This is a genomic window from Paenibacillus sp. FSL H8-0315, from assembly GCF_038005365.1.
GTDB classification, from domain to species: domain Bacteria; phylum Bacillota; class Bacilli; order Paenibacillales; family Paenibacillaceae; genus Paenibacillus_AQ; species Paenibacillus_AQ odorifer.
Window position 1 is genome coordinate 1,499,458 of record NZ_JBBOTA010000001.1, and the last position, 57,671, is coordinate 1,557,128.

Below are 57,671 nucleotides of genomic sequence, written 5' to 3' on the forward strand. Positions count from 1 at the left end.
ACCTTTAGCTACAATGAGCTTTTGCTTGTTCCCTTTTAATTGATCAATGGAAGTGATTGGAGCACTGTCTGGGGATACGATCCCAAAGGATAATTTCATGTACGCATTAGCAAAATCCACTTTTTCTTTTCTTTCCTCGGTGACCGTAAAGTTAGCCATAATGATATCAACCTTACCGGATTCAAGATAAGCCACGCGGCTGGCAGCATCAACTAACACAAATTCAACCTTCGAGTCATCCCCTAGCAGATCCTTGGCAAAGCGTTTGGCAATATACACATCAAATCCTTGGTTTTTACCCTCAGCGTCCACATAACCAAAAGGTGGTTTGTCTGCAAATACGCCGATCTTAATCTTCCCTTTCTTCTTTAGCTGTTCAATAGAAGTGAATTTAGAAGATACTGAGTTTCCGTTGTTATCCGAACTATTTCCGCAAGCAGCCAATCCCATCAATAATATACTTACACCTACCAGCATCGTTAGCCATTTCAAACTTTTCTTCATTTCTCTTCCTCTCCTATTTCTATAATTTTTCGTACTGAAATATATCCAGAAAATGCTGGGCACGTTCTGTCGCAGGGTGGGTAAAAAATTGTTGCGGGGCAGCGATCTCACATATCTTGCCTTGATCCATAAACACGATCCGATCCCCAACCGATTTGGCAAACCCCATTTCATGAGTCACGATGATCATCGTCATTCCTTGCTGAGCAAGCCCTAAGATCACATCAAGCACTTCCCGAACCATTTCCGGATCCAAGGATGCTGTCACTTCATCAAATAACATAATCTCCGGATTCATACATAAAGCTCTTACTATAGCTATTCTCTGCTTTTGTCCACCGGAAAGCTGGCGTGGATAGTCCAGTTTACGCTCAAGCAGCCCAACCCGCTCTAAGAGCTGTTCCGCTTGCTGCGTTGCTTCTTTAAGCTCTCTCTTTTGTACTTTCAGAGGGCCTAGAAGAATGTTATCCATAACCGTCATATGCGGGAATAACTCATAATTTTGAAAGACCATTCCGATATGCTGCCTAACTTCACGCCAATCTACAGCAGCCCCCGCGAGGTTCTGCCCACGATATTGTATCGCCCCTTCCTGAACCGGTTCCAAACCGTTAAGACAACGCAGGAACGTACTTTTTCCACAGCCAGAGGGACCGAGAATAACGATTACTTCTCCTTTTTCGACCTGCAATTCAATGCTGTCCAGAACCTTTCGCTCTCCAAAATATTTGTGTAATTGTGTAACCTCCAGCAGGAGTTCTCCGGAATCTGCCATTACAACCGTTCCTTCCTAAGCCTTAATTTTGCCATCTGCTTTCAACTTTTTTCGAAAGTCTGGATAACGGAAAACATACAGAAAAATATAATATAAAGATAAAGCCGTATACCCAGAATGAAGCGGTGGGCGCTTTTATCACGCCGAGTTCAATGATCTGCTGCCCGATCTTTACCACCTCAATCACTCCAATCAGCACCACCAGTGATGTTGTCTTGATCATTCGTGTGGCAAGATTAATCATTCCCGGCAGCATTCTGCGTACAGCCTGCGGGATCAAAATATGCCGATAAAGTTGACTGCTGCTCAGACCTAGCGCCCTAGCAGATTCCACCTGATGTTTTGGCATAGATTGCAAAGCTCCACGAACAAGATCCCCAATCTCCGCAGCTCCCCATAAGCTGAACACCAATATAGAGGTAGCCTCCCCGCTGATATCGATATGAAGTAATGGAGAGAAACTGAAATGTACTACATACAGCCACACTAGAATCGGAATAATTCTAAAGGTCTCCAAATAAAGACGTAATATAAACCTTAATGGCCTCGATCCCAGCGTCCGGAGCAATCCCATAACGATCCCTAATAACGTACCGATTCCAATAGAGAGAAATGAAATTTCAATCGTTACAAGTAAGCCCCCTAATAATCGTTCGAAATTAGAACCTTCAAAAAGCACCTCAATCCCCGAATTCTGCATATCTCACCTTCCTTTCCACCCAAGTCAATAAAAGCGATAAGGGCAGGACTAACACCAAATAGGCGAGTACCAGAAGGAGCAGAGACTCCGCTGTTTTGTAATGCATGCCGATCAAGTCTTTTGCCACATTCATCAAATCCATTAAAGCAATGGCACCTACAATAGAGGTCTCCTTCAGCAGAAAGATCGCATTTGCCCCTAAAGAAGGAATACTTATCGCAAAGGCTTGGGGAAAAATAACATATCTGACCAGCTGCAGCTTAGACAGTCCAATGCTCTGACCTGATTCAATCTGCGTTTGGCTAACTGCCTCGAACCCACTTCGAAAAGCCTCCGTCATATAGCTCCCGCCCAAAAATGTCATGCCTACAATCGCACAGGTCATTTCACTAAAGTGAATTCCGATCTTAGGTAAGCCATAGTAAAGAAAAAAGAGCTGCACAAGTAAAGGGGTGTTCCGTGAAAGCTCAATGTAGATCTTAATAACATCACTGACGATTTTGACCTTATAGTACAAGACGATACTGAACAGTAATCCAATAAGGAGTGAGAATACAATAGCTAACAACGCTAGCTTCACTGTCAGCCACATCGCCTCACCATAAAGCGGCAAACTCTCGTAGATAAACTCCCAGTCTAAATTCATATCTGAGTAACCCGATCCCCTTTTCTTAATTTCTAATAATTATCAAAATCTTACATTAAACCTTACGCGTGGTGATATGATTTTATTCATACTATTCCAAGTAAATAACTACGTTTTAAAACTCTTGTATAGTAGTCCACAAAAAAAAACCGCTAAGAGATTAGTCTTAGCAGTTTCTTTGTCCTATAGGATAAACCTTGCCCCACCCTAACATCCCACTACCAATAGCCTCGGATGCCGGTCTGCAAGCGGATCAGCGCTTCCAAATAATAATAATCTCCCCAAATCATATGACCATCAGGCACACGTCCACCTCTCACATGATAAGAACCATGCTTTAGAAGTCCCTCTGCTTCCGGATTTCCAGATGTCGCATAATCTTCCACTAGGGATTTCATACTACGGTGTAAAGCAACTTCATAAAAGGCCCGGTCCGGATCGTCTACGCCTAGGTGATCGAGCAGTTCCAAAAGACCGGCTGCAGCAATCGCCGAAGCCGAGCTGTCGCGAGGGGTCTCCGCTCCCACTGGCACATCGAAATCCCAATAAGCCACACTATCCTCCGGTAGATGGCTGATAAAATAATCCGCTAGGCTCTTAGAAGTCTTAAGAAAATCCTCATTCTGCGTATAGCGATACGCCAGAGCAAAACCGTATATTCCCCAAGCTTGACCACGTGTCCAGGTCGATCCGTCCTCATAACCTTGATGTGTTCCTCCACGAATTGCATTTCCGGTAGCCGGATCAAAATAAAAAGTATGGTAAGAGGAGGCATCCCCACGCACAAGAAATTTCCGGCTCTTAAACGCATGTTCGAGCGCTATTTCATAATAGCGCTTATCTCCTGTTTCCTCCGCTGCCCAGAATAATAGAGGTAAATTCATCAAGCAGTCAATAATGATACGTCCCGCATTCTCCGGGTCACTCTCCAGTCCCCAGGCCTGAAGAATCCCTGCTGGTTCACGCCAGCGCTTGCACAGCGTGTCCGCAGCTTGCAGACCGACAGCTCGCGCCGCTTCGCTGCCCGTTATTTTCCACTCCGCTACTGCGGTCAGTGTATACAAGAAACCAATGTCATGATGGTCCAGGGCGATGTGCTGATCCAGACGATGCTTGAAGTCCCCTAACCAAGAGGCTGCCGCCTCCTTATAGCATGAATCCTTACTATATTCATAAGCAAGCCACATCATCCCAACATAGAAACCTTCTATCCAGTCGTCGTTGTCTCCCCATTCGTACTGTTGCCCCTCAGCGATATGAGGCAGTTTGCCCGGATGGTTAGCCATATTGCTCCCAACTTTGTGAATCGCATCCTCAATAGCCTTATTCCACATCTTTGTTTCTCCCTTCCCTTAAATCAACAGTATGCAAAAGTGTATCGTTACTAGGTTCGTATACAGCAACCCTTCCGTCCGAGTGCCATTGAATAAGCGGCGGTGAAGCAAGACTTGCCTGGTTCTCCGGAGTATTCGTCGCTCCGAAGACAGCAGATATCAATACTTGATCTCCCGGTTCCAGTCTGGAGTACAAGCTCGGAAGAAGTGTCCGCGGCTTCAGCAGATTGGTATTTGGCTCGGGATATACGCACTCTCCCCGATCAAAGCCGCTTAGCCTATGTATGGCACTGATTCCCCAGGGCAGCTGCACCGAAACAGCAGTGTTCGATACCTTAATGATTTCCCGTTCACTGTGCGAGAAGCCAGCTGACTGGCCAATGGCAAATCCACCCTCCGCTACATCCAGCCGCCGGGCAGTATGAATGCTGTGAACACGAACATGCCATAGACCTGCCGGAATAATCCATGTCTCCACATGTACATCACTCCAGGGATGCCAGCGGGAATATACATAGCTGTCCCCGATTTCCCAGGTCTCGCAGAATCTGCGTACCCGATAGTGTTCATCACATTCGCATAGTGCGAGTGTAGAATCGTAAGCGCCTTGAACCAACCCGTAACCCGCTTTCGGGACACTAAAACCAAACAGAGTGGAATATGCAAATTTAGAATATTTGGCTGCACTATGGGCCATATCAAAGTTAGCCATCTGGCCAGAGGTATAGGCAATAACCTGCCTGTTTCCTTCCGGACGACTCACAAGCATTCGCGCCTCTTGGAGAGCCCGTACCTCTTTCAAAATAGGCAACGGCTCTTCCTCCGCCTGCCAAAAAGGATGATCATCTGGCAAGGCAAGAATAAGCATAGCTTTAAAGGCCCAATACGGAGATCCGGGGGCGTTGTAGTTCTCTGTCATGACTAGATTCGGATAAGCATATCCGATGCTAAGCAGTCCGTCTAATCCCATAATAGGTTGTTCAAACCACCAACGAAAATGGCGCATAATGATTCCTTTAAGAACGCCATATGAAAAAGGAACCATATCTGCATACACCAGCGCACTCCAGAATGAAACCTGTGCAAAACGATAGGTCAGGCTACGACCAAAAGGAAGTGCGCTTCCGTCCTCAGCGAACCAATAAATGAAATCCTCGGCAAATCGTGCGGATCTTTCCCGATAAACAGCAGCTCTCTGAGGATCATCATCCGCCATCAGCTTAGCGTATATCAGCGTATAATAATGCATAGCAAAAGCAATATAATAGTCCCTCTGATCGGTCAATCCATCGGAATACCAACCGTCACCAAGATAGTAATTATCGATCTGCGCTAGATAATCATCCATTATGCTCTGATCATAAGGTAATCCGACTTTCTTGAAGCCCACATTCACAAGAACCGTGAACATCAGCCAGTTATTCGGATTGGAACGATCCACATGATTAATCTGATTTAGCCAGTTATATACATTCATTTTCTGCGTGTCGCTCAGCGGCTCCCACATTTTATGTGGTGCAAGAGCAAGCCCCAGTCCCAACACGGCCTGCTCTACCATACGCTGATCTTTGGTAGTAAATTGCCCCCAATATTCTTCATGCTCCGGGTCTGTTCCGTTGATGATCCCTTCCAGAAACATCGGCCAGAGTGCACTTTCCCCTCCACCGCTGGCATGGGGAACAAGGCCCCATAGAGGACGGGCGAAAGCTTCCATAAGCGCTGTAGCTTCATTGTATATCGATCCTGTAGCGCCCATATTAATTCCTGCACAACCAGAGGTAAATCTGCGCTCCAGTGGAGTATATAGTTCATTTAGGAACATCTGTAATTCATTTTTAGTGCCCTTTATTCCCACAGCAATGTTTCCTCCTGTCCACACTCAATGCCAAGCGGCATATTCACTAGGCCTCATGCCCATTTCCCGTTTAAACAGCTTGATGAAATAACTTTTGTTGGCATATCCCAGATACTCGGAGATCTCTTCCACTGTCTTTTCAGATTGGTTAAGCAGCTCCTTTGCCTTCTGAAGCTTTAGCATATTTACATATTCGATGAAGTTCTGGTTTGTTTCCCGTTTGAATAAGCGGCTGAAATAACTGGCATTTAAGTTAAGGCGGCCTGCCATGTCCTCCAGCGTTATTTTCTCCGTCACATGACTAATCACGAACTGCTGGGCTTTGATGACCTCACTCCGTTTAGACTTGATGGAGAACATACTTATTTTCCGCGCTAATTCCTCCAAGTACTGCACCAGCCATTGTTCCAAATGCTCCAGAGTTTCAATGTCACCAACCACGCTAAAAAGCTTTTCTTCGGTTATAGGCAATGGAGATTGCAGAAGCTGTTTCGTCTTCATCTGCAAGTCCATCAGCAAGCGAAGCACACATTCCTTGACTTCATTCGGATGGAATTTTTGCGAGGCCACCCATTCCCTCCATTCCTTTACATGAACGCGAAGCTCCGTGTTCCTGTTCAAGGCAATATCATCATTGATAACAGCGTATAAGGTTCCATATTCAGCATAAATATCTTCTCCGGAAAAGCAGACTTCTTCAAAACGGTGGATTCCCGCCGCAGGGAGATAAAAGCGCTGTATTTTCTCCCTCAGCATCCGCTGCAATGTTCCACGAATTTCCTCAGGACTGCGCGCCTCAGCGCCAAATAAGCAAGAGACAGAGAGTTTAAGATATTTTTGAACCGCAGAGGCTGCATTTTGAATGGAGTGATAGATAGCCTGGTGATCTTTGGAAGGCTGGTCGCTGCAAAAGAGAATGACAATCTCCTTATGGCTGTATCTCGAAATAAACAGACTGTGATCAGCCTCAAGCACTTCCTGCATAATATTCTCAACCGCAAAAGAAATCGTATATTCACTCATCCGGCGCACCCTTGAAGCTTCCTCTGGACGATCAATTACAATAACCAGCGGGATATAGTTTTTGGCATGGATCATAATTCCGTTTGATCGGGCCTGCTCGATCCAAGCCCCCTTATCCCAGGATTGATACAAGGTATCTTTTAGAAACTTTTCCTTCAGCGCGGCGCGATTTTGAGACTGCTTTTGCTTATAAACCAGCATCTCTGTATGCTGCTGCCTATTCAGTCCCACTTCCGCCACAAGGGTGCTAATCGCTTGCTGTAACTGCTCAATATCCAGTGATTCTTTTAAAATATATTCTCCTACGTTTAATTTCAGCGCTTGCTGGGCGTATTTGAATTCGTTGTGGCAGGAGAGAATAATCGCACGGATTCCGGGCTGCACAGCTCTGAATAGCTCCAGCATCTCCAGCCCGTTCATCTTGGGCATGCCAATATCGGTAATAATAAGATCTGGTGGACTCTGCTGTGCTTTTTCCCAAGCCTCGAGACCGCTATAATAACATCCGATGAGTTCAATACCGAGCTCACTCCAAGGTACGGCCTGCGACAAATAACGGATAACCGGATAGTCATCATCCACCAATATTGCCGTCAGCATTCTCCACACCCACCTTTCCGTAATCCAGAGGAAACTCCAGACAAATCTCTGTGCCCACATCAGGTTCACTTTGAATATTCAGCTTAAAAGAAGCGCCATAAATCATACTGAGGCGTTGGGCCACATTGCGTAAACCTATGCCGGAGAACCCTTTTCTGTCCTCCTCTGTAATTTGTTCGCTGCTGTATGCGGTTTCACGAAGTCTTGTTAAAGTTTCCGGCGACATCCCGATCCCATTATCCTTAATGGTGATAACCAAGCTTCCCGTAGTTGCAACAATACGAGCTTCAATAAAAATCTCGCCACCAAACTGCTCGAAGCCATGGATGATGGCATTCTCGATCATGGGTTGAATCATAAATCGAGGCACCAGTGCTTCAGCGCTACCGTCCGCTAAATTCATTTCCAGCCTGACCTGATTGGCATGGCGGAAATTCATTAAAGTGACATAATGCGATATCGTATCTGTCTCCTCACGAAGCGGGATAAACTCATTGTCCCTGTTAAAGGTCATCCGGAGCAAAGACGACAGCGAACCAATCAACTCAGCATTCTCCCGATCGCCTTGCATCAGGATATTTAAGCGAATCGAATTCAGCAGATTAAACATAAAATGTGGATTGATCTGCGCTTGCAGCATCTCTAGTTCGGCTTTTCTTTTTCCCGTCTGTTCATAAGTGATTTGTTCAATCATAGACTCGATCCGATCCAGCATCTGGTCAATAGTGCGGGCGAGCTGTGCTGCCTCATTATTCCCTCGAATGAACGAACGTTCATCCAACTGACCACGACCTATTCGCTTTACAAAAGCGCTTAATTTTACGATTGGCTGAGTCAGCTTTGAGATTAGAACGGTTAAGAGAACGGAAAACAAGGTAAAGAAAAGAATCTGCACCGCCAGGCTGATAAATAAAATCTGCTTATTTTTCGACAAGGCTGCCTTCAGCGGAATAATGCTGACCATCCGCCATTTGTTACTGCTCAGCTCCTGATCAACATATAAAAACTTCTCTCCGTCGATTTCCACAGTGTCAAGCTCGCCATCCATTTTCAACCACGTCATCGTCTCTCCGATTCGGGCCTTGTCAGCATGGGAAACTACAGTTCCCTTGTCATCCAAAAGCATCATCTCTTTATCATTATCGTTATTTAGATAAGGACGGAGCTTACGCTCATTGATATTAATAATTAAATATCCGATGGTACTGCTGGAGGTCGATTGAATCGGCCTCGCAATGGTTACCCAATCAGCTGAGCCTTTATCAGAATAATTGTAGTACGTATCGTGCTCCGCTCTCCAATAAGTCGAAATGGGTTGAATTTGTTTCAGCAACGATGTCCAATTTTTGTTGTAGAAATTTTTCGGGTTAAAGTCACTGTAAGGATAGCTGGTATAAATCAAACCATTTTTTCCGATTAACGTCACCTTCAAATATTCTGTTAAAACAAACATATCATCCAGCATCCGCGACATACGGTTATACTGAATGATTTGCTTTGGTGCACGGAGCGACTCTGAATCGGCAGACATCATCTGCCTGATCTCGCTGTTCTGGAGCACAAAGTTGGACTGTTCCAGTGTCTGTTCAAATATGGCATTCATATTGGCGCTGGCTGCATTTAAAGATTCTCTTGCGCTACCAACCGCTTTCTCCAGAATGAGATCCCGGGTCAAATAATCTGTAACCATGTAAATGCAGACAAGCGGGATCAGCACGCAGATCAGCGATGACCAGACAAGTTTCTTACGGAGGGATTGATGCTTTCTAAACACGGATTACAGGCCCCACATCTGTTTGAATTTGGAGCAGGAGGCAGAAATGCTTTCCTGCCCCCACATTATAAGCCCCCTTTGAAAAGCGTACAATCAGCTCCGCTTACTTTCCGCTATTGTTCTGAACAACTTCCGTTATTTTTTTATCGATATTGGCAACTGTGACATCCAGATCCTGTTGGCCAAGGAGATACATCTCCGCTTCTGGAATAACGTTGTTCTTAGCTTCATCTGCATATTTAGCCGGAACCTGCGTTGCACCAGGTGTCGAGTTCTCCATCGTATATTTCAGAGAATCGACATCAATCTTAGAGGAATCCTTAGAACCACTCACAATTGTATCCACTAATTTATTCGTATCCGATTTGGCCCAGCCAGAGAAAACGCGTCCACCGATTTCCAGTCCTTCTGAGGTATACCAGCGCACAAAGGTATAGGCAGCCTCCTTATGCTTGGATTTAGCGGCTATTCCCATGTAGGTCGGCTGTACGGGTGAGTAATGTTTGCTCTCACTGTCAAGACGGGGGATCGGCGCAAACGCGGTAACAAAGGTTGCCGGAATGGCATCCGTTCCACCCGATTCCGCAACCATCCAGTCGCCCATCGGAAGCATCGCTGCTAAACCGTTAAAATACTGATTCCGGTAGGCTAGTTTTTGCGAAATAATATCCTCATAAGGAGTGGCACTCTTATCTTCGTACATCATTTTCTTCATCATCTGCAGATTAGCCTTAAATTGCGGGTCAAGTGCATTGGAGGTTCCATCAGCTTTTAGAAAAGTATTATCCGTAGACTTGCTCATCAGCTGGAGCTGGAAATAATCCGGCCAATTATGCAGATACGCACCAAAACGTTTCGTTGCGCCCTCACCCTTGGTCAATTTCTTGGCATACTCTTCGAAATCCGCCCATGTCCAGTCGGTCGGAACCGGAAGGCCCGCCTCATCTAACATTTTTTTGTTAAGGAGCACGAACCAGCGCTGCATGGAAGACGGTAATGCATAGATTTTGCCATTGACCGTAGTGTCCACCAGATATTCATCTGCGAGTTTATAACCTTCCTTCTGAATATAGTCATCCATCGGTTCCAACAAACCGATATCTGCACGCTGTGAATAGTTGGTATAAGGCAGTTCGACAATATCCAGCGGATCGCTCGCAGCCGCCATCAAATCCAGCTTCTGCATAGAGGCAACCGAATCACCTTTTTCGTTCAGCAAATCTACTTCCACATGAATATCGGGATGCGTCTTCTCAAACTCCGCGATAATCGTGCTCCATTTCGCTTTGGCTTCTGTCTGCCAGGTGCTCAGCTTCAGGGTAACCTTCTCTGCTGCAGGCTTTGAATTTCCACCAGCATCGGGTGCATTAGTCGCTCCTGCATTATTGGTTTTCGCATTTCCGCCGCAAGCGGCCAATGATAACGCCATCGATGTGATGATGAATGCAGATAATAATTTCTTTTTCATATAGACCCTCCTATAAATGTGTTGGGCATCACTTGCTTAACAACCAGTGACTATGTAACTGCTTACAAGAACATCCTAACATGCAGGATTGACGAGGAAAGTTCTCATATTCTACCGAAGAGAAACTATTTTGACTTTTATTATCCTTTCACACCTCCGAGGGCAATTCCCTCAATAACCTGCTTCTGTCCGAGTGCAAAAATGATGAGCAACGGCAGGATTGCAGATACCGCACCAGCCATCATGAGTGAATAGACATCCCCGTATTGGTCCCCGAACAACCGGATCCCCAGCTGAATCGTAAACAGCTCCTTGGATTTCAAAAAAATGAGTGGATATTGATAGTCGTTCCAGGTCCAAATAAAGCGCAAAATAGCATAAGTAGCTACAGCGGGACGGATCAGCGGAAAGGCAATCTGTAGAAAAGAGCGAAAATGCCCTGCTCCATCCATCCGCGCCGATTCAAGATACTCGTTGTTTACCCCCATAAAAAATTGCTTGAGCATAAACGCTCCAATAATACTAAAGCTGTTAATCAGGATTAATCCCAAATGTGTGTCAATCAAATTCAGCCAGTTAAACAGTAGAAACTGTGGAACCAACGAAGCCTGCGGAGGAACCATATAAAGTGCCAATACAACTATAAACATCGCATCCCTGCCCGGAAAACGCAGCTTGGAGAACCCATAAGCAGCAAGTGCGCATATCAGCACATTAATTATAGTCGTAGCCAGCGTAATATAAATGGAATTTCCATAATAGCGAGCGAAGTCACCCGACCATACCTGTTTATAATTTTCAATGAGGTTCCACTGCTGTGGCAACCATTGAATCGGAAAGTTAAACACATCTTTCTCCAGCTTAAAGGAAGTGGATAACATCCATAGGAACGGTAAAAGAAATGCGATACCTAGCAGTCCCATGGCGATGGTCCAGAAGGTTCTGGATAGAAGCTCTTTTTTCACTGTAATTTCTCCTTTCCGCCTTTAATAGTTGACCCATTTTTTTTGCGCCAACATCTGCAAGGCTGTAATGATCAGGCAAATAAGGAACAGAACGAGTGCCATGCTAGAGGCGTAACCTGTCTTCAGCTGATTGAAGGCTGTATCATATAACTCGTAGACGATAACGGTCGTGGAGTTAGCCGGTCCACCCTGGGTCAATACTTGTATCAGATCAAAGATTTTAAATGAGCCGATAACCCCTGTTACCAGCAGGAAAAAGGTAGTTGGCGAAATGCAGGGAACCGTGATGTTGCGGAATTTGCGCCAGACGTTGGCACCATCAATATCAGCCGCTTCATAAAGATCCTTAGGAATACTCTGTAAACCTGCAATAAAAATAATAATGTTGTAACCGAGCTGAATCCAAACTTGAATCAACATCAGCGACGGCAGAGCATAATGGATATCCGCTAACCATTTGGGTGGGTTGTTCCACCCCAGTGACATCAGGAATTGATTGACGGGTCCCAGTGAAGGGTGAAACATAACCTGCCAAACCATAGCGATGGCTACTACACTGGAGATATAAGGAAGGAAATAAATCACTTTAAACAAATCCTTCAGAAAAACCTGTTTATCAATCAGGATAGCCAGCAGCAGGGCAACGATGATCGTAACCGGTACTGTGATAATAAAGAGCAAATTGTTCAGCAAGCTTTTCATAAAAGCATCATCATGAAACAGCCTGATGAAATTATCCACGCCCGCGAACTTAATCCCCCCTAACCCAGCCACAAAGTTCCAGTCCGTGAAGCTTAACAGCAGTGAGCCCAGCACCGGGATCAACGTCAAGATGATCAGCCCAAGCATAAGCGGAGCAACGAATAGATATCCTGCCATCGCTTCGCGTGTGTCCATGTTAAGATGAAACCTTTTTTTGCGTATCATAGTTCTCCTCCTTTACTTATCCATAATTGTAGAAAAAGTAAGCAGTCTTCATAAGAACTAGAATTGTTCATTTTGGAACGAATTTTACCGATCCAGCAGTTTTATATTCCTTTTGCACAACGCAAAAAAAGCGCGAGCCAAGCTCCCGCAGTAAACAAAATCCATATTGAGTTTTACATAAAGCAATCGCGTTATACCGGCGTAACCTCTACAGCACCTTTTCCATCAACGCCCGCACTATTCAGCTTTTTCCGAAAAATCATAAACAAAACCACACCCATCACACTCGTTATTACCTCAGTCACAGTCATCGACCAAATCACACCATGCAGGCCAAAAATAGAATGCAATACGATAATCATCGGTATAAATAATACACCTTGGCTTATCGCCATAATAGTAGTGGGTGTGCCTTGCCCTGTTGCTTGAAAAATGCTCATAAATAATCCGGTAAATCCATTAAATAAAGCGGAGATCAGCATAGCTGCCAAAATATAAGTTCCCATGCTTAACACAGAAGGATCGCCTGAGAACCAATGAAGAATCGTTCCTCTAAACACATATACTAGACTTACAAAAACAACTGCAATGCTGCCTATATATGCAAAAGCGTATTTGATGCTGGATTTAAGTCTCTCCGTATTTTTACTAGCAAAGTTAAAAGCAAATAGCGGAATCAATCCCAAAAATAAACCCATCGATAAAAATTCTGGAATCTGCACAATTCTTAAAGCCACACCAAATCCGGCGACCACACTCTCCCCATATTGAATGGAATAGTTATTTAACAAAAGCGTGCTGACAATTAAAAAACTGGCTTGCAATAGCTCGGCTGTACCTATTTTATAAACCTCAAGCTGATCTCGTACAGATATCTTGAAATGCTTCAAAAATCCTCTTAAATGCTCACTTTTCGTTTCCAAAAAGTAAATATAATAAATGGCAGAACCCAAATTTGCTAAAACCATAGCCAAAGCAGCTCCGGCAACATGCCAATTCAGCACGAGAATAAATAAAGGATCAAAAATCAAACTTAAAGCCGTACTGATAAAAATACCATACATCGATTCCTTCGAGGCACCTTCCGAACGGACCAGTTGTTCCAAAGCAAAATTAAGCACAACAGCAAATCCGCCTGCAAAAAGAGTGAGCACATAAGACTTCGTAAAGTCTAAGGTAGCAGCATCTGCACCAAGCATTCGCGTGATCGGATTTATAGCTAACCAAGCGATGAGCGCGATAAGAAGCCCCACTACAATACTCCCGTAAAAAGTATATCCGGCAACCTTTTTCCCTTTTTCCATCTCTTTTTGCCCCGCCAAGCGAGTTATAAATGTTCCTCCGCCTACCCCCAGCACATTTCCAAAAGCCATTAAAACGGTAAAAATAGGCAGGCCCAGCGTGATTGCGGTCAGCATACTGGTATTGTGTAATAAGCCGATGAAGTAAGCATTGATTACATTATAAATAGTACCCACAGACATCCCAATCATCATGGGAATCGATAAATGAGCGATCGCTTTTTTCATGGGCGCCGACTCTAAATAATATTGATTTGAGAACTCATTTGTCATAAGTGAACCTCCGAACGTTTATAAACTTGAACTAACTTTTTGAAGTAACGACTTTAGGGTTGCAGTTTCTTCCGGACTAAGCGCCTTAGTAATGCTTGCTTCTACCTCAGAGAAAATCTCATTGAACTCTTCCACTAAAAGAGCACCTTTTTCCAATACAAAAATACTCTTTTGACGTTCATCATTTTCAGGAGTGACACGCTGGATATACCCTTTCTTCTCCAACCCCTGAAGCATACTGGTAATGCTCGCCCCCTTCCTGTTAAAGACCTCCGCTAAATCCTTCTGAATAACCCCTTCTTCTTGATTCTCAAAAATATAGCCGATCATGCGGCCTTGTTGTGAGTTCAGACCTAACTCATTTAACCTGGTGTCAGCTGTACCTTTTATTTTCATCCCAATCTCTCGTATTAAATTAGAAAATGGTGTGTCTACCATGGGTTTGTTCATTGTTATTTCCTCCTCTTGCGGATTAGTTAGAACTCTAAGTAACATCATTATCATAATAGATAGAACTCTAACTGTCAAGGTTCTAACTAAATACAAAAACTCCTCTCCAGCACTTGTCGAGTAGACAGGTACTGAAGAGGAGTTTATAGAGAGAATTACATCACAAGTTCTTCTAGGTTTCCAAATAAGACTTTTGTTGATTTCAGCTTGGATTCATTGCCGACAACTGTGAAATAATTTTGTTCCGTCACAGCCTTAAGCAAATCGGCATACTGTCTGATGTCTTCCGGTGTGGTCGACAAGATTTCATCCCGTTCCTGCTGCAGCTCGGCCCCAGTAACCTGTTCAAAATAATGCCGGTCCGCCCGCCGTCCCTGAGCGCTTGGGCTCAGCGGCTGGTCCAACATGGACAGGGTGCCGATAATTGCTTTGGTCATCTCGTCGGCATCCGCTTCATATCCTTCGGTGAATCGGTACGCCTGATCATAAACCTCCAGCGTCTCCTGCAAATTGGGATCACGGTAGGAAGTGAACATCAATATCCCATCTCTGCGCAGCATCAGGCTGCCGCCATAAGCTCCGCCCTTCACGCGCACGGCATTCCACAGATAGGTGAGGCTCATGATTTTTTTGAGCACCTGCATTTTGCCGGAATACGTAAATCCTAGCTTGTTGAAGTCGTAGCCTTTAACCACATATTGCACCTGGCTGGAAGACATAAAACCTTCATTATCCGCATGCCCCTGCGCCGTAATCTTAGGTTTATTCACCACTGGCTGATCCTGAATATCCAGCTTCGCTACATTAGCGGCGAATTCTTCATACAAATCAGGGGTACCCGTCACGCTGATGATCAAATTCTGTTTATTGAATAAAACCGTACAGATATCCTTCAGCGTGTTTGCCACCTCTGCTCCCTGCTGATCGATCTTCTCGGCAAGCTCACGGATAAAGCGGTAATAGGCCACGCCACCCTGTTGCTCCTGATACGCTCCCATGTCCGAAAAATAAGACATCAGGCGGCTGGCCGCGATTTCATTACCTTTTTGATTCAGGACTGATTCCATCTGTGAGGCTTCCCGCCGGACGATTTCCTCTAGCTTCGTCAAGTTATCGAGCGCGCTGGTATAGAGCATCTCACGCAGCAGATCCAGCGATTCGCCAATATGCCCCGCCATCACCTTAACCTGCGCAGTGAATTTAGGCTGATAACTGGCCCCAGTATCTTTTGCAGCGCCAAAGATCTCATTTTTGAAATGAATGCCTCCGGTTTTGATCCCAATTTCACTAGTGAGCTCTTCAATGCTGTAAGAAGCTGTCTCCATTTGGCCCAATACCTCTGCCAGCAGCACAAGATAAGGAATTTGCTCAGGAGCCACAACACTCGTATCCCAATAAAACTTGCAGTACGCAATCTTTTGAGTAGATACGTCATGGTGGATCAGCTTTAGACCCTCAAGGTTATATTCATGGGATGGCACCTGAGGTTCAGCACTGCGGTTAATGTCCTGTAGAGATAAACTTGGCAGCTTCTGCAAATCCTCGGCTGCATCTGCACGACCTTGCCGCGCCAGAAGATGCTGTGTACTCTGCACAAGCTGCTCCAGCTGGTCTGGTTGCTGTGATGATTTGTATTCACTTAATTGACGCTGGGTGCTCGCTTCCTTGTCGGCTGCAATCGTCTTGGACGGGTTCAGCACCACCAGACTGCAATGATCACTGTTCAGTAAGTAGACCTCAATCAGCTTCTCAAAATAACGATCCGTTATCTTTTCCCGAATGGTAGTGAATACCTCTTCATAAAGCATATGAGTAGACGGCTGACCGTCATAGAGCCAGGACTTCATCACTTCGATATTGTAAGTAAGTCCCTTTGGATATCGGCTAAAGTCCGCTTCCCGCAGCTCAAATTCCTTGCTGTTGACCGCCGCCAGCACCAGCTTCTCATCCAGCCCGTTCTTAACCAAGCTGCTTAATGTGGTCTTCACCAGCTCCACGAAGGCATCTTTGGCGGAGGCGTTCGAATGTGTCAGGGTAATGCCAAGCAGCGGCTGAACCATACTGTCGGAATAAAAAGCAAAGGCATCTTTACCCAGACCGCTTTCCAGCAGGGCTTGCTTAAGCGGAGCTGCATTGCTGTCCATCAGCATGCTTTTCAAAATATCAAAAGCCAGATTCAGTTCCCGATCCGTAGAGGTTCCAATTACATAGTTCAGACTCAAATAAGTTTTGTCGTCGGCCGTTTCTGCTTCCAGAATCGGATAATCCGCTACCAGCTCCGTCATTCCGGTAGGCTGTTGTAGGGGAATGGAGGTATCAAAGCTGTTTTTTTCATAACGGCTAAGGTATTCCTGGTCTATAAATTGCAGCTTCTCTTCAATAGAGACGTCTCCGTACAGATAAAAATAACTGTTGGACGGATGATAATAATTGCTGTGCGCCTCAAGGAATTGCTCATACGTAAGCGCAGGAATCTCCTGCGGATCTCCACCTGAAGAATGACGGTAAATCGTGTCTGGATACAACGACTTTTTGATCCTGTCCATCAGTACCGTAAACGGCGAGGAATAGGAACCCTTCATCTCGTTGTAAACCACGCCTTTATAGATCAGCTCAGCTTCTGTTTGCTGAAGCTCGTAATGCCAGCCCTCTTGCTCAAAAATCTCCTTTTGCTTATAAATATTCGGCTGAAAAACACTATCCAGGTAGACCTCCATCAGATTGGAGAAATCCTGCTCATTCCGGCTCGCCACCGGATACATCGTCTTATCCCCAAACGTAAATGCGTTCAGGAATGTCTGCATCGAACCCTTTAGCAATTCTACAAAAGGTTCCTTCACCGGATATTTCTCCGAACCACATAATACAGAATGCTCCAAAATATGAAAGACCCCTGTACTATCTTCAGGCGGGGTCCTGAAGCTCACGCTGAATACCTTGTTGTCATCCTGATTCTGCACGAAAAGCAGCCTGGCGCCGCTCTTCAGATGTTCCATCGTGAATACGGCGGAATCGATCTCCCGGATAAATTCCTCATTAACGACCTGAAATCCATAATATATATTGCCTGTGATCAAGCGGCTCATAGATTTGCCTCCTCTGCACTGGATGTGATAACTCTATCTGAAGCTTATCATATCCCTGGACGTTTATTCCATTAATAGAAGGCTTCCGGGATTAATTTCTGCAGTCTGACTAAAATTGCCGCTGCCTGCTCACGCACCAGAATCTGCTTTGGATCGAAGCGGCCCCCGCTGCCGGTCATTACTTCATGTTCATTCACGCCCTGAATCGCCTGGCGGCTCGCCTCTGACAAACTGGAAGTATCGGCAAACTTCACACGGTCCGGGCTGCCGTACGTAGACAACCGGGCGGCTTTGGTTACCATAACCGCCGCTTCTTCCCGCGTAATACCGCGGTCCGGCTCGAACTTACCGGTTGGAGAGCTGATAATGCCCAGCTCCTCAGCCTTGGCGATGGTACGGCTGTACCATTTGTCCGCCGGAACATCCTTAAAGCTAGAAGTGGCCTTGGCATCGGGGAACTCATGCAATAGCCGCAGCAGCAGGGTCAGAAATTCAGCCCGGGTCAGCTTCTGCTTAGGAGCCAGCACATTTCCGCTGGCACTCACGCCCTGAATATATCCGCTGCTGAGCGCTGTTGCGATATCCAAACGTGCCCAAGCTGCGACTTTATTGGCATCCGTAAAGCTGGCCAATTCCGGGGAAGAGACATGCAGCGCAAACGTCCGTTTGGAAAGTGCTGGAGCGGCATCTTTACGGTATTTGGTGACTTGCACAGGATAGACACCGGGCTTCATGCCGGCAAATGACACCTTTCCCGTGCTGTCAGCCACTACGCTTTTTCCTTGAAGTGTCACAGTAGCGCCGAAAGCCGGAAGACCGCCCAGCTGACCGTTTGACTTGGTGATATGGAGGGAAAACGGCATATTGGCGCTTGCGTATCCACCCATTTCCTGGCCATTTTTATCTTTCCATTTCACTTCCATCCGGTCAAGCAGTTCTGTATCGTCCGCGTAGTAAACAAGCAGCTGATCCCCATTGCCTATCGTCAGTCTGTACGGGCTATTCTCAGGATACATCCATGCACTGCCCCCGCTGAATACAGCAATCTTCCATTCTCCGCGTCCATTGTATCGCCCGTTCTGAATCCCCTCGATAGCTGTGAAGGCAGGTTTAGCTGCATCCGCATTCAGCTTATACGCCAGACCCTTCGCCTGTAAAAAAGCTGCCGCTGCCTTCACAGCATCTCCGCCAACAATATGCCCCCCGGCAACGGTGCCACCGGGTCCTTCGACCTGAATTGTTGCCCGGTCAAGTCCAGCATGATGCAGTCCGCTATACAGCATGCCAGCCTGCTTGGACAGCAGCTTATAGGAAGTCAGGGCAAGATAGGCTTGCACAGTTGCGGGACTATCGTTTCCTCCGCCTGCTGTCTGCGCAAAGCCGCCACCCGGGAGCTTCCGCGCCAGCAAATGGTCCAGCAGCGAGGCTCCGCCTTCCTTGGTGAAATCTGCTGCATCGACTCCCTGCGAGGATAAAGCAACAATCACCTGCGCTGTCGTCGCAGTTTTACCATCGAACCCTCCGTCTAGCTGCTGCTTGCTCTTAAGCCACAACAAAGCCTTCTCGATCGGCTGCGCTGTTTGTTCTGAACTCACTTCCGAAGCAAGTGCGGTTAGTACCCAGGCAGTAGCTACCAGATCTCCTTGCTTCTGCCCGGCCAGCGGCCAACTACCGTCCGCTAGCTGCATATCAAGCAGCTGATAAAACAACAAATCGGGGTAACGGTTTGTCCGCTCCAATGAATTTGAAATGGAATTCTTCGAGGTAATATAGGCGGCTGCTACCGCTGCTGCCCCTTCCGAATCAATTCCGTCATGATTCATCAGGAATGGATAAAGATCAATACCAGCGATGTTGTTGATGTTGCCCCCCGCAGCACTGTAAGCCAGCGCTGTTCGACTTAGCTCTGCCACCTTGGTGAACTTGCCCCGCTGTTCCAGAATCTTATCGGCAGTCTGCTCCAGATATCCCTTGGGCAGACTGCGCCCATTCTTGAAGAAACCTACGGCTGCTTCGTCCGGGAATGGCTGTATCGTCAGCAGCACATTCTGTGCCCCTTCCAAGGCACTCTGCATCTCCGCTGTGAATACCGCGGTTGTCTTTTGTGCCGGAGACGGCTCCGCCATTACCCTGCCACTCAGCAATACAAGCAAAATACATAATGCGGTAAGTGTAACCTTCCTTATAGTCCGGTTTATGGGTGTAGCTCTCATATTCATTCTCCTCCAATGTAGTTTGCTAGAACTTTATAAGTTAGACGCAGCAAACTGGGATTTAGTTCCTGAATATGTTGTAATATGTAGCTTCATCCAGCTATGAATTAAAAAAAGACCGCACTGCTACCCGCTTACACGATAGCCCTACGATCTTTTCAAAACTCTTATTCTACCTGAGCAAACCCCAGCTCACGGTATAATGTCCGCTCCAGATAATCGTGAAGATAGAAGCGGGATTTCACAAAATGCTCCGCCATATCGGATGGCTGGTAACGCTCCAAAGCCGCTTTCATGCGAGGCAAAACGTTCTCACGTCCGCGGCGATTTCGCATGTAATTGTTCAGCAGCGAGTGCCTTTCCGCTTCGTCTCCCGGATAGAGCTCCCAGCGGTAGACATATTTGTGGATCGCCCGCGAACGGTCCGTCGCCGCTTCAAAATCATGCATAATGGCAATCAGCTCTGCTTCATCCTTATGATCCTTCACCTTGTCCAACAGCTTCCAGATAACATCATAATAATCTTCCAGCTGATAATTCCCGAGCTGAGCGTGACCTGTTCTAGGACCGATGCCATGAAACTGCTCCATGAATCGATCGATAAATGTTGCTGAGTCCGCTTTACGGTTCCAGGCCAAATCGGCATGCAGCAGCATCGGATACCACGTCGTTTCAAAGATCCCATAAGGAACACCAAGGCTGAACGGCCCTGTCCAGTTCGTGGCGACGATGCAACCGAGGTCCAGCTTATCCGCTGTCTCCGCCCATTGGAGCAGATTATCCGTCCGGTTCAATAGTACCGGATAATTCTGATGTTCAGCCCAGTCAAAGCTGCGAACCGCCGGGGCTCCCATAACCTCAATGCCTAGTGACCTGAATTTATCCGCAAGAGAAGAAACCTCAGCTTCAATATTACGTCCGTTGTATATCCATATCATCGCCGCACTCCGCTTATCCAGCTTTGCCAGTTCCTCCGGCGGGCATTTGTCCAGCATGTCATGCCAGAAAATCACTTTTTTACCACGGCTGGCTGTAAATTCAATCAAAGTGTTCAAAAAAGCGATAAACGCCCGCTCCCGTACCCCTCCGAACAACGTTTTACAGCGTTCGCATTCACATAAGCTGTACACCTCGTCGCAGCCGAGGTGAATATAACGGGAATCCGGATGAGCATCCATCATCTCCTGTAACAGATCGGTAATCAGCTCGAAGGATTCCGGATGCGATGGACAGATCTCCCCGAGGGATAACTCCGTTTCGCGCAAGTGCCGCCAAGCGTCGTGGCGGAGTACATACTCCAGATGCCCGAAACTCTGCTGCAGCGGAATGATCTCAATAAAATATTCATGGGCTGTGCGTTTCAGTTCCTCTAGCTGTGTGAGGCTTAACGAATGCTGAGGATGCACGAATTCCGGGTACTTCTGGAACGGGAATTTATCTTCGTATTCAATCAGAACTGCATTCGTTTTATACCGGGCAAAATCCGCCAAATACGATAGCAGCAGCTCTGGCTTGGAAAATGTCTGGCGAAGATCAAAGTTCATCGCCCGCAAGGTAGTGTCAGGCCAGTCCGTGATAGACACAGCAGGAACTTCCCCTACTGACTTAAGCAGTTGTAGTAACGTTTGTAGCCCGTAAAACAGACCCGGCGCATCCAGTGCACGGATTACCACCCGGCGCTCCGACACCTCCAGCCTGTACCCTTCCGCCCGGCCGTTAAGCAATTTCAGATCCACTTCATCTGGCTGTGCTCCTTTCGTTTCTGGCTGCGAGAGACTCTGAAGAATAAGTGAATATCCTTTTCCCGAGATAACATGTGTACATTCCAGCTCCGGAAACGAGCGGCGGCAATGAACCACCAGTCTCGGATCATGCTGCTCCATGTAGAGGCTCAGGCTTACATCCTCGCTGAACTCAAAAGCTTCGCCCTCTTTCACTTGGATCTGCTTCGGTTGCGGTATCAAGCTCTGCATCGTTCTCCTCCTAATCTTTGCTGTAATTAATTACTGCAAGCCCTGCTATGACCCTTTTTCCAGCATTCCAGCACGGTAAGTGTCTTGTCTTCATAGCAGAAGCTCACGAGATCGGCAGGCGCTCCAGCCCTAAGCCCTGCCGCCTGCTCCAGCCCCAGCAAAGTAGCCGGATGAGCAGAAGCACAATCCCAGGCTTCATCCAGCCGGGCTAATCCAGCCTCCGCAAGATAGGCCACCTGATCTGGAAGCATCATGGCGGAACCTGCAAGCAGCTGCTGATTGCCAGCCAGATGCAGCCGCCCTTCTGCTGTTAATACAACTTCCCCACCAATGTGCAGGTGATAAGTTCCCGGCGGCATTCCGCTCAGTGATACAGCATCGCTGACCAAGATGGTGCGGCTGCGCTTCATCCGTAGGATTACTTTCAACAGAGCGGGTGGTAAATGTTGGCCATCTGCAATCATACAGCCGTATAGTTCATCCGCCGCCAGCTGCTCCCACAAATAGTTGGGATGACGGGGCAGCGTCAGATGTGTGCCATTGCCGAGATGCGTAGACATCACCGCTCCTGCGGCAACCGCCTCCCTAATCTGCTCGGGGGAAGCTGCTGTATGCCCTATGGAAACAAGGATGCCTGATTCACTGCACCGGGCGATAAATGCAGCGGCGTTTGGCCATTCCGGGGAGACGGTGAGGATACGGATAAGCCCTTCAGCCGCTTCTTGCCAGCGGCATAACATATCCCAATCCGGCGAGCCAATATGTTCCCTTGGATGGGCGCCGCGTGGACCCTCTTCTGGTGACAGAAAGGGACCTTCCAAATGAATTCCTACAATCCCCCCAGCATCTTCCGGATACAGCGAAGCGGCTTCCGCAATGGCGGAGACCGCTTGAGCCAGCGCTTCTTTGCCATTAGTAATCAGAGTTGGACAATAGCTGGTTACCCCGTTTCCTAGCAAAAGTCCGGATAGTTCCAATACCGTGGAAGGCTGTAAAGGCAGCGTGTTGAGATCCAGCCCCCAGCCCCCGTTCACTTGCAGATCCACCAACCCGGGTGCCAGCCAGGGCCAATCGGCCCTGGCTGGACTCTCCGCAAGTTCGGTGACCGAAGTGATTCGCCCCTGCTCGACACTTACCTCAACCGGCCGCCCAGTTTTATAGTGCTTTCCCTTAATTGGCGCGTTCATAAGCCGAAGGCAGCCCGATCCGTGAACATCGTGATCTCCGGATGGGTGCGCAGAATAGTAGCTGGACATGCCGTGCTGATCGAATCATGAAGTGCCGCCTGTAAAGCCTTGCGTTTGGACACTCCCGGTACAATTCCGTACAGGTGACGGCCAGCCAGCAAGGCTGGTACCGTAAGCGTCAGCGCATGGGTTGGCACCTCGTCCAGCGAGGTAAAACAACCGTCATTCACTTGCTGGCGGCGGCAGGCTTCCTCCAGTTCGACCGCTTTGACCAGCTGCGGGTCGGTAAAATTAGCGACTGGCGGATCATTAAACGCGATATGCCCGTTTTCCCCGATCCCGAGGCAAACGATATCAATAGGCGCCTCGCTCAACAAAGCCGAATATCTCTGGCATTCCTGCACCACATCAGCGGCGAGACCATCCAGCAGTTCTACCCGGCCAGGGTTAACCCGACTGTATAGCCGATCTGTCAAAAAACGGCCGAAACGCTGGGGAGCCGAAGCCGCAAGGCCAATGTATTCATCCATATGAAAAGCATTGACCCGGGACCAATCCATCCCCTGCTCCCGCACCAGCCCCTCGTACAGTTCATTTTGCGAAGGTGCGGCAGCAAACACAATTCGGACCTGACGCGCAGAATCTTGAAGCAAAGCTCTAATTTTCTGCGCAACCTGCGATGCCGCCACAGCGCCCATCAGGTTACGATCTTCATAAACCTGAACGGACATCTGCTCCACTCTGTGTGTCTCTAAAGGCTTAATGATGTCATTCATCCCGCTCATCCTTTCCGGGCACCTATTGTCCTTGGCACCAGACAGATTAATTCCCGTTTAACTGAATGTTCTGAACACGGTCGTAAGCTTCCTTATAAGTAGCCAGCAGCTTATCCACGCCGAGATTGTTCATCTCCTCCACATATTTGTCCCAGTCGGCCAGCTTTCGGGAGCCGGTAACAAACTTGGCAAAGCTTTCATCGCGGTGTTTTTGGATCGCCTGGCCGGTTATCGCAATAATTTCATTCTCTTTCTCCGTAAATGCAGGCCGTGGCTGCATCATGGACGGATCATATTTCGTCGCTTCTTCAAAGGCATACTTCAAATTGTCTGAGAACAACGACAGATGTGCACCAAAGTCGATCCAGGTGTACGTTCCGCTAGTCTGAAGTCCTGTCTGCTTCCGCATTTCGATCACATCGTTGTACTCTGGTTTGAACTTGATCGTGTCGCCTTCCTTCACATATGTCTCACCCTCCACGCCCCAGCTGCTGAGCGTACGTCCCTCTTCGGAATAGAAAAAGTCCATATAACTCATCACATCATCGATGTTCTTCGAGGTTGAAGCCACGGTTAGGCCACCTTCCATATAATGAAAATACGGGTTCAGTTGCTTGCCACCGGCAATGCCCGCTGGAGGAGCCATAAACTGCATGTTGAACTCCGGATTTTCCTGCTGCATCGCATTGTTAAAAAAATCGATCCGGCTGATGTAATCAATGGTCACAAACGATTTGCCCGTGGATACCATGTCCTGCCATTGCTTAGTTTGCAGAGATAGAAAGTCGGGCGGAATCAGCCCTTCGTCATAAAATATTTTCCACATACCAACCATTTCCTTGTAACTATCTTCCGTGGGTCCAAAAAGCCACTCTTTTTTATCAAAATCATAATAAGCCCCTTCACCCGTCCCGTAATTCACAGTCATATTGGCATTCATTTCATCCGGAATTTGTCCGTAGCGGATCGAAAGCGGATAGCTGTCCGGATATTTCGCCTTCAAGGTTTTTAGAGTTGTATGCAGCTCCTCATATGTGGCTGGTGCCTGGATTCCTTCTTTGTCAAAAATGTCTTTACGGTATAACCAGATCATGCGGTTCGTCTCGCCAAAGCCCTGATTCGGGAACATATACATTTTGCCATCAGCAGACAGTGCAGCCTTCGCTTCCTGTGGATACTGCTTTACCCAGGCGGTCAGATTCGGCATTTTGTCCATATACTCCATCAAATCCACCAACGCACCCTGTTGCCCGAATTTATTCGATTCTTTGCGGTTAGGCATATACATCAGATCCGGCATTGCCTTCGAGGCAATCGCCAGGTTCAAGCTCTCTTCAAGCTTTCCGGAAGGGGTCTGTACCTCGAGTGTGACACCGGTTTTCTCCTTCAACCAGCTCCAAATAGGCCAGCTTTTCGAATAAGGGAACGTAGCATTGTTGTCTAAGAGCGCAGTGAAGGTTTTTTCCGTTTTGGACGAATCAGCAGGTGAAGCGGTACTGCTGCCCTGAGTATTACTCTGCGGCGAGGTGTCATTGCCCCCTCCGCTGCAGCCAGTTACTACGGTTGCTGCAATCATCAGTGGCAGCAGTACAGATTTCCATTTATTCATTACGATCTCTCCCTTATGCTGAATTTTTGACGGTTCCACCCGCCTATCCCTTAACCGCGCCAATCATGGCCCCCTTAACGAAATACTTCTGTACAAATGGATACACAATCAGAATCGGAAGCGTCGAGACCATAATCGTCGCGTACTTCAGCGATTCTTCTATCACCATGTTGTCACCTCCAATGCTAGTAACATCCCCTGAGCTAGCACTGCCAGCCAGCACCAGATTGCGCAGCAGTACTTGCAGCGGGAACAAATCCGGTGAGCGCAGGTAGAGCAGCGGGTAAATAAAGTTATTCCACATGCCAACCGCGTAAAAGAGCGCTATGGTGGCGAAGGAAGCCTTGGAAAGCGGAACAATAATACGGATAAATATGCCGATATCATTCAGTCCGTCGATGCGGCCAGACTCCTCCAGCTCTTTAGGAATGCCGGAGAAAAAGGTCCGCATCAGAATCAGATTCCAAGTGCTGACCGCACCCGGCAGCACCATGCCCCAAACGGTATCGACCATATCCAGGGAGCGAACCACGAGGAACGTGGGAATCATTCCTCCGCTGAAAAACATCGTCACCACAATCAACAGGGTGAAGCTCTTGCGCAGCGCCATATCACTGCGTGAGAGTGCATAGGCACCCGTGGAGGTGACCACCAGCGAGATAAGGGTGCCAAGCACGGTGTAAATGAGTGTATTTTTGTAAGCCACCCAGATTTGCGAATCTCCGAGTACAAGCTTATACATATTCAGGTTAAATCCCTTAGGCCAAAAAGAAACGGTATTCTTCATGACATGCACATCACTACTGAGAGAGACAGCGAGCATATGCAGGAACGGATAAAGCGTGACCACCACAACCACGAGAAGGATAAAAGTGCTCACGACATTAAACCAGGATAAACGGGGTGATCTCATCACCACACCTCTTTTCTACCATAAACTTGTCTCGCTTACACGGCGGCTGATGTAATTTGCTGTATAGATGAAGATCAAGCTAATCACGCCCATAAAAAGATCAATAGAAGCGCCATAGCTGAAGTTCCCCTGCACCATACCCACCCTATAGACATAAGTACTGATAATATCCGCTGTGTCGTAGATCGCCGGATTCTGCATCAGGAACACCTTCTCGAAGCCAATCTCGAGTACTTTACCGATATTAAGAATCAAGGTGATCACGATGGCGGGTGAAATGCCGGGCAAGGTGACATGCCATATTTTACGCATGCGGCTGGCTCCGTCCATATCAGCAGCTTCATACAGCTGCGGGTCGATAGCGGTCAACGCGGCCAAGTAGATAATAGTCTCCCAGCCGATATGCTGCCAGATCTCCGACAGGACATAAATACCGCGGAACAATCCAGGTTCATTCATGAAATTGATCGGTCCAATCCCTATGGCACCAAGCAGATTATTAATCAGCCCTCCGGTTGGGGATAAAAACATGATCACCATACTGGCTACAATGACATTTGAGATAAAATGTGGAAGATAGCTGACGGTCTGCACAACTCGTTTGAAAGCAGCCTTGCGCACCTCATTAAGCAGAATCGCCAGTAGAATGGGTGCCGGGAAGCCAAAAAACAGCTTATATAAACCAAGCAGAAAAGTGTTTTTCATCAGCGGCCAAAAATCGGGATTCTCTATAAACATCCTGTAATATTTGAGTCCCACCCAATCACTGGCCCAAATCCCTTTAAAAAGATTGTAATCCTTGAAAGTGATAACTAATCCAAACATCGGTGCATAGCGGAAGATCAAATAATACAACAGGCACGGCAGGAACAGCAGCCAGAGCGCCTTGTTTTTATTCCAAGTTCGAAGGATTCCCGCTTTGTGGCGTTGAGGTCGTTGGGGTCGCCGGTGCACTTTCTTTCGCATTTTGTCCTGCACTACGCTAGCTTGAGCCATATGCATGTCTCCTCTTGTTAAAATGATCATAAATCATATAGATGTCAGATTACTTCCCCCTTTTTCCTGGGATTTGTCTCCGAATTATAGCTGCATTTCTTTGGAAAGCGCTATCTACATGTTATATAACATTTCGCCTTAACTGCGGATTTCCATAGAATAGCGTACAAATCAGCAAAATTGCATATTGTTGGTGTTAGCTTTTTGCCGCTATGATAGAATTAATCCAATTCATTTACGGGTGCATCCAAAGGGGGATACATATGAAGGGATCCGTTACAGGCAAATTTGCGCTGAATGCCCTGTTCGTTAAGCTGATGCTAAGCTTCCTCAGTGTCATCTTGATTTTGGCATCATTTAATCTGTTCTCCCATCTGTATTTAAGCGGCAAAATCTATAAGGAGATGATCCGGCAAAATGAGCTAGGCCTCGCACAAACGGTCGAAGGCTACGAAAATCATTTCCGGTTGACCCAGAACATGATTCTTGCCCTCACCCAATCCGATTCATGGACTGCCAATCTAGGCATTCTAAGCCACCTCAAAGAGAACCGACGATATGATATCCCGGCAGAAGTGATATCGGATCTCTCAACGCTGTATGCTAATCCTTTTCTGCATATCGAAAATTTCATTCTTTATTTTAAAAAGGAAAATTATGTACTGGAGAGGGAGGGCCTAAGCAGCGCCGCAGATATGTTCGGTAAATACTACTTCAGTGCAGAATACCCTCCGGAGTACTGGAGCCGGCAAACGATGGACAATCAATTTTTAAAAGTCATGCCCGCCGTAACCTTTACCGAGAAAACCATACATTCCACCCGTACGCTCGGAAGGTTAATGCCAGTGCTGGTCAAAGCGATTCCTTATGAGGAAGTGTACGGCATTGTCATGCTGAATCCGCAGCTGATGCAGGCCGCCTACGGAGATGCCGGCAATACCCCGTTCTATATCCTGGATGCGCAGAAGAATCTATTGTTCTCTACATCAGAGGGTAAACTGCAAACAAGCCAGCTTCCGGAAAGTGGCAATGCCCATGAGCGGGTCGGAGACCAATATTACTTCTATGAAAAAGGTAAACAGACTGGATTCACCTATATCCGAGTGACCCAGGTGGCGGCTATTGCTGCGGAAATGCGGGGGATGCAGCTATTGCTGGCTGTATTACTCTCTGCCGCAGTACTGATCAGTGTTCTCTCATCCCTAATCTTCAGCCACCGGCTTAACCAACCGCTCCAGCGCCTGATTGCCGCCTTGGACCGTAAGGCAGGCAGCCGGCCTGAAAAATTGAGCAGTGTGAAGGAATTCGCCATTATTGGCGACCGCCTGAGCTCCATTTTGGAGAGTAACCGCTTCATCCAGACCGATCTTGATCATAAGAACTCATTGGTGCGCCAATATGCCTATACTCATAAAGTGAAAAATATCCCGCTGAGTAAAAGCCTCGCGGAGCTTGAAGATGTAAGGCAATCCGAACAGCCCTATGCCTCCATTCTGTTCAAGGTCAGCTTCAAAACCTTACCGGACGAATTGGAGAAACACACACTGATGTTATGGAAGCTGGTTCAAAACTTGATCACTGGTGGTGAAAGCGAAAGCGTCGCACTCCAGCCGGAACATGATCAGCTCATGCTGCTCCTGTTCAATCCCGGACCGCAGAGCAGTTTTCTGCAGGCTCTTGATACCCTTAAGGAGCTGCTGGATTCGGAGACATCCTTATATCTGACTATTGCTGTAAGTCCGGTATATTCAGGCGAAACCTCATTTACCGATGCCTACAATAATCTATCGATGTTGTTAAATGAGCGTAGATTGAACGGGGAAACACAAATTATCGTAGAACCTAGAGCCTCATCCGCCAAATCCTTTCATTTAAAGGTGACACACGGAGAGGAGCTGCACAATCTGCTGCAGTCTGGCAATGAGGAGGCTGTATTCGCTTGGTTGGATCGTCAGCTGGAGCAGCTGCAGCACAAGGACGCGGCGGCGGCGGATTTTCGGGCATTTGCCTTGGGAGCAGCGGAACAGACAAGCAAAACGGTGACGAGGCTGAATCTGCCCCAAGCGGAAGCGGAGCGTCTCTTACCACCGCGACTAGAGCCATTTAACGCTTTCCACTCAATGGATCAATACAAGGAATGGCTGCGTGATCTGGTTCGTCCTGTGCTCGTGGTCATCAGTAGCCGCTCGGAGTCGCGCGACCCCATTATCAGCTTTGTACTGGATTACTTAGACAAACATTACGGCGAGGACATCAACCTCAACCTAGTAGCAGACAAGTTAAATTTAACTCCAGGTTACCTGTCCAGCATTTTTAAAGAGAAAACAAACATCAACTTCAGTGAATATCTGAACAATCTGCGGATTGAGCGGGCCAAAGAGCTGCTAATGAATCTGGAACTGCGGATTCAGGATATCGCGCTTCAGGTCGGTTATCAGAACGTAAATTCCTTCATCCGTATGTTCAAACGTTGTGCCGGAATAACTCCGGGCGAATACCGCAAGCGCTATTCCCGTGATGGTTCACTCCCCTCCTCCGGCCTTGGCTTGTAAAGAGGCTACATTGCAGAGGAGAGGACAAAAAAGGCCCCCCATTGGCTGGGGGCCTTTTTGTTGTAAAGATTTGCAATCAGAATCCCGTTTTCGGAATCTCCATTGGCACAATATTATAGGGCGCTGTCATACCCGTCCGCACCTGATACATCTGGTCATGGGCCTTTCTCGCTGCGTGCACGAAAGGTTCATATGGACGGTTGCAGACATCCACTACACCGATTTGATAGTTTTCTCCGTCATAACGTCCGAGCACAGGCTGATCATTCCATTGAAAATAATGAACTCCGATGAGCTGCGGGATGGCTGCCCCCTGCTCCACATAATAACGGTAAGCCTCACCGCGCTCCTTCTGGGTTGCCACCGCACGGATCCCATAAGCCAACATGCCGCCTTCAGCCGCACCAAAATGATATTCCCCAATCATGACTGGTTTGTTCAGTCGTCCGCTGATCTGGGCGATCTGTTCCTTGTCAGGACTAAACTGATAGCAGTTCATAGAGAATACATCAAACCATTCGCAGCCCTCCAGCACCTCATCACTGCCAACCCAGGCATAACGCATTCCCAAATTCAGATGATTCGGATCCGTCTGCTTGCAAAGACGGGCTGGCACTTCTACATACCGTCGAATCATGATCCGGTTAAACTGGTTATAATCCACTTCTCGGGCAGAAGTGAGATTATCCCCGGTTACATTCACATTCGATACATCGTATAAATCCTCGAATTCTACAAAAACGCTATCCCACGCCATGTTTAATCGTTCCACTGTTTTGTACTTTTCTGCAAGCCAGCGAATGAATTCCTTCTTACTGGCATAACGGACCGGAGATTTCAGCATCTGCCCGGTCAAATTCAACCCATCCACGAATGCCCAATGCGGCTCATTACGCATGAAATAACCGACCATTCTCTGGTCTTCCCTTAATGGAAGAAGCTGCTCCGCAAAGCTTCCGGCATTCCGCTCATACTCCGGGCTAAACACATCCGGGAAATCCCGGAAAATAGTTTGCTCCGTCAGCGGAAAGTCCACTAGAGGATAAACATACGGAAGCTGGGATTCGTTGATAAATCTATCATTAGACCAGTTGCCGATGGTGTTAAATCCCCATTGTTGTAAGCGAAAATCCGTCATAGCCACCCAGTTAGAGCGCCACTCCGCCCCAAAAGCAGTGATCAGATTAGCAATCTCGAAGCTGAATTCCTCGCCATCCTGTGACCAAGCTTCTTGATAGATTCCTTCCCGCTCCGGCAATGAGGGTATCAAGTGTTCCATGCCAGTTACATGCATAGAACAAGCTGGACCCACACAGTCCATCCCCGTACTGAACAGGGCATAACCCTCTGGATCAACGAACCACCAGCGGCTGCCGTCAAACTCCGTGCGGAAATATCCAGTTGCCGCGAATCTCAGCGCCTTCCAACCTCCGTACCTGCTGAGGTCACCTCCATTGTGATCAGCATGTTCCGCAAGTTTCCGCTCTGTGCGCAGCCGATCCGTCATCGCTTCTGCATCAACCGTTTTCCCTGGCCAATCCCTTCCCTTTAATTGGCCCAGATCATCTATATATGGTTGCTGTTCATACTCAAAGACGGGCTCAGTTAGACTTAGAGCCAAGCCACTAATTTGCACAGCTCTACTTGTTGTTGAAGGGAGAGTAGCGATAGAGAATCGGGTGATATGCTTGCGATCGATGCCTGCATCTCCCCTCAGTACTGTCTGCATCACACCCGGATAACGGGGAAGGAACAGCTTCTCACCATTTAAATGAATCAAGGGTAAACAAATTTTCGTGCGCACACCGGGTAAAATTCCTACATGATAAGTAATGACGCGATGATCCCGATCATAAAAACTGAATAACAGCACCAGAACGTCACGGCTTTCATGGTAAACCTCCGCATTAACGAAACCATAATCGCACCAAGCGGCGGATTCCAGATGCCCTGACTGAAGCTCAAATCCACCACCTTCTGGTGTAGTGATGAACTGAAACGCCTCAGAGGAAGTCGCAGTAAGTTGTGTATGGGGGTCACTTTTAAACCATTCCATAGGGAAGGAGACAGATAAACTCATCGGTATACCTCTTTTCTCTAAACTGTTTACCTTACTGAAATCAGTTGAAAAAGCTGCGGGGCTGCACCTAGACGGGGATCATGGCAGCGTTTGGATTCAAGAAACACACAACCCCAGCCCCCACGCTGTTCTCCTGCTACGGTAAGAACTCTTCCGTCATTGCTCCCAATAGTCAGTGAACCTGCTTCTGTCTCTGTAAGCAACCATATAAACTGATCTTCGTTGTCACGAATAGGCTCCAGCAGCAAGGAATTCAACGGGCCAATAGATAAGGCCTTTTCACTGTTTCGAATTCTCGCCCTACCCTTCTCCCCGTATTCAACCGTCCATCTCTGCTGCTGATCTTCATACGAAAGCGTCCGGACTTCGACGTTCAGGGTCTCCTCATGTTCAATGGATTGATTTCCCGCCGCCAGATAAAGCCCCATTCCTAAGCTTTTCAATCTGAACAGACCACTACCAGAGCCGCATTCCACAGCTACGATTCCCTTCCTTAGGTCAATCACCGTTCGCTCTGCCCAGTCAAGCTTCATTTCCCGGTCAGAAGGAAAGCCGAGCGGCAGAAATACATAGGAAGAGGCATAATAATCCGCAGGGTCCCAGCGATCCCCAACATACAGGTAAGAGCACTGGTCATTGTCTGTTCCTACAATAGGAACTATAAAAGCAGGCTGGCTGTCGTATGTAGTGATGTCGCCCAAAGGCAGCAAGGGTGACCAACGACCAAATAATTCCTCGGACCAGGCATAGGTTCCTTGGTTAGGCAACCAGCCCGTACAGGCGGACGAGATGAGGAAGTATACACCCTGACGTTTCATTAATGCAGGTGCTTCACGCGCTTGTCCGGGCCACAAGGTCTTGACCTGTTCTTCTATGCTGAGGTAATCAGGTGACAGACGATACATAATAAGATCAGCATTTTCCCTTGCCGCGGAGATAAAATATGCCGTCCCATCGTCATCCTGGAACAAGGTGCAGTCCCGAGACATGTTACCTATCGGATTAAAGCTGCCCCGGTAAACATAATCCCCATCTACCGTCCCGCAATCAGCGATCGCGCAGCGCGCATCAGAGTAGTCGCGTCCATTTTCCCAATGCATCCACATAACAAATCTCCCTGTAAGTTTGTTGTAGAGTACTTTTGGGCGCTCAATTACCGCACCCGTTGGGCGCCCCTCCCTGTCCAAGGGTTCAAGCTCTAATGTGGTGCGATGATAAATCGGCTGTACCGGTGAATCGAGTGTGAGCACATCATTGCGCCATTCCCAATTCACTAGATCCACAGATCGGTAGCAGCTCACTCTCCACCGATCCATCCGGTTCTCACCAAACCAGTAATAATATCCATCCGTATAGAGCATATGTCCACCATGTGCATGTACAGGATTTCCGCTCATATCCAGAAGTGGAGCGCTATTTAGTAGGGTGACTGTACTCGCATTTTCGTCCATGATTAACCTCCAGAGGATCAGATTTTTAGACAAAAAAGCAGGTCCGGCCAAGGATGACCTTAACTGAACCTGCTGTTCTTGCGAACTTATTTCAATCCCATCTGAGACATCACATCCACCTTGCTAGCATTGTTATACCATTCGTTGATTTCTTCGGAAATTTTCGTACCGCCTTTGTCATGCCATTGCTTCACGAAGTCATCGTACGCAGTTAGCGGCTCTTTACTGTAAATAATTTTGGTGAAGGTTTCCTTTTCCATCGTATTCAGTTGCTCCCAAGTTGTCTGCATGGTCTTGGTAGGTGGACCGTTAAATGCATTTGGAAGCAGTGACTCTCTATTCTCATAGGAAATCACATATCCCTCTTTGGCTGTTTCATCATTTGATGCCGATCTGATCAAGACCCCATTCTCAGCTTTTGCACCTTTGGAAAGATCATAAAAAGATTTACCTGGGCCATCCACACTTGGTGTATTTTTGGTAAAAGCCATTTTCCCTACACCTTGAGCGGCATCCAAAGGCGTATTGAATTTCTTGGAATCGAATACCACTTCATCGCCAACGATGTCATAATCATATCCCTGAGCATAACCATATTTGAAATCTCCGGTACCAAATGCTGCATCGTAAAGCTTGTCATAATACAAGAAGAAAGCTTCCATATTGTTAAAGTCTTTATTAAACATAAAGACACCATCGTTCTGTTGACCGGATTGGTAGGTTCGATCCCCACTTACACCGTTAATTGTTGGGTAAGCTTTGATTTTAGCCCCTTTTACGTTAGTTTCCACATCTTTAACACTGCCGTACAGCCAAGGACGGCCAATAATAATCCCTGCTTTACCTTCAGTGAAATCCGCCAGTGCATCCCATGCACCCTGTGTAGCCAACTCCTTATTTAAATACCCTTTGGAGTACCAATCGCGAAGTTTAGCTAACGCATCTTTTGTCCCATCAGCGACGGAACCGTAAGTGAGTTTTCCATTGTCGTTATACCATTGGCCGGGGAGACTCTTCCCTGTATAAGCACTAAAAATCATTACAGAGTCGCTTACCCAGCCCGTGTTGTAAGAATCTTTTCCCGAGAAATCAAATCCATAAGTATCATTTTTTCCGTTACCATCCGGATCATCATTCGTAAAAGCAGCGATTACCTGTTCAAATTCATCTATATTTGTTGGCGCTTTTAAATTTAATTTATCTAACCAATCTTGACGGATAAGCATGACCTCACCTTCAGTGAGATTGGGCGAGATCGCCATCCCATAAACCTTGCCGTCCTGGATAACCGGGTTGAACGTTGTTGGATATTGTTTATATATTTCTTTCAGACGCTCAGGCATATATTTGTTAATGTCCTCCGCAATATCTTTTACAAGTCCAGATTGAATCAGATCATTTTCTAATGAGGTATCATACACTGGCAAAACATCCGGAAGCTTCTCGGAACCAGTGAGCGCTAAACGAAGTTTCGTATTATATTGGGAGGCATCACCGCCCAAAAGAGTAGTTTGGATGTTAATCCCTAGATTCTCGACACCCCAGCGGGTCAACACATTATCATTTAAGCTCTCCCCGTTGATATATTTACCGGCATTCTCATCTTGTTGCTTGGCGATGTTGATAGTAATAGGAGGATCGTATTTGCCGTCTTTGAGAACCGCTTCTGCCGCAGTAGATTCTTTACCGTTTGAGCCGCAGCCCGCTAGCAATCCTGCCATCAATACAGTAGTCGTTAGTAAGGCCCCTGTTTTTTTCATCAATAAGCTCCTTTGAATTAAAGTTTTATATGTTGGTCACGTTATTCTTTTACAGCACCCAGAACGATGCCTTTGACAAAATACTTCTGTAGAAAAGGGTACACAAGGATAATGGGCAGTGTGCTAATAAAAATTTGCGCAGCTTTGATACTCTGTTCTGACAACGCGGCTGCTTCTGATTGACTAAGTGCCATACTCTGCGCTGATCCTTGCACCACTACAGTCTGTAAGAATGAAGCTAACGGATAGTCCGTTGTATTCGACATATACAAAATCCCATCAAACCATGCGTTCCAGCTCCCCACCATGATAAACAAACCAACGGTTGCCAGACCGGGAAGGGAAAGCGGAAGATAGATTTTCCGGAAAATGACGAAGAACGAAGCCCCATCGATAAATGCCGCCTCTTCAAGCGCCTTAGGGATTGTTTTAAAGAAATTCATAATCAGAATCAAATTATAAGCTCCGAAGGCACCGGGAAGCACGAGCGACCAGATCGTGTCCTTGAGCCCAAGTTTCGTAACCAATATATAAGAAGGAATCAATCCACCGGAAAACAACATCGTGAATATAAAAATCCACATTAAAGCATTACGCCCTCGGAAATCTTTGGACAAGGCATACCCCGCCGTTGTAATAATGAACATGCTGATTAACGTCCCCAGTACCGTCCGGACCACTGAGATTCTCATGGAGCCTGTAAAATTCGTGTTTTTAAAAGTTTTCACATAGGCTTCGATATTAAAGTCCACCGGCCAAAAGGATACCAAATTCCCATTTACCGCTGTCTTACTACTAAATGATTGTGCTAGCAAATGAAGCATAGGCAATAAACACGATAAGGCTACTAGAATCAGGAGGATATGATTGAAAATCGAAAATATCCTATATCCCTTGGATTTATAATACACTCCCATTCCTCCTAACAGTTTTGTAAGCTTAACAACTTCGGCTTAAAATATTTTATAGTTAGCTACCTTGTAAGCAATTCGATAGGAAATTACGATTAATATGAAGCTGATGCCGGATTTAAATAATCCAACAGCGGTACCAAAACCGTATTGGCCATTCAATAAGGATGACCGGTAAACATAAGTATCGATGATATCCCCCGTACTATATACGAGTGGATTGTATAAGTTAAAGATTTGGTCAAATCCTGCATCCAGGATATTTCCAAGGCTTAACGTTGCAATTACGATGATCATCGGCATCATACTCGGTAAGGTAACATGTCTTATTTGTTGGCGGCGTGACGCTCCGTCGATCTCAGCTGCCTCATAATAAGAAGGGTCGATCCCTGTAATCACCGCTAAGTAGACAATCATGCCAAATCCGAAGTTTTTCCATAAATCACTGATGATGATCGTCGGTCTGAACAGCGTAGGATCGCCCAAAAAGAAAATCGGTTTCAGTCCGAGGAAATTCGTAAGAAAATGATTTATGCCCCCATCCAGACCTAAGATATCAATCATGATTCCGGCAACGGTTACCCAAGAGAGGAAATGCGGTAAATAGACCAAGGTTTGAATACTCTTTTTAATCCCCATGTTTCTAATCTCGCTTAGCAGAATCGCCATAAAGATAGGAACAATAATTCCGACTATAATTTTGATTACAGCAATAATGAGGGTGTTGATAATGGATTGTGTTGCCTCTTTATATTGGAAGATTCTTGCGAAGTTATCCCAACCAATCCAAGTTGAACCTGTAATTCCAAGCCAGGGCTTGTAATCCTGAAAGGCCATCACTAATCCGACCATAGGACCGTAGGCAAAAATTAGAACGAATACCAAAGCTGGGATACATAAAACATACAATGGCCAATTTTTTTTGATTTCCTTTTTCCAAGGATTCTTTCTGCTTTTTTTAACGTTGGCTTTCTCACTCCATTTGAGCTGGGTATTCATTATCTGTGCTATTGTGCTTACCCCCTTTTACATTCTTGGCTGCTAATTTCTTTCTGGTTTAATGTTAACAAAAGCGCTTTCATTCGAAAATGTCTCAAATTAAATATCATAACCACTCGCTAAACATCTTTATAAACGCTTTCATTTTGCGAGAGCTCTTCTCTTTTTCTTTTGGAATATATAGCTTATGATGAATTCACACGAGTCCTAGCGACAGGAGTAATGCTTATGATTAAAAAAGTAAATATGAAACGTTTCATATATTTTTTCGTTTTTTTCCTTTTACTTACCTTAAGTTTGTTTTTCGTAATGAACTCCCTAGGTTCCAAAACCATTCAAGAGAGCTTGGTTAACTCCTCCAAAAATCAGCTAGCCTATACGGAAAGCATTCTGGATGGCATCATCTCTGAGGCAAGTTTGTATGGCATCCAATATACAGCCGACACCTCCGTACGTTTCTATCAAAGCAAAATACAAGAGATGAACAATTACGATGCCCAGATGAAAAAAAACGATATCTATGACCGCATATCAGCACCACTTCTCTCCAGTCAGGCGATTGAATCTATCGGTATCTACTGGAAATCGGATGGCACTTTTATTTTTACGGGTCATGATTCGCTTGCCAAACAGCCCTTTCAGAAGGTCACGCAGCGAGGCTGGCAGATTGTTAATAACAATTTGTATTATTTTTCAATCTACCCTTATATTCATGAACCTAAGAATCCTGCCAATATTCAGTACATCGTGGGCGTTAAGCTGAAAAAGGAGTATTTAACAAGTCTTTTAGAAAAAGCAGTGAGTGGCGGCGAGAGCTCCAATGCCTTTTTGCTTGTGAACAAGAGTTTAATGATTAGCAATAAAGCGGTGGATATTCGAATCGAGGAAAAAGCCAAGGAGACGATAACACCCAATGCACATGAAATTCTAAAGTTTGACTATCATATCAACGATGACGATTATTATGTTTTATCGAAGTATATTGAGCCGATTGATACGTATCTTGTTACCTATACGCGAATGAGTGATTTTTTGAATCCGCTTAACCGGAATAAACAGGTGTTTTTTGTCAGCATCTTAATGATCTTGATCATTGGTCTTATCGTGATTTTTATGTTCTATCGAAACTATTATCGCAATGTATATCTGCTCGACAAGAAATTCTACCAAGTGGAACAAGGGAATTACAGCACCAGAATTAGTGAGAACCCGGACAATCAATTTTATAGTCTATTTAAAAGCTTTAACCACATGGTCGCCAAAATACAGGCTTTATTCGCTTCATTAAAAATAGAAACCGAGCTGCGCAGAAACGCCGAAGTGAAACAGCTACAGGCTCAGATCAATCCACATTTTCTTTACAATAATCTGTTTTTTATTATGGCAGTGGCAAAAACTTCACCGGAAGCCGTAATGCAGATGAGCAAGCATTTAGCAGAGTACTATCGTTATTTAACAAAAATGAATTCAGATAATGTTACGTTGGCTTCTGAATTGCAGCTTGCCGATCATTTTTTATCCATCATGTCACTTTCCAAAAAAATAAATTATGAAATCAACCTGCCCCCTGAACTGGGAGAGCATCTGATTATGCCACTGATTATCCAGCCTATGGTCGAGAACGCAATCCAGCATGGGATTGAAGAACAGCAAGGGGCTCATCGCGTTACTATAGATGTAAAAGAACTTGATACTGGAGCATTAATTATTGTTGCCGATGACGGTAAGGGGCTTACTGCTGAGGAAATACACCAGCTAATGGCCAGACTTGAGAATGAATCCCCACCTGAAGGATCAAGAGGAATCGGTCTTTGGAACATTCATCATCGCCTCAAAAATGCGTATGGTGAATTAAGCGGACTGCGGTTCTTCATCAATGACTGGGGTGGTTTATCCGTGCTGGCATTCATAGATTTCTCGCTGGATGAAGGAGGACAATATGCGATTATTGATAGTTGATGACGGACATTACATCGTTGAATATTTAAAACACCTGCTGGATTGGAGCAAATTTGGAATTGAGCATATTGAGACGACAACAAATTCGATTGAAGCCAAGGAACTATTGAATCAGAATCATATAGATATCCTTATTACAGATATTCGTATGCCCGAGGTATCCGGCATTGATTTACTGCATCATGTTCATGAGAAAAAGCTCAATACCAAGGTAATTTTCCTTTCCGGTTATTCTCAATTTGATTATGCACAACAAGCCATTCGTTTGGGTGCACTCGATTATTTACTCAAGCCGGTTGATAAAGAGGATATGGAAAAAGCCATGAGTCAAGTTATTAAGAGTATCGCTGAGAAACCCCCAAAAACCCCAGTGGCAGAGAAAAAGATAGATGGGCTAGGTTACTTGCTTTCTGTTATTAGCGGACCTTCCCCACTACGTTATGATCACAGCACACTCGATACTGCTTTACGGAATGAGCACTTTTGCTTTTTTCACGTCTCAGGGGCTAGAGGGAAAGATGAAATGATGTTAAAAGATCATAATGGTGGACGGGACTTTATTTGGATCACTCCATCAGCCATTACTGGAATTATTCCAGAATCCAATACCGAAACTGTGGCAAGCAGCGTCGATTCCATTTCTTTTTCCGAGCCGTTTGAATTTTCGCAAAAGCATGCTGTTCGGGATATTTTTTATCATTTCTTTTTTAATGAAAATATTGGGGCCAGAGACTTTACTATGCTGAGTGCCTCTAGTGCTCTCCCTAAATTAGAGCTTGGAGAATGGGAACAAACCAGAAAAAACATTTTAAAAAACTTTGCCAAGCTCACTGTCAAAAAACAAAAGCTCCTCTACCTGCTCGAATTCATTAATTTGCTGTATTCCACAACCGATAAAATCCAATCAGCTGAGGTTGCAGACTGGATTTTCAATCAATTATCAGAGCCAGATACGGCTCTTCAATCCATCTTGCAGAGTCTCACCCAATTAGATAGAAGCGCTAAATTTTCCAATCAAAACATTGTTCATACCATTCAAGCCTATATCTCCAATCATATTAGTGATTGCTTGAGCCTGGAGGACTTAGGGAAAATTGTTCACCTACATCCTGTTTACCTGTCCAAATTTTATAAGCAGGAGACGGGTGAAAATTTATCGAGCTACATTTCTTCTAAACGCTTGGAAAAGGCCTCCAAGTTATTGATCGATTCCAACTTACATGTGCTCGATATTTCACATCTAGTCGGCTACAAAAAGCCACAATATTTCATTAAGCTGTTCAAAGATCAGTATGGCATTACGCCTTATCAATATCGAAGACAGCAGATTAAATGAAACAAAAATTGAACAGATCAACAAAAAAGTTTACACTTTGAATGAAGTAACGAACCATGGAAAGGAAACTTGCTAATGTTGCGCTCCTCCTACACCATTCGCTCGGAAGAACAAGCTTCTATGCTTCTGTTTGATTCTATTGGCTGGGAACAAGCCGAAACTCCGGCATATTCATTCAACGGCCAGAACCGGACGGAGAGAAGTTGTGTTATTTTTCAGTACACCTTATCTGGAGAGGGTAGAATTGAAATAGACGGGGTTGTTCACCCATTAACGAAGGGCAATGCTTTCCTAGTGACTGTCCCCAGTATACACAGATATTATTATCCGGAGAAAGGTACAGAGCCCTGGGAATTCATTTGGCTGAATGTACGAGGACCTCTAGCTATTTCACTCTGGAACCAGCTGATCGCACATGGTGGTCCTATTATAGAACTCCCTCAGGAATCGGTTCCGATGGATTTATTGTGGAGTATGTTCAAGGACATCCAGGTTGATGAAGAAAGAGATTTGCATTTTCTAACGGGGAAAGCCTTTCAGTGGATATTGTCCATGGAGAAATACCTCAAGAAACCGAGTTTGTTAACCACGTATATAAAAAATGACAAACTCCATGCCGCTATACAATTCATGAAAAATGATCTGCACAATAATAACCTTAGCTTAGACGATGTCGCCGCACATGTTGGAATTTCTAAACATCATCTTTGCAGGCTATTTCAAAAAAACATCAATCTCTCGCCCTTTGAGTATTTAAGAAGGAGACGGATCGAGCTGGCAGCATCTATGCTGAAAACAACAGATCAGACGATCTACCAGATCGCTGTGGACACCGGGTTTGACAATGCCAGCTATTTCGGCAAAGTCTTTCGTTCCTACTTTGGAGTTAGCCCCTCCACTTACCGCGAGCAGGACCTAGAGTTCCTGTCCAAACATGTGTTTTTTGAAAATTGATGTTGCTAGGCATATCTATTAAGCTTCGATAGAGCTGAGTGGCAGGTGTGGCAGACGTGGCAGGCGTGGCAGGCGTGGGGTGCTAATTCGGGGCCGATGGATGCAAGTAGTAACCATTCAGATCTGGTGGTGCCAACTCACAAGCACCCTCCCCCGCTTTCGGACCCAGATGAAGCTATTTGCCAATTTTTCGTCTTTTGAGTACTGTTTCGGACTCCAGTGCAGCTATTCCTTCGAAAGAGGTGCATATTAGGTGCTTTTCGAGCCAATAGCGACTATGCGGTCCGATAAAACTCCAAATGTGTGAAAAGAATGCGGTTAGCGGCATCTGAGTCCTATAGCACCGTGTTGGCTGAGTAAGTAACTTGCAAGGCGTACCAATTCGCGTACGCTAGCCCACGGCTAGGGAAGAAACTTGCTAAACACCCAAATTCGCGTACGGCAGCCCCCGCCTAGGTAAACATCCTGCTAAACACCTTAATTCGCATACGAAAGCACCGAGTCACCCCCCTCTACCGCCGCTTTCGGACTCAGATGACGCTATTTGCCAATTTTTCGTCTTTTGAGTACTGTTTCGGACTCCAGTGCAGCTATTCCTTCGAAAGAGGTGCATATTAGGTACTTTTCGAGCCAATAGCGACTATGCGGTCCGATAAAACTCCAAATGTGTGAAAAGACTGCGGTTAGCGGCATCTGAGTCCTATAGCACCGTGTTGGCTGAGTAAGTAACTTGCAAGGCGTACCAATTCGCGTACGCTAGCCCACGGCTAGGGAAGCAACTTGCTAAACACCTTAATTCGCGTACGAAAGCACCGAGTCCCCCCCTCCACAGCCGCTTTCGGACTCAGATGACGCTATTTGCCAATTTTCCGCCTTTTGAGCACAGTTTCGGACTCCAGTGCAACTATTCCTTCGAAAGAGGTGCATATTAGGTACTTTTAGAGTCAATAGCGACTATGCGGTCCGATAAAACTCCAAATGTGTGAAAAGACTGCGATTAGCGGCATTTGAGTCCGATAGCACCGTGTTGGATGGGTGAGCAACTTGCAAGGCGCACTAATTGGCGTCCAGCGGCCCACGGCTAAGGAAGCAACTTGCTAAACACCCTAATTCGCGTACGAAAGCACCGAGTCACCCCCTCTACCGCGCTTTCGGACCCAGATGACGCTATTTGCCAATTTTCCGCCTTTTGAGCACAGTTTCGGACTCCAGTGCAACTATTCCTCCGAAAGAGGTGCATATTTGGTACTTTTCGAGCCAATAGCGACTATGCGGTCCGATAAAACTCCAAATGTGTGAAAAGACTGCGGTTAGCGGCATTTGAGTCCGATAGCACCGTGTTGGCTGGGTGAGCAACTTGCAAGTCGCATTAATTGGCGTCCAGCAGGCCCCAGCTAAGGAAGCAACTTGCTAAACACCCTAATTCGCGTACGGCAGCCCCCGCCTAGGTAAACATCCTGCTAAACACCTTAATTCGCATACGAAAGCACCGAGTCACCCCCCTCTACCGCCGCTTTCGGACTCAGATGACGCTATTTGCCAATTTTTCGTCTTTTGAGTACAGTTTCGGACTCCAGTGCAACTATTCCTTCGAAAGAGGTGCATATTAGGTACTTTTAGAGTCAATAGCGACTATGCGGTCCGATAAAACTCCAAATGTGTGAAAAGACTGCGATTAGCGGCATTTGAGTCCGATAGCACCGTGTTGGCTGGGGAAGCAACTTACATGGTGCACCAATTTGAGCCCGCCGACTTCGAGTTATAAACACTCAATTCCAGTGGCGTCAAGCTACTTACAAGGTGCACTAATTCGCGTACGGCAGCACCTGGCTAGCAAAGCATCTTGCTAAACACCCTTATTCGAGCCCGCTATCCCCGGCTAAGGCTAGGTAAACATTCTGCTAAACACCCCATCCAATAACAGCTTCGGGCGCGCAGCTAGTCACAAAAGAACTCAAAAAAGGAGAAAAAAAAGGAAGGTGCTCAGCAGCCAATGGCTTTTGGGGCACCCTCCTTTTTTGATTAAACTTCTCTAAGCACGAAAAGTAGGCTTCTGAAATCGCCCTCAAGCTGTGGAAGCGTGAGTCCGAAGTGCATCAGCTCATCCCCTCTGTATACTCCGCCGTTAAGCTCAAGCTTATACGATTTCGCAGGGTCGAGTCCTTTCAGACGCAATCTGCGCAACGGTGGATTAGGCCCGGCCAAAACTTGGAAGTAGGTGGCGAAGGCTTCTTTTTTATCAGCGGAAACAAACATCCATGCCGTCTCGTTTCCTTCAAAAGGACTAAGCAGTCGATAGAAATCACCGTACTGAATCAGCATTCTCAGTTCCTTGTACTCTGAAACCTGCTTGCGGATATCCTCGCGCTCAGCTTCAGTAAGCTTGGTCAAATCCAGCTCGTAGCCGAAATTACCCGACATCGCGACATGACCACGTGTCTCCAAAGGTGTAATACGATGTACCTGATGGTTAGGAACAGCCGACACATGGGCGCCCATTGAACTCGCAGGATACACCATACTTGTTCCATATTGGATCTTCAATCTTTCCACTGCATCCGTATCATCGCTAGTCCAGGTCTGTGGCATATAATACAGCATTCCCGGGTCAAATCGTCCGCCACCGCCGGAGCAGCTTTCGAACAAAATATGAGGGAAACGGGAAACGATACGTTCCAGCACATCATAAAGTCCAAGGATATAACGGTGTGCCGTTTCACGTTGACGTTCGGCTGGAAGAAGCGCTGATCCAATCTCCGTCATATTCCGGTTCATATCCCATTTCACATAAGTAATCGGAGCGGATGATAATACCGAGCTAACTGACTCGACGATATAATCACATACATCCTTACGGGATAAATCCAGCACTAGCTGCTGGCGGGCTAATGAACTTTTATGCCCAGGTACATGGAGACACCAGTCTGGATGTTCACGGTAAAGATCACTTTCAGGCGATACCATTTCTGGCTCGAACCATAATCCGAATTCCATGCCCATTGCCGTGATATCTTCGCCTAGCTTTCCAAGACCTTCAGGCAGCTTGCGACGATCCTCTACCCAATCTCCCAGGGAGCTGTCGTCGTTATCACGTTTGCCGAACCAGCCGTCATCCAGCACGAACAGCTCTAGGCCTAGCTCTTTGCCTGCTTTAGCAATTTCTTTGATTTTATCCGCGTTAAAATTAAAATAAGTCGCTTCCCAGTTGTTAATCAGAATAGGACGCTTGCTATCGCGGAATTCACCTCTGCATAACCGGGTCCGATACAGACGGTGATAGGTTCTCGATAATCCGCCAAGCCCTTCACTGGATCTTACTAATACTGCTTCAGGTGCCTGAAAGGATTCGCCCGGTTCAAGCAACCACTGAAAGTTAAAAGGTTGAATACCGATCCCTACTCTGGAAATTCCGTATTGATCCACTTCTGCTTGGGCGAGGAAACTCCCGCTATACACAAGGCTGAATCCATAAACTTCGCCATGGTCCTCTGTCGCATCTTTTGCAAGCAAGGCCATAAAAGGATTCTGCTGATGGCTACTGGAGCCGCGTTTGCTGTCAATCCGTTGGATGCCAGGAACGAGGGGTCTTTTGTGAATATGGCGTTCTCTAGTCCAAGTACCGGATAATTGCAGCATGTCATAGTCAGAATCATGGAAGTCAACATTCGCGCTTAATACTCTTTTCAAAACCAGATTGTCCTTACCCAGATTCTCAATCCGCACGGAACGTGTTATAACATCCTGATCGTTAAATACGGTATAGCTCAAGGCAGCGATCAATCCTGTTTTATCATCTTGCAGTATAATTTCCAAGGTCTCTGCTTCTTCATCACTTTCAACATAAGTAGCAGGCAGACCTTTGAGTGCAGGTTTTCCTTTATTAATGGTGTAGCTCTTATAACGGAAATCCGTTACGGTCGTGCCATCTACTAGGTGAACCTCCAGTGCCGGTTCGCGGAAATCCCCGTTTCCATAGGAAGGGAATTCGCTTGGCAAGGTGTCGAGGGAGATATTTTTATCCTCCTGCAAATAAGTTGGACTAAAAGAGCAACGTTCCACCAAATTCAACGGGTGTTGAAATTCTCTCCCTGCCAATTTTGGGCCCCAGTAGACATGCGCTGGAATAACACCTTTGATCATTTCAATAATATAGCTGGATTTCTCTGACTGTAAATGAAACACCTTGCGGTTGTCGTCATAATAAATACCCATAATATGTTTGCACTCTCCTTAAGGTAGCTCAATAGAACGTTTATTGTTTGTAGTTAATGCTTCTTCGAAGTCTATTTTAGAGTGAAATGGAAGGGGATACAATCTTAATATCTATACCTATTATAGTAAAATATTGATCTATCTATACACAGGATCTAAACCACTAGAATATATATCATCAAACTGTCATTTGGAGATTGGTAGCCTAAGATATAGTAGGAAAATAACCTTTTGCTTAAATATCAAAGACGGAACGTACAGTAAGCTGGGCACGCAGTTCCTCAGCTGTAGCTGGTTTATCGAGATCTTTTTTGGCTACCGTAACGATTCTTGAAATGCCAGCTGACAGGTCGAAATAGTTATCACTGAAGATCGCATCTCTTTCCTTGAAATCAAGTCCAACGAAACGGGCATATGCTTTTGACTTCACAGTAATAACGAATTGTTCTGCTTCCTCTGTGACTACGGCTTCAAGCTCAGGATCAACAAAGCTGAAGTGTTTCGGCTTAACGAACAAGACGGTTCCCCCGCTTATCGTCTCCCCCTCTACCTCAAATACATATTCCAGATAGGCTTCACGTTTCTTCTCTTTTGTATCCAAGACATGACCAAAATCAAGCCGATCGAACTCGGCACTGCTTAAAGCCTCAACTTTCACCGACTTCGCACCTTCCATTAGAACCTCTGATGTCGGAGTAAGCAGTCTCCATCTTAATTCACCGCTCACCTTCTCTCTGCTCTCATTAGAGACATGCAGGGAAACTACGGTTCCTTCGTCATGTGCAGAAGCAAGAACTGGAGCAAAAAAACGTCTTGCTGTATAATGCATTGCTTTCCACCGGCCATAATAATCGATGCTAGACCAGGAAGCAACCGGCCAACAATCGTTCAACTGCCAATACAATGCGCCCATGCAGCGCCCTCTATGTCTACGCCAATGCTCTACGCCACAGCGCATGCCTTCGGCTTGGATAAGCTGGGACGCATAGAGAATAGATTCAAAATCCTTCGGATATTTGTAGGTCTCGCTGATATAATAGAGAATTTTCTCATTTCCGGTATTGTTCTTTTGGTGGGACTCCATGACATAGGAGAAAATATTGCGATCCTCCGGCAGCGTAAAGGATTCAATCGTCTTTAAGCTTGGGAAGGATTGCAGGCCAAACTCAGACATATAACGCGGATAGAGCTTCCGGTAATCGGTAAAAGGCTCCTTGCCATGCCAAACTCCCCAGTAATGCATGTCTCCATAGTTCTCGTCATTCGGCTTATCAAAGCTTCCTTTAGAGGAAGGAGAGGCACGCCAGTAAAAGGTATTGGGATCAACTTCCTTAGCAATGGCTGGCAGAAGCACTTCATATTGCTTGATATAGTCGGCCTTTAGCTGGAGCGAATAATGATTCTCCCAATCCCAATCGACCCAAGCCATCTCCTGTTCGTTGTTACCGCACCACAAGCCTAACGATGCGTGATGGCGCAGGCGCTTCATATTGTCGATCGTCTCATGTGTGATATTGTCCTCAAAAGATTCTGTCAGTGCATAGATCCCGCAGGCATACAGATGATCCTGCCAGACGATAAGCCCATATTCATCGCATAGATCATAAAAATAATCGTCAGGATAATAACCGCCACCCCATACGCGAATGGTATTAAAGTTAGCAGCCACGCAGCTTTGGAGCAGGCGATCCGTGCGCTCCTTAGTCACGCGAGGCAGAAGATTATCTTCCAAAATATAATCAGCACCTGTAGAAAAGATAAGCACGCCGTTGACTTCAAAAGCGAATGATTGTCCCCACTGGTCTTCTTCCTGCTTCACAGAAATCGTTCTTAATCCAATCCGCAGTTCTCGACGATCCAGCTCCTGTCCCTTCTGTAACAGCACAACCTCGACGTTATACAGGGGTTGTGCACCCAGATTATTCGGCCACCACAGCTCTGGCTCGATAATTTCCAGTGTAATATGATGATCTTCTCCGGCAGTTTCGAACACACGACGTTCAACGGCCACACCTGCTGGAGTGTGAACGCTGACTACGATTTCCCGTTCAACCTCCTGCCAGCTCTCTGTTCTTACCCGAACATCCAGAGTAACCTTATCCGGCTCGTGAAATTGTGTAATATAAACATCGTCAACACGGGCACTGTCATACCCCTGAATGGAGAGACTTCTCCAGATTCCAAGATCGGGCAGCTTCGGACCCCAGTCCCAGCCGAACATGGAATGTGCTTTGCGCAGATGGGATATTCCCTCCACTGCATCAGCACAACTGCTAAGCGGCAGCTCCGCTTGCTTCCGCAGAGCAAATTCCACTGGGGAACGGAAAATCGCGTGAATGGTGTTATCGCCTTGCTTCAACACTGACTTAATGTCCACTTCATACGTCCGGTGCATATTATCACTGTTCAGAATGTTATTTCCATTCACAAAAAGCTCGCATAACGTATCCAACCCCTCACACAGCAGAAATACGCGCTCATGCTGTAACACTTCAGCTTCCACTTGAAAGCAACGCTGATATTCGTAATCGTCATTGGATAATTCCAGAACCTCATATTCCTGCTCACGATAGAACGGATCCGGCATTTCTCCGGCATTCAATAAATCGTGATAGACAGAACCTGGCACACTAGCCTCCAGCCAGCTCGGCTCATGCAGACGTCTCATTTTCCATTTTCCATTTAGATCTACAAGATGCATTTTCTCCGCCTCCAAAATGTGCTATTTTGCCTTCTTATAGATCAAGTCTATCAATAATATCTTTATATTTCTTGTGTTGTGTTCTCGAGAATCATGTGCTATTTTAACATCACTAATACCCTGGAGGACGAACATGCTCAAATACACCGAGGCAAGCCATATGAATCCTGAACTACTAGCAGACCCTTTCTGGGTGGAGTCCTTAAGTCAGGTATCTCCAGAGCATACGCATGATTTCTATGAATTTTTCATTCTCACAGAAGGCAGATGTCAGCATATTGTTAACGGGACAGCGCAGCTGCTTCAGACGGGCTGCCTTGTCTTTATTCGGCCCAGTGATACCCACAGATATGAAGCAGATGGTGATAGCGATTGCCGTTTCCTGAACATTCCCTGCCGCAAAAGCCTCATTGAAGATGCTTTAACTTATCTGAATGAAGAGGAGTTTTTGCACGGATTGCTCAACACGCCTCTCCCCCGAATCGCCATGTTATCTCAGCTGGAAATGGCTAGTTTCATCCGTTCTATGGAACGCATTCGCATCCTATCAACCCTAGACAAGGTTAAGTCCCGGATTTTTCTAAAAGGCCTGCTCGTCGATACACTCACCCAGCATTTTTTCTCCGCAGAGACAGTCGCTCAACCAGAATTCCCGCTCTGGCTAGAGCATGCCATAACCAAAATGCATTTAAAGGATAATTTGCACCGTGGACTTCATGCCTTGTACGAGCTGTCAGGGAGAAGCGCCGGTCATGTGAACCGCGCCTTCCGGCAATACTTGAACCAGACACCTACGGAATATATCAACCAGCTAAAGCTCAATGTAGCCCGCAACCTACTGCTCACTACCGAGCTGCGTGTGGTCGATATCGCTTTGGAATCCGGCTTCGAGAATGTCAGTCATTTCTATCATCAATTCAAAAAATTCTATCATCAAGCCCCGCTTGATTTCCGCAGGAATGCACATGTTAATCGGCTGGTTTAGCTTTTTTATACAACAAAAAGCTTCCCTCTGCTGAAATGCAGAGAGGAAGCTTTTACATAGATAAATATATTATTTTGAGTTCCACAATTCCATACGTTCGCTATACTTCTGATTGAAGATTTCTTCTACTTTTTCATCCCCAGCTTTTTTCATATCCGCAAGCATCTTGTCGAATGTAGAATTGGCTTCGGCTTCAGAAGGAGCGATGATTACTCTCGTAATGCTTTGGTCCATAATATCTTTTACTTTTTGCGCGGTCAGCGCTTCAGGCGTTCCGCCGTCAGGACCTAAGTTATCAAATTCTGCTGTATCCCATACGGAATCTCCAAGGCTCTTAATGGCCATTTCGTCAATTTCACTACGTTGGTATTTAACGGCCATATCGTATGGCTGTTCATTGGCATCCAGACCATTTTTAACAAACCACAACCATTTACGAACACCACTCTTCTTCACAGCATCGTCCCAGTTATCCTTGAAGCTTTGCAGGAATGCAGGGTCTGGTTGTCTCTTTCCATCCACCATGGTGTACTGCTCGCCTTCCTTACCCCATAGCAGCAAATGTTGTCCTTCGTCACTCGCTAGGTAGTTGAACAGCTTGATAGTTTCTTCAGGGTGTTTGTTATTTTTCGTAATGGCAATAGCATCCCATCCAAGTGAGCTTCTTGGTCCGAATGTTGTTTGGGAGGTCTCTGTGCCTGGTGCTACAACCTTGTACGGGAAGAACTGATTATCATCTCCGCCATCCTTCTTCAGAGTACCATTTGCGTTACCTGGGTCCCAGTATGCGCCTGGTGTGGAGAACACTGCGCCGGTAGCCAGCTTTTGAATCCAGGTTTGTGTTTTGCTGATGGCAAATTCTTTTTCGATTAGACCTTCTCTATACAGACTGTTCACATAGAGCAGCATCTCGCGATACTTTGGATCCTTAACATCATATTGTAATGTTCCATTATTATCGTAGTAGGTTCTCAGACCCCACATCCCTTTAAATGTACCCAGGTTGGCGCCCATATTTTCACCGTTCATCGTCATTGGAACAGTTTCTTTTCCATCAATTGTCTTGTTTTTCTCTTTAAAATTCTTTAAAAGTGCTTCAAACTCATCCGTTGTGAGTGGGGTGGAGCCATCTGCCTTATCTGGAGCCAGGTCAGCAACCAGATTTTTTCTCATCAGCATACCGAAGACAGGATCACTATCCAGGCCATACCAGTTAGCTAGGTAATAGTTTTTTCCATCTTTATAACGTGTTTTGATCAATGTGTCGCCGTACATTTCTTTAATGTCTGGTCCACTTTTCTCAATTAACTCATCGAGCGCTATAAATGCGCCACTTGTAATGTATTTATCGAGAGAAGCATCGCCCCGGCTCATTACAACTACATCTGGATAGTCACCGCTGGCTAGCATCAAGCTCAGCTTTTCCGTAGGATTACCCGTTGGCTGCTGTATTGAGATCGAAATGCCCGTTTTTTTGGTGATTTCTTGCGCAATAGCATCAGTGAAAGGCTCACCCTTGGTATTTGAATCAAACCAGGTCAATGTAATCGGCTCTTGTTTTTTATCGTCTCCGGCCGTTTGGTTTGTATTGTTTTTTCCATCATTTGAAGCACAACCCGCTAATACACCAACGGCTAATGCGGCAGTAATAATCACGTTCAACCATTTGATTTTCTTTATCATAGACACCCTAATTCCTCCCATTAAGTAAGTTACTTCATAAGTCTATCAAGCAACCAAGCAAGTCTGTCCGCTCACCCCCCTTCAGGGCCGCCATTTATTTAATCATATTAACTCTTAACCGCTCCCAAAGTCATACCCTTAACAAAGTACTTTTGCAGGAATGGGTATACCAGTACGATAGGCAATGTTGCCACCATCGTCGCTGCCATCCGGATAGTATCACTTGAAACCGCATTCCGCTTAGCCGAGTTAGCTAGCATTTGCGATTGCGATACCATGCCTCCGGTCTGGAATTGGCTTAATATTTTCACGAGTACGGCTTGCAAGGTCTTTAAGTCAGAACTATAGGTAAACGCATAGGAGTCAAACCACGAATTCCAATGTGAGATTGCCTGAAAAAGTCCTACAGTCGCAAGCACGGGTGTGGTCAAAGGTAGAACAATCCGGAAGAAAATCGTCAGGTCATTCGCCCCGTCTACCTTCGCCGACTCCTCGATCTCACCAGGCAGCCCCTCCATAAAGGTACGGACAATAATCATATAGAAGACATTCATCAGCCCTGGCAAAATAAATACGGAAAACGTGTCAATCATATTCAGCGCTTTAAGCACCATGTAATAAGGAATCAGTCCGCCTCCAAAATACATCGTGAAGACAAAATATAGATTCCATCCTTTACGTCCCATCAAATTCCGGCGGCTTAGCGGATAAGCAAGCATCGTAATGACAAGGACAGATAGCGGCGCGCCAATTACGGTACGTTTGACAGTAACCCATAAGCCATTCAAAATCTCGCTATCTTTTAAGATTTGACTGTAGCTATCAAAGGTGAGGACTCTGGGCCATAAATAGACGCCACCACGTACGGTATCCTCAGCAGCATTTAATGAAAGAACGAGAATATTCCAAAAAGGCAGAAAGGTAACTAACAACACAAGTATAAGAATGAAATAAACTATAAATTTAAAAATATGATCCCCGTATCTATTCGAAATCATCACAAGCGCTCCTCTCTTTTTCGGGTTTAGAACAACGCTTGGTCGTTCACTTTTCTAGAAATTCGATTCACAATTACAACAAGTATGAAGGCAATCACGGATTTAAATACCCCAACGGCAGCTCCGTAGGAGAACATGCTGTTTTGTAGCCCGTATTTATATGCATAAATATCGATAACCTCTGAATACTCAAGCACGGTATTATTTTGCAGCAGGTATTGTTGTTCAAAGCCCGCATTCAAAATGCCTCCGACGGCTAGAATCCCTAAAATAACAATGGTTGGACGCAAGGCTGGCAACGTAATATGCCACATTTGCCGGAAGCGACTGGCTCCATCCACTCTTGCTGCTTCGTAGAGCTCTGGATTAATAGCGGAAATTGCAGCAAGATACATAATGGCGCTGAAGCCCATTTCCTTCCACATGTTGGACAAAGCGATAATCCACCAGAATAGCGGTCCATTTTGTAGAAAAGCAACCGGTTCCTGAACAATGCCCAACGTCACCAGTAAATTGTTAAACATCCCATCAGAAGCCAGCAGCGTAATCACGATGTTTGCAGCGATAACCCATGAGATAAAATGCGGCAGATAAGAAACCGTCTGTACAAATCTTTTGAAAAATCCCTGCCTAGCTTCATTCAGTACAAGTGCGAGGATGATCGGCGCTGGAAATCCGAATAACAAGGTCAGCAAGCTTGTAGCGAGCGTATTACGCATTACACGGTAGAAATCTCCGGTAGTAAAGAAATACTCAAACCACTTAAAGCCTACAAACTCTGCATGGAAAAATTGTTGAAAAAATGTTCCTCCGCCCGGCTGATAATTCGTAAACGCCATATACATCCCAAACATAGGACCATAAGAAAATAGCAATGTCGCAATTAAGGCAGGCAGCATCAGCAAAAATAACCATTTCTGCTCTTTTAATCTGTACCACAGATTATTGCCTCTGACTGTTTTGATAGCGCTTGCTTTATGCATCAAATACCCTCCCTTTTTATTTAGTGCAGCATGTCGAGCCACATCTCGATTCAACTTCTCTCCTATTCATCTTAAGTCCGCAACAGGTGGCTTTCTATACTTCAATTCTCCGAATGATAGCGCTTTTTAAAGGAGTTTCGGCAGATTCGAGCATTGGATTTCGATATTTAGTCTGCTATGATGAACATGGCAAACAGCGAATTTACAGTAAAGAAGGGACTTCTTCTATGCGCCATATATATAGGAAATATATTTATATGCCTTTTATTGATTTGAGCTTTCGTTCCAAGCTGTTCAGCGTATTTGTGCTAGTGACCATTGTTCCGATGATGCTTTTCGCCTACCTTTCCTACGAATTAACAAAATCAAAATTAACGGATCAGATTTACAGCAATATGATGAATTCAACAGCTCAGATTAATAAAAATTTGGAAAACAAGCTGGACAGCTATGAACATATTTCAGCTTCCATCTACCTGGATAACAGACTTGCCAGCTACCTCACGAGTGAATACCAGGATGATCCTTCTTATCTGGATGTCTATCAATATATAGGCAACCGCATGGACACGATAATGACTGCCTATCCTGATTTTGATAGCGTTTTCATTTATTCGGACAATGAATCACTTCCCAAAGATGATTACTATATCAAGCCGGTAACAGCTGAGGTTAAAGAGACCGAGCTGTTCAAGCAGCTTCAGCAGTCACACGGGAATATCATTCATCTGTCCTCACCGCAAACCGAAGATAGTCCGGCCATGTTTACCTTAGCAAGATTTTTGAACAATAACCGCAATCAATATCCCTACGGTATTCTGGTCTTCAGAATCTCCGAATCGGTAATCTATTCTTTAATGGAGGAAGAAGCGGGCGGGAAAGATATTTTTATTATTAATGACAAAGGGCTTATTCTCTCAGCAGCAGACAAGCACTTATTAAATACGAGCCTGCCGGAATTGCTTGATCAGAAATTCGATGAATCGCCATCGGGCAGATTTGACACAACTTACAAAGGGGTAAAGGCTTTCGCCGTCTATAACACGCTCAAAAATGGATGGAAAACGGTGTCCATCTTCCCTTATGACAGCATTATTCAGGATGCTAAATCACTCTCAGATCTGATTATCAAAATCTCACTGGGCTTTATTGGCGTGGCCCTCCTGCTGATTTACATTACGGCGTCGCTATTCAGCAAGCGTATCCGTACTTTAATCCGGATGATCCGCCGCCTGGAACGGGGGGATTTCAATCATAGTACAGAAGAACATTTGGGAAATGATGAGATTGGCCAGCTGCATTTTGCCTTCAAGCAAATGACCACCCGGCTCAAAAGTCTCATTACCGAGGTGTATCAGAAGGAGCTGCAGAGCAAGGAAGCCGAGCTTGACCTGCTGCAAGCGCAGATCAACCCTCATTTTCTGTACAACACACTGGGCTCCATCTCGTCGCTTGCCCTAAAACATCAAGATACGCGTATACAAGATTTGGTGCTTCATCTAGCCAAGTTTTATCGAATCTCCCTGAATAAAGGGAAAAGTATATTGACCATCCACGAGGAATTAAAGCTGACCCAGAGCTACAACGCCATTCAGCTAATCCGCTTTAAAGGACAACTGAACATTACCTACACAGTGGATGAAGCGATTCTGCCCTACTCTACAGTCAAACTTGCCTTACAGCCTTTTGTGGAGAATGCAGTGCTTCATGCCGTGTGGAGCCAAGAAAGTCCGCTAAATATTCATATCAAAGGTGTCATGGAAGCGAACGATATTATTTTGTCAGTAATCGATGATGGCATGGGGATGAGCCGCGAGACCCTCAGCTCTTTGCTTGAGGATAAGCCTGGACGAGGGTACGGAATCACTAACGTTGATCGCCGCATCAAACTGAAATTTGGTGAGCACTACGGCGTTAAAGTGTTTAGCAGACTAGGAATAGGCACCACTGTGCAGATTCGTTTACCCCAAAAAGAGGTGTAGGAGCGGTGACGAGGGGATTCTCCATTGCGGGGATCGTTTGGCTTGCTTCTCCTTGGATATGATGGGATCGATGGGATCGATGGGATCGTTTAGATCGCTCGGTACTATTTGCTCCCTGCTCATTCGTATCGGACCGAGGAGACCTTATTTCGATGATTCGGGGCATTTTGCTCGACTATCGGACTCAGATGCAGCTATTGACTCATTTGCACAGTAATTCTGGACATTTTTATAGCAATAAGAGCTATACAGTCCGAAATCTTTGTAAAATGACTTAAATATCCAAAATAGCTGCAATACGGTCCGATGTGTTCTAACTATGATCTACTTTGTCGGGGTGTGCTCTACTTTTGCGCGGGATTCTACTTTTCTGAGGTGTGTTCGACTTTTGCGGGGGATTCTACTTTGCCGGAGTGTGTTCGACTTATATTTCTTCCTCATACGCATCGGACCGAGGAGACCTTATTTCGATGATTCGGGGCATTTTGCTCGACTATCGGACTCAGATGCAGCTATTGACTCTTTTGCACAGTAATTCTGGACAATTTTATAGTAATAAGAGCTATACAGTCCGATTCCTTTGTAGAATAGCTCAAATATCCGAAATAGCTGCGATACGGTCCGATGTGTTCTAACTATGATCTATTTTGTCGGGGTGTGTTCGACTTTTCCGCGGGATTCTACTTTGCTGAGGTGTGTTCAACTTATACTCCTTCCTCATACGCATCGGACCGAGGGGACCCTATTTCGATGAATCAGGGCATTTTGCTCGACTATCGGACTCAGATGCAGCTATTGACTCATTTGCACAGTAATTCTGGACATTTTTATAGCAATAAGAGCTATACAGTCCGAAATCTTTGTAGAATAGCTCAAATATCCGAAATAGCTGCGATACGGTCCGATGTGTTCTAACTACGATCTACTTTGTCGGGGTGTGTTCGACTTTTGCGGGGGATTCTACATTGCCGGGGTGTGATCTACTTTTGCACGGGATTCTAATTTGCCGGAGTGTGTTCTACTTTTGCGGGGGATTCTACTTTGTCGGGGTGGGTTCGACTTTTGCGGGGGATTCTACTTTGCTGGAGTGTGTTCTACTTTTACACGGGATTCTAATTTGCTGGAGTGTGTTCTACTTTTACACGGGATTCTACTTTGCTGGGGTGTGCTCGACTTTTGCACGGGATTCTACTTTACTGGGGTGTGCTCGACTTTTGCACGGGATTCTACTTTACTGGAGTAAGTTCCGATAGATAGTAAAGTGTGGTATTAGTAACTGCCAAACAGTAATGTACCTAATAGCAATGTACCTAATAGTAATGTAGTATCTATTAGTAAAGTTCGATAAAGTAGCTAATTTCATTAACTGATCTATCAAAAAGAGCGACTCTCCGGTTAATGGAGAGTCGCTCTTTTGTAGTCATTTCAGCTTACTTCAAAATCAAATTATAGATCACTTGAGCCGCTTCTGCGCGCGAAGCGATTCCTTTTGGTGCAAACCGTTCATGACTTTGACCTTGAATCAGTCCTAGACTGGCCGCTTCATTTACAGAAGCAGCGGCCCAAGCAGACACCTGATTCATGTCGGTGAACGCTGCGGCAGTTGCACCGTTGATTGTTGCGCCGTTAGTTGTTGCACCATTGGCTGTTACGCCGTTGGTTGTTGCACCATTGGCTGTTACGCCGTTGTTCAGCTCGTAAGCCTTCATTAGCATCACCGTGATTTCTTCACGGGTGATTTGTGCGCCCGGCTCAAACTTGGACGCACTTCTGCCACTCACGATTCCCGCCTTGTAAGCGATTGAGATAGGCTCCGCATACCAGGCGGATGGAGCAACATCAGCAAAGCTTTCTTTTCCTGTCGCGGTCAGTCCAAGGGCATGAACAAGCATCGAAGTGAACTCGGCACGTGTAACTGCCCGGCTTGGTTCAAACTTTACTTTGCTTGTGCCCTGCACATATAGCTTGGACGCCAGCTCTTGGATTACTGGGTTAGCCCAGTGATTGGCCGGAACATCGACAAAGATGCGGTTCAACTCCAGCACAGCATATTTGCTGAAGTGGCTGACCTCAGCTTTTAATACACCGTTAGCATAATCAGCTTGAATATATTCCAGCCTGCCATTGTCCGCGATATAATAAACACCGCCTCGTTTAGCATTGAAGCCTTCTGCCACTGGCATGATGAGTGTTATTGGCTTATCAAATGTAGCGAGTGTGTCTGTAGTGCCTGACTTAGTGGTAATAGAAAGACTAAATTCATAGATGTCTCCCTTGAGAACAGCAGCCGCATTAGTAGAACTAGCCACTGTAGCAACCAACTCATCGGCCTTGCTGCTGAGGTTCACCATCTTCAGGGCAATCTTGCTATCTTCCCGCTGTCCCTCTGGCAGCTTGTTTTGCAACTGGTGAATTAGCTCCGCTGGTACCTGCAAGGAGAGCTTACCCGCATTCAAAACTAGGGTGTGGTTCGCCAACTGTCGGACTACAGCAGAGGATAACTGAACTTGTTGGATGTCCCCTTTAATCTCAACCACTACCTGACCAGAAGCACTGTCCACTTTCAGCATATCTGGCATGAGAATCAAAGTGCCCGCAGCATTCTCTTGACTCGAAGTACTGCCAGAAGTGCTGCCAGAGGTACCGCCATTGTTTCCTGGATTCCCAGGATTACTCGGTTCTCCCGAATTTCCTGGATTCCCAGGATTACTAGGCTCTCCCGGATCGCTCGGTTCTCCCGGATTACTAGGCTCTCCCGGATTTCCCGGCTCTCCTGT

General features: G+C 46.0%; 38 protein-coding genes (2 of these 38 only partly in view). 6 read left to right on the top strand and 32 right to left on the bottom strand.

Translation table 11 applies throughout. The features are described from left to right. The 21 genes from MHB56_RS06575 to MHB56_RS06675 form a co-directional block, all read right to left on the bottom strand. Positions 1-504, bottom strand: partial view of a cysteine ABC transporter substrate-binding protein gene (locus tag MHB56_RS06575; protein WP_341143402.1) — the 5' portion only. It extends 372 nt beyond the left edge of the window; 504 of the gene's 876 nt are visible here — the first part of the coding sequence; the start codon lies at positions 502-504; the stop codon falls past the left edge of the window. A gap of 19 nt (positions 505-523) precedes the next feature. Then, on the bottom strand, positions 524-1,279 hold the full coding sequence (locus MHB56_RS06580) for an amino acid ABC transporter ATP-binding protein (RefSeq protein ID WP_076130268.1): 756 nt from the start codon (positions 1,277-1,279) through the stop codon (positions 524-526). Between the two features lie 22 nt (positions 1,280-1,301). Next, positions 1,302-1,979: an amino acid ABC transporter permease gene (locus MHB56_RS06585; protein ID WP_076130269.1), complete on the bottom strand. Its 678-nt coding sequence runs from the start codon at positions 1,977-1,979 to the stop codon at positions 1,302-1,304. Further along, positions 1,960-2,625 carry an amino acid ABC transporter permease gene (locus MHB56_RS06590; RefSeq protein ID WP_340010914.1) on the bottom strand — a complete coding sequence of 222 codons (666 nt, stop codon included), beginning with the start codon at positions 2,623-2,625 and terminating at the stop codon, positions 1,960-1,962. Before MHB56_RS06590 ends, MHB56_RS06585 begins: the two co-directional genes overlap by 20 nt. A 218-nt stretch (positions 2,626-2,843) precedes the next feature. Then, on the bottom strand, positions 2,844-3,959 hold the full coding sequence (locus MHB56_RS06595) for a glycoside hydrolase family 88 protein (RefSeq protein WP_076304642.1): 1,116 nt from the start codon (positions 3,957-3,959) through the stop codon (positions 2,844-2,846). Then, complete coding sequence (locus tag MHB56_RS06600; protein ID WP_341143403.1) at positions 3,949-5,814, bottom strand: DUF2264 domain-containing protein; 1,866 nt, start codon at positions 5,812-5,814, stop codon at positions 3,949-3,951. The genes MHB56_RS06595 and MHB56_RS06600 overlap by 11 nt, the downstream gene beginning before the upstream one ends. A 24-nt stretch (positions 5,815-5,838) precedes the next feature. Further along, positions 5,839-7,437 (bottom strand): response regulator transcription factor, encoded by a 1,599-nt coding sequence (locus MHB56_RS06605; protein WP_076194771.1) that lies wholly within the window; start codon positions 7,435-7,437, stop codon positions 5,839-5,841. Next, entirely contained in the window at positions 7,412-9,211 is a 1,800-nt protein-coding gene (locus MHB56_RS06610) for a cache domain-containing sensor histidine kinase (RefSeq protein WP_076186923.1), read from the bottom strand. The genes MHB56_RS06605 and MHB56_RS06610 overlap by 26 nt, the downstream gene beginning before the upstream one ends. A 103-nt stretch (positions 9,212-9,314) precedes the next feature. Next, the gene (locus MHB56_RS06615; protein WP_341143404.1) at positions 9,315-10,679 is read right to left on the bottom strand and encodes an ABC transporter substrate-binding protein; all 1,365 of its coding nucleotides are present in this window, start codon (positions 10,677-10,679) and stop codon (positions 9,315-9,317) included. A gap of 140 nt (positions 10,680-10,819) precedes the next feature. Then, positions 10,820-11,602 (bottom strand): carbohydrate ABC transporter permease, encoded by a 783-nt coding sequence (locus MHB56_RS06620; protein ID WP_052097522.1) that lies wholly within the window; start codon positions 11,600-11,602, stop codon positions 10,820-10,822. Positions 11,603-11,665: 63 nt separating this feature from the next. Further along, positions 11,666-12,571, bottom strand: coding sequence for a carbohydrate ABC transporter permease (locus MHB56_RS06625; RefSeq protein ID WP_036683142.1), 906 nt, complete (start codon positions 12,569-12,571; stop codon positions 11,666-11,668). A gap of 191 nt (positions 12,572-12,762) precedes the next feature. Next, positions 12,763-14,145, bottom strand: coding sequence for an MATE family efflux transporter (locus MHB56_RS06630; RefSeq protein ID WP_076186925.1), 1,383 nt, complete (start codon positions 14,143-14,145; stop codon positions 12,763-12,765). Positions 14,146-14,163: 18 nt separating this feature from the next. Then, the gene (locus tag MHB56_RS06635) at positions 14,164-14,595 is read right to left on the bottom strand and encodes a MarR family winged helix-turn-helix transcriptional regulator (RefSeq protein WP_341143405.1); all 432 of its coding nucleotides are present in this window, start codon (positions 14,593-14,595) and stop codon (positions 14,164-14,166) included. A 155-nt stretch (positions 14,596-14,750) separates the two neighbouring features. Further along, a complete protein-coding gene (locus tag MHB56_RS06640; RefSeq protein WP_341143406.1) occupies positions 14,751-17,681 on the bottom strand; it encodes an insulinase family protein in 2,931 nt (976 codons plus the stop codon). Between the two features lie 71 nt (positions 17,682-17,752). After that, the gene (locus MHB56_RS06645) at positions 17,753-19,894 is read right to left on the bottom strand and encodes an S-layer homology domain-containing protein (RefSeq protein WP_341143407.1); all 2,142 of its coding nucleotides are present in this window, start codon (positions 19,892-19,894) and stop codon (positions 17,753-17,755) included. A gap of 167 nt (positions 19,895-20,061) precedes the next feature. Further along, the gene (locus tag MHB56_RS06650; protein ID WP_341143408.1) at positions 20,062-21,867 is read right to left on the bottom strand and encodes a DUF4838 domain-containing protein; all 1,806 of its coding nucleotides are present in this window, start codon (positions 21,865-21,867) and stop codon (positions 20,062-20,064) included. A 26-nt stretch (positions 21,868-21,893) separates the two neighbouring features. Then, complete coding sequence (locus MHB56_RS06655; RefSeq protein ID WP_340920046.1) at positions 21,894-23,054, bottom strand: N-acetylglucosamine-6-phosphate deacetylase; 1,161 nt, start codon at positions 23,052-23,054, stop codon at positions 21,894-21,896. Then, positions 23,051-23,830, bottom strand: coding sequence for a glucosamine-6-phosphate deaminase (locus MHB56_RS06660; RefSeq protein WP_341143409.1), 780 nt, complete (start codon positions 23,828-23,830; stop codon positions 23,051-23,053). Before MHB56_RS06660 ends, MHB56_RS06655 begins: the two co-directional genes overlap by 4 nt. A 46-nt stretch (positions 23,831-23,876) precedes the next feature. Then, on the bottom strand, positions 23,877-25,439 hold the full coding sequence (locus tag MHB56_RS06665) for an extracellular solute-binding protein (RefSeq protein WP_339244407.1): 1,563 nt from the start codon (positions 25,437-25,439) through the stop codon (positions 23,877-23,879). Positions 25,440-25,482: 43 nt separating this feature from the next. Beyond that, positions 25,483-26,352, bottom strand: a complete 870-nt coding sequence (locus tag MHB56_RS06670; RefSeq protein WP_076147925.1) for a carbohydrate ABC transporter permease — start codon at positions 26,350-26,352, stop codon at positions 25,483-25,485. A 15-nt stretch (positions 26,353-26,367) separates the two neighbouring features. Beyond that, positions 26,368-27,348 (bottom strand): ABC transporter permease, encoded by a 981-nt coding sequence (locus tag MHB56_RS06675; protein WP_081386549.1) that lies wholly within the window; start codon positions 27,346-27,348, stop codon positions 26,368-26,370. Between the two features lie 263 nt (positions 27,349-27,611). On the opposite strand from MHB56_RS06675, the gene MHB56_RS06680 reads away from it, so the two are divergent. Then, positions 27,612-29,900, top strand: a complete 2,289-nt coding sequence (locus MHB56_RS06680; protein ID WP_340394421.1) for a helix-turn-helix domain-containing protein — start codon at positions 27,612-27,614, stop codon at positions 29,898-29,900. A 76-nt stretch (positions 29,901-29,976) separates the two neighbouring features. On the opposite strand, the gene MHB56_RS06685 is transcribed toward MHB56_RS06680, so the two are convergent. The 5 genes from MHB56_RS06685 to MHB56_RS06705 form a co-directional block, all read right to left on the bottom strand. Beyond that, the gene (locus MHB56_RS06685) at positions 29,977-31,980 is read right to left on the bottom strand and encodes a beta-galactosidase (RefSeq protein WP_076306420.1); all 2,004 of its coding nucleotides are present in this window, start codon (positions 31,978-31,980) and stop codon (positions 29,977-29,979) included. A gap of 26 nt (positions 31,981-32,006) precedes the next feature. Next, a complete protein-coding gene (locus MHB56_RS06690) occupies positions 32,007-33,431 on the bottom strand; it encodes a family 43 glycosylhydrolase (RefSeq protein ID WP_341143410.1) in 1,425 nt (474 codons plus the stop codon). An 86-nt stretch (positions 33,432-33,517) separates the two neighbouring features. Further along, complete coding sequence (locus MHB56_RS06695) at positions 33,518-35,191, bottom strand: hypothetical protein (RefSeq protein WP_076186948.1); 1,674 nt, start codon at positions 35,189-35,191, stop codon at positions 33,518-33,520. 41 nt (positions 35,192-35,232) lie between these two features. Beyond that, the gene (locus MHB56_RS06700) at positions 35,233-36,102 is read right to left on the bottom strand and encodes a carbohydrate ABC transporter permease (protein WP_081383383.1); all 870 of its coding nucleotides are present in this window, start codon (positions 36,100-36,102) and stop codon (positions 35,233-35,235) included. Between the two features lie 42 nt (positions 36,103-36,144). Then, positions 36,145-37,101, bottom strand: coding sequence for an ABC transporter permease (locus MHB56_RS06705; RefSeq protein ID WP_081382600.1), 957 nt, complete (start codon positions 37,099-37,101; stop codon positions 36,145-36,147). 228 nt (positions 37,102-37,329) lie between these two features. Here MHB56_RS06705 and MHB56_RS06710 point away from each other — a divergent pair, with 228 nt between their 5' ends. The 3 genes from MHB56_RS06710 to MHB56_RS06720 all read left to right on the top strand — a co-directional run bounded on the left by MHB56_RS06710 (position 37,330) and on the right by MHB56_RS06720 (position 41,350). After that, positions 37,330-39,060, top strand: a complete 1,731-nt coding sequence (locus MHB56_RS06710; RefSeq protein WP_076130287.1) for a sensor histidine kinase — start codon at positions 37,330-37,332, stop codon at positions 39,058-39,060. After that, positions 39,041-40,396: a response regulator transcription factor gene (locus MHB56_RS06715; RefSeq protein WP_341143411.1), complete on the top strand. Its 1,356-nt coding sequence runs from the start codon at positions 39,041-39,043 to the stop codon at positions 40,394-40,396. Before MHB56_RS06710 ends, MHB56_RS06715 begins: the two co-directional genes overlap by 20 nt. A gap of 75 nt (positions 40,397-40,471) precedes the next feature. Then, positions 40,472-41,350, top strand: a complete 879-nt coding sequence (locus MHB56_RS06720; protein ID WP_341143412.1) for a helix-turn-helix transcriptional regulator — start codon at positions 40,472-40,474, stop codon at positions 41,348-41,350. Between the two features lie 2,022 nt (positions 41,351-43,372). Here the strand turns inward: MHB56_RS06720 and MHB56_RS06725 are convergent. After that, positions 43,373-45,562 carry an alpha-galactosidase gene (locus MHB56_RS06725; protein WP_076304597.1) on the bottom strand — a complete coding sequence of 730 codons (2,190 nt, stop codon included), beginning with the start codon at positions 45,560-45,562 and terminating at the stop codon, positions 43,373-43,375. Between the two features lie 235 nt (positions 45,563-45,797). Next, positions 45,798-48,263 (bottom strand): beta-mannosidase, encoded by a 2,466-nt coding sequence (locus MHB56_RS06730; protein ID WP_341143413.1) that lies wholly within the window; start codon positions 48,261-48,263, stop codon positions 45,798-45,800. A gap of 133 nt (positions 48,264-48,396) precedes the next feature. Here MHB56_RS06730 and MHB56_RS06735 point away from each other — a divergent pair, with 133 nt between their 5' ends. Then, positions 48,397-49,248: a helix-turn-helix domain-containing protein gene (locus tag MHB56_RS06735; protein WP_076128941.1), complete on the top strand. Its 852-nt coding sequence runs from the start codon at positions 48,397-48,399 to the stop codon at positions 49,246-49,248. 69 nt (positions 49,249-49,317) lie between these two features. Here the strand turns inward: MHB56_RS06735 and MHB56_RS06740 are convergent, their stop codons facing one another. The 3 genes from MHB56_RS06740 to MHB56_RS06750 form a co-directional block, all read right to left on the bottom strand. Further along, positions 49,318-50,931, bottom strand: coding sequence for an extracellular solute-binding protein (locus MHB56_RS06740; protein WP_341144359.1), 1,614 nt, complete (start codon positions 50,929-50,931; stop codon positions 49,318-49,320). A gap of 107 nt (positions 50,932-51,038) precedes the next feature. After that, positions 51,039-51,929 carry a carbohydrate ABC transporter permease gene (locus tag MHB56_RS06745; RefSeq protein WP_036683186.1) on the bottom strand — a complete coding sequence of 297 codons (891 nt, stop codon included), beginning with the start codon at positions 51,927-51,929 and terminating at the stop codon, positions 51,039-51,041. Positions 51,930-51,955: 26 nt separating this feature from the next. After that, on the bottom strand, positions 51,956-52,912 hold the full coding sequence (locus tag MHB56_RS06750) for an ABC transporter permease (protein ID WP_051491272.1): 957 nt from the start codon (positions 52,910-52,912) through the stop codon (positions 51,956-51,958). A gap of 257 nt (positions 52,913-53,169) precedes the next feature. On the opposite strand from MHB56_RS06750, the gene MHB56_RS06755 reads away from it, so the two are divergent. After that, positions 53,170-54,894, top strand: a complete 1,725-nt coding sequence (locus MHB56_RS06755) for a cache domain-containing sensor histidine kinase (RefSeq protein WP_162164272.1) — start codon at positions 53,170-53,172, stop codon at positions 54,892-54,894. A gap of 1,430 nt (positions 54,895-56,324) precedes the next feature. On the opposite strand, the gene MHB56_RS06760 is transcribed toward MHB56_RS06755, so the two are convergent. Further along, positions 56,325-57,671 carry the 3' end of an S-layer homology domain-containing protein gene (locus tag MHB56_RS06760; RefSeq protein WP_341143414.1) on the bottom strand. 3,609 nt of this gene lie beyond the right edge of the window, so only the last 1,347 of its 4,956 coding nucleotides appear in the window; the start codon falls outside the window, past its right edge; it ends in the stop codon at positions 56,325-56,327.

What these genes read in the sequence shown, in the direction of transcription:
- MHB56_RS06580 (WP_076130268.1), bottom strand. Translation starts at nt 1,279, where the DNA reads ATGGCAGATTCCGGAGAACTCCTGCTGGAGGTTACACAATTACACAAA.
- MHB56_RS06585 (WP_076130269.1), bottom strand. Translation starts at nt 1,979, where the DNA reads ATGCAGAATTCGGGGATTGAGGTGCTTTTTGAAGGTTCTAATTTCGAA.
- MHB56_RS06590 (WP_340010914.1), bottom strand. Translation starts at nt 2,625, where the DNA reads ATGAATTTAGACTGGGAGTTTATCTACGAGAGTTTGCCGCTTTATGGT.
- MHB56_RS06595 (WP_076304642.1), bottom strand. Translation starts at nt 3,959, where the DNA reads ATGTGGAATAAGGCTATTGAGGATGCGATTCACAAAGTTGGGAGCAAT.
- MHB56_RS06605 (WP_076194771.1), bottom strand. Translation starts at nt 7,437, where the DNA reads ATGCTGACGGCAATATTGGTGGATGATGACTATCCGGTTATCCGTTAT.
- MHB56_RS06615 (WP_341143404.1), bottom strand. Translation starts at nt 10,679, where the DNA reads ATGAAAAAGAAATTATTATCTGCATTCATCATCACATCGATGGCGTTA.
- MHB56_RS06620 (WP_052097522.1), bottom strand. Translation starts at nt 11,602, where the DNA reads ATGGGACTGCTAGGTATCGCATTTCTTTTACCGTTCCTATGGATGTTA.
- MHB56_RS06625 (WP_036683142.1), bottom strand. Translation starts at nt 12,571, where the DNA reads ATGATACGCAAAAAAAGGTTTCATCTTAACATGGACACACGCGAAGCG.
- MHB56_RS06630 (WP_076186925.1), bottom strand. Translation starts at nt 14,145, where the DNA reads ATGACAAATGAGTTCTCAAATCAATATTATTTAGAGTCGGCGCCCATG.
- MHB56_RS06635 (WP_341143405.1), bottom strand. Translation starts at nt 14,595, where the DNA reads ATGAACAAACCCATGGTAGACACACCATTTTCTAATTTAATACGAGAG.
- MHB56_RS06640 (WP_341143406.1), bottom strand. Translation starts at nt 17,681, where the DNA reads ATGAGCCGCTTGATCACAGGCAATATATATTATGGATTTCAGGTCGTT.
- MHB56_RS06645 (WP_341143407.1), bottom strand. Translation starts at nt 19,894, where the DNA reads ATGAGAGCTACACCCATAAACCGGACTATAAGGAAGGTTACACTTACC.
- MHB56_RS06650 (WP_341143408.1), bottom strand. Translation starts at nt 21,867, where the DNA reads ATGCAGAGCTTGATACCGCAACCGAAGCAGATCCAAGTGAAAGAGGGC.
- MHB56_RS06655 (WP_340920046.1), bottom strand. Translation starts at nt 23,054, where the DNA reads ATGAACGCGCCAATTAAGGGAAAGCACTATAAAACTGGGCGGCCGGTT.
- MHB56_RS06660 (WP_341143409.1), bottom strand. Translation starts at nt 23,830, where the DNA reads ATGAATGACATCATTAAGCCTTTAGAGACACACAGAGTGGAGCAGATG.
- MHB56_RS06665 (WP_339244407.1), bottom strand. Translation starts at nt 25,439, where the DNA reads ATGAATAAATGGAAATCTGTACTGCTGCCACTGATGATTGCAGCAACC.
- MHB56_RS06670 (WP_076147925.1), bottom strand. Translation starts at nt 26,352, where the DNA reads ATGAGATCACCCCGTTTATCCTGGTTTAATGTCGTGAGCACTTTTATC.
- MHB56_RS06675 (WP_081386549.1), bottom strand. Translation starts at nt 27,348, where the DNA reads ATGGCTCAAGCTAGCGTAGTGCAGGACAAAATGCGAAAGAAAGTGCAC.
- MHB56_RS06680 (WP_340394421.1), top strand. Translation starts at nt 27,612, where the DNA reads ATGAAGGGATCCGTTACAGGCAAATTTGCGCTGAATGCCCTGTTCGTT.
- MHB56_RS06685 (WP_076306420.1), bottom strand. Translation starts at nt 31,980, where the DNA reads ATGAGTTTATCTGTCTCCTTCCCTATGGAATGGTTTAAAAGTGACCCC.
- MHB56_RS06690 (WP_341143410.1), bottom strand. Translation starts at nt 33,431, where the DNA reads ATGGACGAAAATGCGAGTACAGTCACCCTACTAAATAGCGCTCCACTT.
- MHB56_RS06695 (WP_076186948.1), bottom strand. Translation starts at nt 35,191, where the DNA reads ATGAAAAAAACAGGGGCCTTACTAACGACTACTGTATTGATGGCAGGA.
- MHB56_RS06705 (WP_081382600.1), bottom strand. Translation starts at nt 37,101, where the DNA reads ATGAATACCCAGCTCAAATGGAGTGAGAAAGCCAACGTTAAAAAAAGC.
- MHB56_RS06710 (WP_076130287.1), top strand. Translation starts at nt 37,330, where the DNA reads ATGATTAAAAAAGTAAATATGAAACGTTTCATATATTTTTTCGTTTTT.
- MHB56_RS06715 (WP_341143411.1), top strand. Translation starts at nt 39,041, where the DNA reads ATGCGATTATTGATAGTTGATGACGGACATTACATCGTTGAATATTTA.
- MHB56_RS06720 (WP_341143412.1), top strand. Translation starts at nt 40,472, where the DNA reads ATGTTGCGCTCCTCCTACACCATTCGCTCGGAAGAACAAGCTTCTATG.
- MHB56_RS06725 (WP_076304597.1), bottom strand. Translation starts at nt 45,562, where the DNA reads ATGGGTATTTATTATGACGACAACCGCAAGGTGTTTCATTTACAGTCA.
- MHB56_RS06730 (WP_341143413.1), bottom strand. Translation starts at nt 48,263, where the DNA reads ATGCATCTTGTAGATCTAAATGGAAAATGGAAAATGAGACGTCTGCAT.
- MHB56_RS06735 (WP_076128941.1), top strand. Translation starts at nt 48,397, where the DNA reads ATGCTCAAATACACCGAGGCAAGCCATATGAATCCTGAACTACTAGCA.
- MHB56_RS06740 (WP_341144359.1), bottom strand. Translation starts at nt 50,931, where the DNA reads ATGATAAAGAAAATCAAATGGTTGAACGTGATTATTACTGCCGCATTA.
- MHB56_RS06745 (WP_036683186.1), bottom strand. Translation starts at nt 51,929, where the DNA reads ATGATTTCGAATAGATACGGGGATCATATTTTTAAATTTATAGTTTAT.
- MHB56_RS06750 (WP_051491272.1), bottom strand. Translation starts at nt 52,912, where the DNA reads ATGCATAAAGCAAGCGCTATCAAAACAGTCAGAGGCAATAATCTGTGG.
- MHB56_RS06755 (WP_162164272.1), top strand. Translation starts at nt 53,170, where the DNA reads ATGCCTTTTATTGATTTGAGCTTTCGTTCCAAGCTGTTCAGCGTATTT.